General features: G+C 64.3%; 59 protein-coding genes and 1 tRNA gene (1 of these 60 running past the window's edge). 6 read left to right on the top strand and 54 right to left on the bottom strand.

Translation table 11 applies throughout. The features are described 5' to 3' along the window. The 45 genes from GYA94_RS06540 to GYA94_RS06760 all read right to left on the bottom strand — a co-directional run. Nucleotides 1–1,148: the 5' portion of a TIGR03752 family integrating conjugative element protein gene (locus GYA94_RS06540; protein ID WP_161891988.1), read on the bottom strand. Its footprint begins 262 nt before the window's first position; 1,148 of the gene's 1,410 nt are visible here — the first part of the coding sequence; the start codon lies at nucleotides 1,146–1,148; its stop codon lies beyond the left edge, outside the window. Beyond that, nucleotides 1,138–2,055 carry a TIGR03749 family integrating conjugative element protein gene (locus GYA94_RS06545; RefSeq protein WP_161892001.1) on the bottom strand — a complete coding sequence of 306 codons (918 nt, stop codon included), beginning with the start codon at nucleotides 2,053–2,055 and terminating at the stop codon, nucleotides 1,138–1,140. The genes GYA94_RS06540 and GYA94_RS06545 overlap by 11 nt, the downstream gene beginning before the upstream one ends. 5 nt (nucleotides 2,056–2,060) lie before the next feature. Continuing rightward, nucleotides 2,061–2,753, bottom strand: coding sequence for a PFL_4703 family integrating conjugative element protein (locus tag GYA94_RS06550; protein ID WP_008267835.1), 693 nt, complete (start codon nucleotides 2,751–2,753; stop codon nucleotides 2,061–2,063). Beyond that, the gene (locus GYA94_RS06555; protein ID WP_033940520.1) at nucleotides 2,750–3,160 is read right to left on the bottom strand and encodes a TIGR03750 family conjugal transfer protein; all 411 of its coding nucleotides are present in this window, start codon (nucleotides 3,158–3,160) and stop codon (nucleotides 2,750–2,752) included. The genes GYA94_RS06550 and GYA94_RS06555 overlap by 4 nt, the downstream gene beginning before the upstream one ends. Before the next feature lie 13 nt (nucleotides 3,161–3,173). Next, a complete protein-coding gene (locus GYA94_RS06560) occupies nucleotides 3,174–3,533 on the bottom strand; it encodes a TIGR03745 family integrating conjugative element membrane protein (protein WP_022579862.1) in 360 nt (119 codons plus the stop codon). 16 nt (nucleotides 3,534–3,549) lie between these two features. Next, the gene (locus tag GYA94_RS06565) at nucleotides 3,550–3,783 is read right to left on the bottom strand and encodes a TIGR03758 family integrating conjugative element protein (protein WP_008266807.1); all 234 of its coding nucleotides are present in this window, start codon (nucleotides 3,781–3,783) and stop codon (nucleotides 3,550–3,552) included. Then, nucleotides 3,780–4,163, bottom strand: a complete 384-nt coding sequence (locus GYA94_RS06570; RefSeq protein ID WP_161891989.1) for an integrative conjugative element protein, RAQPRD family — start codon at nucleotides 4,161–4,163, stop codon at nucleotides 3,780–3,782. The genes GYA94_RS06565 and GYA94_RS06570 overlap by 4 nt, the downstream gene beginning before the upstream one ends. A gap of 98 nt (nucleotides 4,164–4,261) precedes the next feature. After that, the gene (locus GYA94_RS06575) at nucleotides 4,262–5,011 is read right to left on the bottom strand and encodes a TIGR03747 family integrating conjugative element membrane protein (protein WP_008267465.1); all 750 of its coding nucleotides are present in this window, start codon (nucleotides 5,009–5,011) and stop codon (nucleotides 4,262–4,264) included. Continuing rightward, on the bottom strand, nucleotides 5,008–7,191 hold the full coding sequence (gene traD / locus GYA94_RS06580; protein WP_161891990.1) for a type IV conjugative transfer system coupling protein TraD: 2,184 nt from the start codon (nucleotides 7,189–7,191) through the stop codon (nucleotides 5,008–5,010). Before traD ends, GYA94_RS06575 begins: the two co-directional genes overlap by 4 nt. Before the next feature lie 4 nt (nucleotides 7,192–7,195). Next, nucleotides 7,196–7,744 (bottom strand): integrating conjugative element protein, encoded by a 549-nt coding sequence (locus tag GYA94_RS06585; protein WP_008266518.1) that lies wholly within the window; start codon nucleotides 7,742–7,744, stop codon nucleotides 7,196–7,198. Continuing rightward, complete coding sequence (locus GYA94_RS06590) at nucleotides 7,741–8,346, bottom strand: transglycosylase SLT domain-containing protein (RefSeq protein ID WP_014603601.1); 606 nt, start codon at nucleotides 8,344–8,346, stop codon at nucleotides 7,741–7,743. The genes GYA94_RS06585 and GYA94_RS06590 overlap by 4 nt, the downstream gene beginning before the upstream one ends. Continuing rightward, nucleotides 8,328–9,065, bottom strand: a complete 738-nt coding sequence (locus GYA94_RS06595; protein WP_014603602.1) for a TIGR03759 family integrating conjugative element protein — start codon at nucleotides 9,063–9,065, stop codon at nucleotides 8,328–8,330. Before GYA94_RS06595 ends, GYA94_RS06590 begins: the two co-directional genes overlap by 19 nt. Before the next feature lie 14 nt (nucleotides 9,066–9,079). Next, on the bottom strand, nucleotides 9,080–9,721 hold the full coding sequence (locus GYA94_RS06600) for a hypothetical protein (protein ID WP_033940516.1): 642 nt from the start codon (nucleotides 9,719–9,721) through the stop codon (nucleotides 9,080–9,082). After that, nucleotides 9,718–10,296: a PFGI-1 class ICE element type IV pilus protein PilL2 gene (pilL2, locus tag GYA94_RS06605; RefSeq protein WP_014603604.1), complete on the bottom strand. Its 579-nt coding sequence runs from the start codon at nucleotides 10,294–10,296 to the stop codon at nucleotides 9,718–9,720. The genes GYA94_RS06600 and pilL2 overlap by 4 nt, the downstream gene beginning before the upstream one ends. A gap of 359 nt (nucleotides 10,297–10,655) precedes the next feature. Next, a complete protein-coding gene (locus GYA94_RS06610; protein ID WP_161891991.1) occupies nucleotides 10,656–12,935 on the bottom strand; it encodes a helicase-related protein in 2,280 nt (759 codons plus the stop codon). Nucleotides 12,936–13,071: 136 nt separating this feature from the next. Then, complete coding sequence (locus tag GYA94_RS06615) at nucleotides 13,072–13,377, bottom strand: hypothetical protein (RefSeq protein WP_008266046.1); 306 nt, start codon at nucleotides 13,375–13,377, stop codon at nucleotides 13,072–13,074. Between the two features lie 69 nt (nucleotides 13,378–13,446). Further along, nucleotides 13,447–13,692, bottom strand: coding sequence for a plasmid related protein (locus tag GYA94_RS06620; RefSeq protein ID WP_428999018.1), 246 nt, complete (start codon nucleotides 13,690–13,692; stop codon nucleotides 13,447–13,449). 168 nt (nucleotides 13,693–13,860) lie between these two features. Then, nucleotides 13,861–15,006 (bottom strand): DUF6094 domain-containing protein, encoded by a 1,146-nt coding sequence (locus tag GYA94_RS06625; RefSeq protein ID WP_255326902.1) that lies wholly within the window; start codon nucleotides 15,004–15,006, stop codon nucleotides 13,861–13,863. 40 nt (nucleotides 15,007–15,046) lie between these two features. Then, a complete protein-coding gene (locus GYA94_RS06630; RefSeq protein ID WP_126123095.1) occupies nucleotides 15,047–15,697 on the bottom strand; it encodes a hypothetical protein in 651 nt (216 codons plus the stop codon). 83 nt (nucleotides 15,698–15,780) lie between these two features. Next, nucleotides 15,781–16,188 (bottom strand): hypothetical protein, encoded by a 408-nt coding sequence (locus tag GYA94_RS06635; RefSeq protein ID WP_008265771.1) that lies wholly within the window; start codon nucleotides 16,186–16,188, stop codon nucleotides 15,781–15,783. A gap of 91 nt (nucleotides 16,189–16,279) precedes the next feature. Beyond that, a complete protein-coding gene (locus tag GYA94_RS06640; protein ID WP_014603607.1) occupies nucleotides 16,280–16,978 on the bottom strand; it encodes a DUF3275 family protein in 699 nt (232 codons plus the stop codon). Between the two features lie 54 nt (nucleotides 16,979–17,032). After that, nucleotides 17,033–17,947 (bottom strand): DUF3577 domain-containing protein, encoded by a 915-nt coding sequence (locus GYA94_RS06645; RefSeq protein ID WP_126123096.1) that lies wholly within the window; start codon nucleotides 17,945–17,947, stop codon nucleotides 17,033–17,035. Nucleotides 17,948–18,326: 379 nt separating this feature from the next. After that, a complete protein-coding gene (locus GYA94_RS06650; protein ID WP_033940514.1) occupies nucleotides 18,327–19,139 on the bottom strand; it encodes a GTPase in 813 nt (270 codons plus the stop codon). Between the two features lie 280 nt (nucleotides 19,140–19,419). After that, nucleotides 19,420–19,698, bottom strand: a complete 279-nt coding sequence (locus GYA94_RS06655) for a hypothetical protein (RefSeq protein WP_008267470.1) — start codon at nucleotides 19,696–19,698, stop codon at nucleotides 19,420–19,422. A gap of 94 nt (nucleotides 19,699–19,792) precedes the next feature. Next, nucleotides 19,793–20,530 (bottom strand): DUF5983 family protein, encoded by a 738-nt coding sequence (locus tag GYA94_RS06660; protein WP_008264880.1) that lies wholly within the window; start codon nucleotides 20,528–20,530, stop codon nucleotides 19,793–19,795. A 212-nt stretch (nucleotides 20,531–20,742) separates the two neighbouring features. After that, on the bottom strand, nucleotides 20,743–21,135 hold the full coding sequence (locus GYA94_RS06665; RefSeq protein WP_008267955.1) for a hypothetical protein: 393 nt from the start codon (nucleotides 21,133–21,135) through the stop codon (nucleotides 20,743–20,745). Between the two features lie 21 nt (nucleotides 21,136–21,156). Further along, entirely contained in the window at nucleotides 21,157–21,369 is a 213-nt protein-coding gene (locus tag GYA94_RS06670) for a hypothetical protein (RefSeq protein WP_014603608.1), read from the bottom strand. 330 nt (nucleotides 21,370–21,699) lie between these two features. Further along, the gene (locus GYA94_RS06675) at nucleotides 21,700–21,945 is read right to left on the bottom strand and encodes a hypothetical protein (RefSeq protein WP_008265051.1); all 246 of its coding nucleotides are present in this window, start codon (nucleotides 21,943–21,945) and stop codon (nucleotides 21,700–21,702) included. A gap of 523 nt (nucleotides 21,946–22,468) precedes the next feature. Beyond that, nucleotides 22,469–24,481 (bottom strand): DNA topoisomerase III, encoded by a 2,013-nt coding sequence (locus GYA94_RS06680; RefSeq protein WP_126123097.1) that lies wholly within the window; start codon nucleotides 24,479–24,481, stop codon nucleotides 22,469–22,471. Nucleotides 24,482–24,750: 269 nt separating this feature from the next. Continuing rightward, a complete protein-coding gene (locus tag GYA94_RS06685; protein ID WP_008267200.1) occupies nucleotides 24,751–25,191 on the bottom strand; it encodes a single-stranded DNA-binding protein in 441 nt (146 codons plus the stop codon). A gap of 73 nt (nucleotides 25,192–25,264) precedes the next feature. Continuing rightward, on the bottom strand, nucleotides 25,265–25,792 hold the full coding sequence (locus GYA94_RS06690) for a DUF3158 family protein (RefSeq protein ID WP_008268255.1): 528 nt from the start codon (nucleotides 25,790–25,792) through the stop codon (nucleotides 25,265–25,267). Further along, complete coding sequence (locus GYA94_RS06695; protein WP_008267528.1) at nucleotides 25,789–26,589, bottom strand: PFL_4669 family integrating conjugative element protein; 801 nt, start codon at nucleotides 26,587–26,589, stop codon at nucleotides 25,789–25,791. The genes GYA94_RS06690 and GYA94_RS06695 overlap by 4 nt, the downstream gene beginning before the upstream one ends. A gap of 317 nt (nucleotides 26,590–26,906) precedes the next feature. After that, the gene (locus GYA94_RS06700; RefSeq protein WP_033940508.1) at nucleotides 26,907–28,151 is read right to left on the bottom strand and encodes an STY4528 family pathogenicity island replication protein; all 1,245 of its coding nucleotides are present in this window, start codon (nucleotides 28,149–28,151) and stop codon (nucleotides 26,907–26,909) included. Between the two features lie 3 nt (nucleotides 28,152–28,154). Then, on the bottom strand, nucleotides 28,155–28,715 hold the full coding sequence (locus GYA94_RS06705; RefSeq protein WP_008267477.1) for a DUF2857 domain-containing protein: 561 nt from the start codon (nucleotides 28,713–28,715) through the stop codon (nucleotides 28,155–28,157). Between the two features lie 15 nt (nucleotides 28,716–28,730). Beyond that, nucleotides 28,731–30,359: a ParB family protein gene (locus GYA94_RS06710; protein ID WP_014603610.1), complete on the bottom strand. Its 1,629-nt coding sequence runs from the start codon at nucleotides 30,357–30,359 to the stop codon at nucleotides 28,731–28,733. Then, on the bottom strand, nucleotides 30,352–30,600 hold the full coding sequence (locus GYA94_RS06715) for a hypothetical protein (RefSeq protein ID WP_008268494.1): 249 nt from the start codon (nucleotides 30,598–30,600) through the stop codon (nucleotides 30,352–30,354). Before GYA94_RS06715 ends, GYA94_RS06710 begins: the two co-directional genes overlap by 8 nt. After that, entirely contained in the window at nucleotides 30,584–31,459 is an 876-nt protein-coding gene (locus GYA94_RS06720; protein WP_008268124.1) for a ParA family protein, read from the bottom strand. Before GYA94_RS06720 ends, GYA94_RS06715 begins: the two co-directional genes overlap by 17 nt. 42 nt (nucleotides 31,460–31,501) lie before the next feature. Next, nucleotides 31,502–31,714: an AlpA family transcriptional regulator gene (locus tag GYA94_RS06725; RefSeq protein ID WP_003158604.1), complete on the bottom strand. Its 213-nt coding sequence runs from the start codon at nucleotides 31,712–31,714 to the stop codon at nucleotides 31,502–31,504. 118 nt (nucleotides 31,715–31,832) lie between these two features. Then, nucleotides 31,833–32,588: a hypothetical protein gene (locus GYA94_RS06730; RefSeq protein ID WP_008265643.1), complete on the bottom strand. Its 756-nt coding sequence runs from the start codon at nucleotides 32,586–32,588 to the stop codon at nucleotides 31,833–31,835. 564 nt (nucleotides 32,589–33,152) lie between these two features. Further along, nucleotides 33,153–35,081, bottom strand: a complete 1,929-nt coding sequence (locus GYA94_RS06735; protein WP_008264493.1) for a tyrosine-type recombinase/integrase — start codon at nucleotides 35,079–35,081, stop codon at nucleotides 33,153–33,155. 241 nt (nucleotides 35,082–35,322) lie between these two features. Further along, nucleotides 35,323–35,396, bottom strand: a tRNA-Gly gene (locus tag GYA94_RS06740). Between the two features lie 110 nt (nucleotides 35,397–35,506). Then, nucleotides 35,507–36,394: an alpha/beta fold hydrolase gene (locus tag GYA94_RS06745; RefSeq protein WP_161891993.1), complete on the bottom strand. Its 888-nt coding sequence runs from the start codon at nucleotides 36,392–36,394 to the stop codon at nucleotides 35,507–35,509. Between the two features lie 459 nt (nucleotides 36,395–36,853). Next, entirely contained in the window at nucleotides 36,854–37,546 is a 693-nt protein-coding gene (locus GYA94_RS06750) for a pseudouridine synthase (RefSeq protein WP_009683071.1), read from the bottom strand. 9 nt (nucleotides 37,547–37,555) lie between these two features. After that, a complete protein-coding gene (locus GYA94_RS06755) occupies nucleotides 37,556–37,768 on the bottom strand; it encodes a cysteine-rich CWC family protein (RefSeq protein WP_009683070.1) in 213 nt (70 codons plus the stop codon). Then, nucleotides 37,765–39,240, bottom strand: a complete 1,476-nt coding sequence (locus GYA94_RS06760; RefSeq protein ID WP_161891994.1) for a sensor domain-containing diguanylate cyclase — start codon at nucleotides 39,238–39,240, stop codon at nucleotides 37,765–37,767. Before GYA94_RS06760 ends, GYA94_RS06755 begins: the two co-directional genes overlap by 4 nt. Nucleotides 39,241–39,452: 212 nt before the next feature. Here GYA94_RS06760 and GYA94_RS06765 point away from each other — a divergent pair, with 212 nt between their 5' ends. Next, a complete protein-coding gene (locus GYA94_RS06765) occupies nucleotides 39,453–39,911 on the top strand; it encodes a hypothetical protein (RefSeq protein ID WP_029886127.1) in 459 nt (152 codons plus the stop codon). A gap of 12 nt (nucleotides 39,912–39,923) precedes the next feature. Here the strand turns inward: GYA94_RS06765 and dspII are convergent, their stop codons facing one another. Next, nucleotides 39,924–41,030 (bottom strand): enoyl-CoA hydratase/isomerase DspII, encoded by a 1,107-nt coding sequence (dspII, locus tag GYA94_RS06770; RefSeq protein ID WP_161891995.1) that lies wholly within the window; start codon nucleotides 41,028–41,030, stop codon nucleotides 39,924–39,926. A 126-nt stretch (nucleotides 41,031–41,156) separates the two neighbouring features. Here dspII and ung point away from each other — a divergent pair, with 126 nt between their 5' ends. Next, nucleotides 41,157–41,849, top strand: coding sequence for a uracil-DNA glycosylase (ung, locus tag GYA94_RS06775; protein ID WP_161891996.1), 693 nt, complete (start codon nucleotides 41,157–41,159; stop codon nucleotides 41,847–41,849). 57 nt (nucleotides 41,850–41,906) lie between these two features. On the opposite strand, the gene GYA94_RS06780 is transcribed toward ung, so the two are convergent. The 5 genes from GYA94_RS06780 to GYA94_RS06800 form a co-directional block, all read right to left on the bottom strand. Beyond that, complete coding sequence (locus tag GYA94_RS06780; RefSeq protein WP_110675759.1) at nucleotides 41,907–42,938, bottom strand: AbrB family transcriptional regulator; 1,032 nt, start codon at nucleotides 42,936–42,938, stop codon at nucleotides 41,907–41,909. Beyond that, on the bottom strand, nucleotides 42,931–44,445 hold the full coding sequence (locus tag GYA94_RS06785; protein WP_009683064.1) for a tripartite tricarboxylate transporter permease: 1,515 nt from the start codon (nucleotides 44,443–44,445) through the stop codon (nucleotides 42,931–42,933). Before GYA94_RS06785 ends, GYA94_RS06780 begins: the two co-directional genes overlap by 8 nt. Nucleotides 44,446–44,448: 3 nt before the next feature. After that, nucleotides 44,449–44,907, bottom strand: a complete 459-nt coding sequence (locus GYA94_RS06790) for a tripartite tricarboxylate transporter TctB family protein (protein WP_054912179.1) — start codon at nucleotides 44,905–44,907, stop codon at nucleotides 44,449–44,451. Between the two features lie 183 nt (nucleotides 44,908–45,090). Beyond that, nucleotides 45,091–46,071, bottom strand: coding sequence for a Bug family tripartite tricarboxylate transporter substrate binding protein (locus GYA94_RS06795; protein WP_054912178.1), 981 nt, complete (start codon nucleotides 46,069–46,071; stop codon nucleotides 45,091–45,093). A 45-nt stretch (nucleotides 46,072–46,116) separates the two neighbouring features. After that, a complete protein-coding gene (locus tag GYA94_RS06800) occupies nucleotides 46,117–47,406 on the bottom strand; it encodes an OprD family porin (RefSeq protein ID WP_009684775.1) in 1,290 nt (429 codons plus the stop codon). A gap of 198 nt (nucleotides 47,407–47,604) precedes the next feature. Here GYA94_RS06800 and GYA94_RS06805 point away from each other — a divergent pair, with 198 nt between their 5' ends. Both GYA94_RS06805 and GYA94_RS06810 read left to right on the top strand, forming a co-directional pair. Further along, nucleotides 47,605–48,276 carry a response regulator gene (locus GYA94_RS06805; RefSeq protein ID WP_009684774.1) on the top strand — a complete coding sequence of 224 codons (672 nt, stop codon included), beginning with the start codon at nucleotides 47,605–47,607 and terminating at the stop codon, nucleotides 48,274–48,276. Continuing rightward, on the top strand, nucleotides 48,269–49,648 hold the full coding sequence (locus GYA94_RS06810; RefSeq protein ID WP_009684773.1) for a sensor histidine kinase: 1,380 nt from the start codon (nucleotides 48,269–48,271) through the stop codon (nucleotides 49,646–49,648). Before GYA94_RS06805 ends, GYA94_RS06810 begins: the two co-directional genes overlap by 8 nt. Before the next feature lie 48 nt (nucleotides 49,649–49,696). On the opposite strand, the gene GYA94_RS06815 is transcribed toward GYA94_RS06810, so the two are convergent. Together GYA94_RS06815 and ygfZ are read right to left on the bottom strand one after the other, a co-directional pair. Continuing rightward, entirely contained in the window at nucleotides 49,697–50,503 is an 807-nt protein-coding gene (locus GYA94_RS06815) for an HDOD domain-containing protein (RefSeq protein WP_009684772.1), read from the bottom strand. A gap of 55 nt (nucleotides 50,504–50,558) precedes the next feature. Continuing rightward, the gene (gene ygfZ / locus GYA94_RS06820; protein ID WP_054911944.1) at nucleotides 50,559–51,500 is read right to left on the bottom strand and encodes a CAF17-like 4Fe-4S cluster assembly/insertion protein YgfZ; all 942 of its coding nucleotides are present in this window, start codon (nucleotides 51,498–51,500) and stop codon (nucleotides 50,559–50,561) included. A gap of 133 nt (nucleotides 51,501–51,633) precedes the next feature. On the opposite strand from ygfZ, the gene GYA94_RS06825 reads away from it, so the two are divergent. After that, on the top strand, nucleotides 51,634–51,888 hold the full coding sequence (locus GYA94_RS06825) for an FAD assembly factor SdhE (RefSeq protein ID WP_009684770.1): 255 nt from the start codon (nucleotides 51,634–51,636) through the stop codon (nucleotides 51,886–51,888). Continuing rightward, nucleotides 51,872–52,336, top strand: coding sequence for a protein YgfX (locus GYA94_RS06830; protein WP_161891997.1), 465 nt, complete (start codon nucleotides 51,872–51,874; stop codon nucleotides 52,334–52,336). The genes GYA94_RS06825 and GYA94_RS06830 overlap by 17 nt, the downstream gene beginning before the upstream one ends. Here the strand turns inward: GYA94_RS06830 and nadB are convergent. Further along, entirely contained in the window at nucleotides 52,323–53,927 is a 1,605-nt protein-coding gene (nadB, locus tag GYA94_RS06835) for an L-aspartate oxidase (protein ID WP_161891998.1), read from the bottom strand. The two genes, GYA94_RS06830 and nadB, sit on opposite strands and share 14 nt — an antisense overlap. Between the last annotated feature and the right edge of the window lie 102 nt (nucleotides 53,928–54,029).

The following is a 54,029-nucleotide window of genomic DNA, read 5'->3' on the forward strand; positions in this document are numbered from 1 at the left end:
GCCCTGCCGTTGTCGGATTCGATGAGTGAGGCCACGCCAGCGCCAGCCGCCGTGATCAGCGCCTGGGTGCCAAGGTACTGCTGCGCATTGCTGCGCCGCTCGCCGCTGACACAGGGAATGCCGTGCGGGTCGCTGATCCAGCCCAGGCCGTCACGTTGTTGGTTGTTCTGCTGGTTGCCCTCGCGATCCTCGGGAATGGTGCGGATGGTCCCGTCATGGAACACGAAGGTGATGCTGCGCACCTGGCCGCGCACGCACGAGAGCGTCCAGTCGCCCGATGCGGTGCCGGAGAACACGGCTCCGGCCACATCGGGAATGTCGATACCGTTCGCGGTCAAATTGTCAGGCCCGACCAAGACCTTGAAGGGGTATGGATCGTTCACCGTGCCGTCGATCGGCACGCGGCCAATCAGCGCCGTCATTGTCACCGACCCCATCAGCGTCGAGTTGGTCGGCACGGTATAGACGGGCGTCGCGCTCTTGACGCCAGCGGCGCGTGCGCCCGCGTTCGCCACGGTTTGCGCTGTGGTTTCCAGCGTGCTCTGTGCGGAACCGAAGCTGGTGGGGAAGCTTATGCCGCCATTCGACCTGCCGCGCCCGTCGCTTTGTTTCGCGTCGTCGGGCTCCACCCAGCGCATACCGCCTTCCATGCCGGCCTCGTCGCCGTCACGTAGGCCCAGCCCCACCGGCAAATCGGCATGGCCACCGCCACGTCCGCCGATGCTGTCCAGGCGCTGCTGCAGGTCGGCGAGCAGCCCCTCGGTCTGCTGGCGCGTGCTGGCCGCCTGCTGCTGGTCACGGCGCAGGTCGGAGCGTTCGGATTCGAGGGCCGAACTGATGCGCTGGTCGATGGCGCCCTCGCGCTGGCGCAGTCGCTGATTCTCCTCGCGCTGCGACCTGTTGTCGGACAGCGCGGTCTGAAGCTCGGTGCGCAACTGCTTCACCTGGGCAACCAGCGTCGCCACGGTGTCGCGCGGGGTATCGCCCTCGATGCCCAGCGCCTTCATTTCCTCCGGCGTGAGCCTGCTGCTGCCATCTGCGGTGGGCGGCGCCGACGCACCGCCACCGGAGAACAGCCGGATGGCGACGAACAGCACCAGCAGGGCCACGGGGATCAGCAGCCACTTCAGGAGACCGTTACTGCGCATGGCGGGCCTCCCTGTCGTCGCTGGCTGCTGCTTTGGGCTGCGGGAGATGCACAGCGGGGTCGAAGCGATGGATCGCCGGCAGCAGCGATTGCGCGAGGCCGTGCCCGCGCGTCACCAGGTACAGGACGGTGGTGTCCTCGGGGGTTCCGCGCGGGCCAAGCGCCTCGTGCTGGAAGGTGGCGGTGAGAAAGTCACCTTGCAGCACGCGCGGGTCGAGGCTGATCCAGTCGCTGCTGTTGTTGGTCAGGCGCACGGCAGTGACCCACTGGTCTTCCAGACGCCACGACGCGAGCGCCACAGCGCGCACCGGCAAGGTCGGCATCAGCGTGCCGAGGTCGAGGTCGCGGCGCAGGTTGACCCGCATGACGCCTGGCAAGGCTTCCACGGTGCGCAGCGGCGCGTAGAGGTTCTGTGCGGCAAAGCGTGTCAGCACGACGGGAATTGGCGTTTCGCGTCGCGCCATACGGGTGTCAGATTGATTCTGGGCGCGCGCCTGGGGCGCATCGACACTGTCAGGCTGATCGCCATAGCGCGCTGGTGTGCTGTTGCCCTCGACGATGCGCACCGGTTCCAGCTCGGCCTCGCCGTCCTTGGGCGGCTCCGCCGCAATGTCGAGCAGGATCAACGCGCCCGTGTCGGCGTCCTGCAATTGCAGCCGTGTGGGCTCGATCGGCTCGTTGGCACGCAGGTATATCGCGCCACCTGCGCTCTGCACGCGCAGTCGCTCACCGACGCCCGCAGGCACGCCCACGCGGACGTTTCGGTCGATGAACACGATGCGCTCCTGGCCGACCTTCAACGGCACCGCCAGCGGCATGCGCTCCCAACGCAGGATCTCCACAGCATGGGCTACAGGTGCTGCGACCACGGCCAGCAGCCCCAGCAGCGCGAACACAGGATGCTTCATGGGCTTCATGGGGAATTACCTCCTTGAGGCGCTTGCGGCGTCAGGCCACCAGGCACCGGGCGCGTCGGCTCCGGTGCGCTGATGCGCTGGGGCGTGCCCTCGTAGCAGTCGAGCACCAGGCCGAACGGGTTGCGTGCTGGATCGACGTCCACCCGTGCGACCTTCACGGGGTAGCGCACCAGGGCGCGCTTGACCTGCTCGGCGCCGTAGTACTCGTCGGCGCTGATGTCCAGCGTCACCACCCAGTCGCGGTCGGAGATCACACGCACGCGCGCCGTGGGGTTGTCGCCATAACTGCGGCCGGGGATTTCGTAGATGCCGCGCACCCGCTGGCGCAGTTCGCCCGTGCTGCGGCGATAGTCGTAGTCCGCCTTGAGGAATGCCTGGCAGGACGGGGTGAGGTACGGCGAGAGCGTATGGAGGTTGCGCTGGTAGTCCTCTTCGCCATTTGTGGGCCAGCGATTGAGTGTCTGGAACACGTAGAACGTGAACGCATAGACCGATTCAGGCGGTACTTCCCACCACTTGCGGGTACTGCCGGAGCGCAGGTCAGGCGGAACGTGGATAGTCAGATCACGCGGTGCGCTCCACCATCCTCCGCCCATGACCAGGGCGACGATGACCAGCGCGCCAGCACCCAGGCGAAGCGTCTTGATGTGCGCCTGCAGGTGGGTGATCTCGTTCTTGAAACGGCTCATCGTGCGTCCCCGTGCGTGCCCCTGCGGGTAGTCCAGAAGCCAGAGCGCGAGATCAACACATGGCCGCCCACCCAGCCGGCCATCAGCGGATGGCGCGTGGCGATGCGCCACTGCAACTGCCGGTACAGCCAGGTGTCGGGACGCCCACGCTTGAGGCGGCGCAGGATGCCGCCGCCGATGAACACGCCCAGGGCCACGCCCAGGACAACAAAGGTCGGCGCGATGGCAATCGTGCGGAACACCCAGGACAGCGGCACGCCGACCACCAGGCCGGCAGCGCCGGACAGGCCGCAGCAAATCCACAACTCGTCGGCGGTGAGGCCGCGCACGACCACCGGGTGCCTGTTGAGCCGGTGTGGAAGGAACGTGACCGTCCCATCGGCACGGACATGCTGTTGCTCGGACATGGCCCGTCCTCGCTTACAGGATGCCGGTGGCTTCGGTGAGCAGCCAGATGCCGATCACGAGCAGGACAGCGCCGATGGCGACCGTGAGGCCGAACTGGCCCCAGGTCTTGCGGCCGGTGTGGATTTCCGCGTAGGTGCCGTAGGCGTGGTAGCACACGCCAATAAACATCGACGCCACCACCAAGAGGGCCACGAGCATGATGATGTCGTAGCCGTAGTTCCTGATCGTGTCCATGATGCCGCTGCCGGCGCCGCGGGTCGGGTTTTCCAATTGCGGCAGACCTTGCGCGAACGACAGCGCGGGCAGCGCAACGGTACCCAGCGCCACAGCGGCGCGTTGGGCAAAACGAGTAGAGAGGATGCGGTTTTGCATGGTCAAACCCTTCAGGTCAGGAGAGGAGGAAGAAGGTCAGCACGAGGTACATCGCGATGAAGCGGATGCAGACGCCGAGGAACTGGCGTTGGTTGAGGCGGTTCTCGGCCCACCCCACGTAGGCCGTTCGGATGGCCCAGACGCCCCAGACGAGCAGAACCGCGAACACGACGCCGACCAGGACGGTCGCCATCGCGGCCGGCGCGATGCCGCTGTTGGCTTGAAATGCCGAGACTTGGGCACCGTTCATGGTCTGCCCTGCGCAGTCGTCGGCAGCGATGGCGGGGCGGCCCGCTCGGTGCGGTACTCGCCAGTCAGTTCGAAAAGGTCGCGCGGCTGGGCGCGCGACGGTGTGAGATAGGCCTGGATGCCGGCGCGCACGCGCGCCAGGTCAGCCAGCAGTTGCGGGTAATCGAAGTGATAGCGCTCGCCCGGCTGGATGGGAACCTGTGCAGCGCCGCCCGCGACGGTGCGCTCCAGCGCATCGAGCTGGCGCAGCGCAGCGACCAGCTCCTGGCGCTGTGCCGGGGATTCGGCCAACGCCATCGAAGACTGCCCCAGCAGCAGGGCAGTCACGAGAAAAGTGGGCACGCCGCGATACGCGGCGCGCAGCCAGATCGGAGCCAACATCGCGCCATTCCTGTGTGATCAGCAATGGCTTGATCGTGGCGATCAGAGGCGTATCAGGCCGCAAACAATAAGAACCTGCGGATGACCGGATTGATGGCCTAGAGATACTTCTTGAAGCTCCCTGCAGTCAGGCTCACGGCCAGCCCCAGCAAGCCGGCGCTGGGCAGCAGGATCAGCAGCGGATGCACCGAGATCGGTAGCGCCAGGTACGTCACCCAAGGCAGCACGGCCAGCGGCATCAGACTGGCTTTCGCTCGGTGGTAGATGAAGCCGGATTCGCGGCCCGCGCCGAACCGGCGAACGTCACGCCTCACCAAGCCGTCGATCAAACCAACAAACGCTGCTGTGAAGATCAGCGGCAGCGTGAGCGCCAGGACCAGCAGGCGCACGAGGAAAGTAAGCGTCGTGAAGGCTGCGGCGATCAAGTAACTCTCCGTCCAGACATAGACCTGACTGATGAAGTAGCGGAAGTTCCGCGCTTGCCCCTGGCTGGGCGCACGGGCGCGCTCGGCGGTCTGGCTCATGCGCTCCAGCAGCCCCGATCGCACGAACACCCATTCGTAGCCAGTGTCCACCAACTCATGCGCCGTGCGCCCCGGCTCCTGCACGACTACGCTGCGCGTGAAGTGGTTGGACAGGTGCCCCAGCTCGTACTGCAACATTTGCTGAGAGTGCTGCCAGCCTTGATCCTTCCAGAACAGGTGCATGCCGATGCACTCCATCAGGATAGAGAACAGCAGCGAGCCGACCAGCACCCCGAGCAGCCGGAACGGCAAGGTAATGGTGCCGACGATCAGGCCCTGGCGACGGTTCTGCTCACGCTGCGCAGTCGAGGCGGCGTCGCTCATGGCGCGGCCTCTTCGCTGGCCGTGCCGCCCGTGTCGGTGATGGGTGTGGCGATGGCCGCCTCATCGAGCAGGTCGTTCGGCAAGGCCGCGTCCTGCAAGACCGGGGAGCTGGTGAACTCCCACCACTGCGTGGCCTCGCTGTAGCTCTGGCGCATGTGTCCGGCCAGTTGCTGCAAGTCCGCCGGCATCACTTCATCCGGGTCTGGCGCGGGCAACGGCATGCGAACCTTCCAAAGCTGGCCACCCTGCAGCAGCGCGAAGCACTGGCCTTTGGGCAGGCCGACGACGTGCGATGGCTCGATCATCGGCACGCTGGACATGCTGATGCGATCCTGGGTGTTTGACGTAAAGTCTGTCGCTCCACGAATGTCGGAGTTGTCGGTCGCGCCGCTGACGATGGTGGTCGTATAGACCTCGACCTTCGGCAATTGCCGGGTCAGCAATTCAGCGGTAGCCGTCTCGCGCACGCGCAGCATGAACAGGTTGTTGAAGTTGCCGATCACCTGACCGGCCTTCGCGCGGTTGCCGATGCGGGCCTCGATGTCCGAGAGGGTCTGCGTGTACGCGGTGACTTGCAGTCCAGCGCCGCCGCCCTTGTTGATCAGCGGGACGAACTCGTCGCCCATCAACTCGTTGAACTCATCGGCATGGACGTTGATCGGCACGCGCGTACCAGCCGATGCGCCCGGCAGGCCGTCGTCGATCCCGTGCTTGTAGATGTGGCCGGCGACCGAAACCAAGTCGGAGAACATGGAATTGCCGACCGCCGCAGCGACCTCGGCATCGGACAGCGCATCGAGGCCGACATAGACCACGGCGCGCTTTCGGATCACCTGCATCCAATCGAAGATCGGGCGTGGGTCGGCCAGGTCGGAGTAGTTCGGAGCCAGAAGCTGGGCGATCTTGCCGCTGGTGAGCTTCTCCAGCAGCGGCAGCAGCGATGCGACGATCTTGTCGAAGTAGGTCTTGTCGTAGCGCACTGCCGAGCGCAGGCCGTCGAGCACCGGGTCGTAGTTGCGCGCCTGCGAGAGGTACTGCTCCAGCGCCACCACGCGCTTTTCGCGCCCGATCATGTTGCGCGGGATGTTCTTCTCGTTGAGCTTGGCCTCAATCTGGACGATCACCTCCCATGCCTTGGGCTCGGTCTTGGCGAAGTAGTGCTGGGCATATTCGATGAACAGCGCGTCAATGTTGATCACATGGCGCTGGATCAGCATGTAGTCCGGGCGCTGCCCCAGTTCCACCAGGGCGCGGGCGATGATGTTGACGAAGCGCCACGCAAACTCGCGAAATGCCGCGCTGTTGCCTTCGCCGGAGAGCTGCCCTGCAACACGGGTGGCCACCTCGCTGATGCGCCCAAAGCGGCCCACGGCGTTGTAGCGCGCGGAAATGTCCGGCCAGCCCAAATGGAAGACATAGAACTCGCCATCGCGGCCCGCACGCTTGGCCTCGACGTACACCCGTTTCAAAAGATCGGCGTCGCCCTTGGGGTCGATGACGATGACGACCTCGTGCTCGCCGTCGGCGTTCTTGCGCCGGATGTCCTGGGTCACGAACAACTCGGCCAACCGCGTCTTGCCCACGCGCGTGGTGCCCAGCACCAGCGAATGCCCGACGCGCTCACCCAGCGGCAGGCTGACGTCCACCTCATCGGGTTCGATGCCGTGCAGGCGCGGCAGGCCGCCCACAGGCGGCAGCGGGCGCACCGGGTTGAAAGGCACATCCCAGCCCGTGAGCGCAGGCAGCCGGGACAGCGGGAACGGCGCGAACTCCAGCCGTTCCTCCAGCCTGCGCGCCAGCCGGTAAGCCGGCGTTGGTTCGACGTAGCGGCGAAATTCCGGTCGGTACGTCTGCATCAGCCTATGGGTGTGTTTCTGCTCCCACAGAAACCCCCGCCCGACGAACAGACGCTGCTGGCTGACCGGCACGTCCTTGCTGGTCATCACGTAGCGCGGCAAGCGGCGAATGTTACGCCGGTAGCGCAGGATGACGCGGGCATCGCGGTAGCGAATGGCACCGTAGGCGCAGAACGCCAGCGCACTGCCGACGCCCATTGCGGGGCTCAGCGCGAGCGACCACGGGGCCACCAGGGACAGAAACGCGGCGCCTGCACACGCCGCGACGGTATAGAACTCCACCGCTGGGCGCAGCAAAACCTCGACCGGCTGTTTCCCCGACATGGCTTCATTGCTCGATGCCGGTGGCTGTGATCAGCACCGGGTAATGCCGCAGACCCAGGCGCTCGGCCAGGTCGTCGCCGGCCACAGGCGCAAGGGGCATGCCGGGCACCAGGGTGCGCAGCCGTGCCAGGCCCTGCACGGTCTCGACGTTAACCACCAGACCCACCGCGCCGCGCTCGCGCAGCGATGTTGCCTGGCTGCGCAGCCAGGCGTGGGACGCCGCGTCGTCGCCGACGACCACGAAAGGCCGCAGGCCCGGTGCCTCGATCACCCGCCGCGCGACGGTGCCAGGCGTGAGCTTGGCACTGCGCACCGGCAACATCGCGGCCTCGTCCATGGGCGTGGCGGGCACCGGGAGCATCGGGATGGGCGGTCGGGCCGGGGCATCGGCGCGCGGCTGAAGGTTCAGAGCCTCGTAGTACGGCAGCGCCGACGTGCCGCCACGGTCTTCGACCACAATCAGCGGCTCTCCGGCACGCGAGGCCAGCGGCAGAGCCGCCAGCAGCACGAGCAGGCACTTCAGTGTGAGGTTGGCCAGAGGGAACTTCGTCATGGGGATGTCTCCAGGTGCGCGGCGAGGGCCGCAGCGATTGGGCGCGTGCCCTGCACACGGGCAAGGTGGCGCGACACGCTGCGCCGGTAACGGGCGGCAGGTTCTCCGCCCGCAGGACGGTGGTAGCGACCGATTGCCAGTAACCAGTCCTCGCCAGTGGTGTGCTGCTCCTTCAGGATTTCAGCGGCGATGGCGAGGTTGCTGTATGGGTCGAGCAGGTCGCACGGGCTGGCGTAGCGCTGCTGGTGGTAGCCGAGGTTGATCTGACCCAGGCCCGCGTCGATGCGCGTGTGCGACGTGGAGCGCATCGCCTGCTGCAAACCGGCGCAGGCGTCGGCACGGGTGGCGAAGCGGTGAGACTGACCGGCGACGTTGAGCGACCACGGCCACGGGACGATGCGTCCATTGCGTCGGATGCCGCTCTCTTGCAAGGCCACGGCGTAGAGCACCGACGAGGGGATGCCCGCGCGCTGTGCGGCAAGCTGGTAAGCCGGTGGCGGAAGCTCCTGGGCATGGGCGGCGCAGGCGCACAGGCCCGCCGCGATCACCAGTGCGCGCAAGCACTGCGAAACGGAGGTGGCCGCTACGGCTGGCGCTGCCATTGACCGTTCACCTCGCGCACGACCGCAGGAAGGTCTCCGGGCAAGCTCAGCGACAGCCACCGCCCGCCATCATGGTTGAGCGTGATGCCACCGCTGCGCACGCGCGCCGGATCGACGTTCGCGCGCTTGGCCCAGTCGCGGATACGTGTGTCGTCCTGGCGGCTGCCGACCATGTACAGGTCGAACTCGGTACCAGAGGATTGCAGGCGCTGCACGATTTGCCCGCAGGCCGCGCAGCCGTCCTTGATGAACACTGCCGTGCGGCCTGAACCGCGCAAGGGATTGGCGCTTGTGCCGGTGTCGGACTTGTCGTCAGGCAGGTTCACCCGCTGCATGCCGGGATTCAGGCGCTGCCAGGCCTCGTCGTAGGCACGCTGGTAGGCGAGCAGCTTCTCGACACGGCGTGCCTCGATCTGCACCTGCAGCTCTGCGTAGCGGAGCCGTTCCTCGTCGGTGCGCGCCTCGATGCCCAGGGCGGACAGCGGGTCCAGGTTGGGCGAGTAGATGCCCAGCGGCCCGTCCATCAGTTCGCGATAGCGCGCCCACTCTTGCGGTTGCAGGCCCCAGTTGCTTGCCACACGGTCGTTCAAGGCGCGAGTGACCAGCGGACGCTCCTGGCTCTGGGTATTGCCGGCGGGAGCCGTGTCCGGCTGCTGCGCCCAGGTGGGCAACTGGGCAGACGCGAGCAGAAGCGCGGAAAGGATGATAGCGGGCTTCATGTCGTGTCCTCAGCTCAAGGGATCGCCACGCGACGGGTCTGGTCGCCGGCCTGAAACACGGCGGAGTTGCCCTCGACCGCCTGAAAGCGCCATGGGCCGAGCGAATCGCCGGGCAGCAGCACCTCAAGCTGGTTGGGCGTGTAGTACCCGGCGCTCGGCGCAACGGACAGGCTGCGTTGACCAGCGCGAAGCTCGGCACCGACGATGCGAAATGGCAGTGGCGGCGGTTCTGGTTTGGCGGTGGGCCTGCTCGGTGAGCGCGGCTGAGCGGGTGCTGCGGCGCGCGCAACGGTCTGGCGCGTCTTGATTTGCTCGACCTCGGTGCGCAGCGCCTGAAGGTCTTCGGCAGCGGCATAGCCACTCAGCGTTTTCTCGACCTGAGCAGCGCGCGCTTCCAGGAGTTCGCGGGTGTCTTTGAGGTCAGCCGCCGTTGCGACGGCTGGACGCTGCTGGATGGCCCCAATGGCCTCGGCCAGGCTCGCCGCCTGCGCTTCGAGACGTTGCAGGCGGGAATCAAGCCGCTTCTGGTCGGCCTGCTCGTTCACCGCCTGGTAGCCGAGAGCGACGAAAACGCTAAGACTGATCAGCCAGAGCCACATCAGGCTTTGCAACACCACGGCGGTGATCGGGCGGCGGGGAGACTGCGCGGCATTCATGGCTGGCCCCCCGAAACCGAAGGCATCAGCGGAAACGTCTGCACCGCCTCGGCAGCAGACGGCTCGTGTGCGTGCTCGGCGGTCGCACTGCCTCCAGGCTGCTCAAAGCAAATCTGTCGTGCCCGTTCATCCGCATGCAGTTCCCAGGCCGGACCAGCCAGGGTGAGCAGCGCATCGCGCAAGGTCATGGGGCCAAGATGCAGGTGCGCCGCCGGCAGCGGGAGCGCATACAACTCGGTCACGGCGCGAGGCGTCTCGCAAAGCTGGTAGCCGCTGCGTTTGAGCACATGCCGCAGGCCATCGCCCACCGTGGTGCGGGTGTCCTCGGGCATGGACACGTCGATGGTCTGCAACAGCAAGTCACGCTGCGCCGCCGTGGGTGCCAGCTCGACCAGCGTGTAGCGGCCATAGCGCACGACGGGAATGAACTCGGGTGCCTCGGGTTCGAGAGCGGAGGAGACGCCTTCTATGGCGTCTGGCACCAGCGGCGCGGTGGTGGTCGCGCAGCCGCTGGCCAGCGCTGCGGCCAGGAGACCAGCGCCGACCAGACGTCGGGATACATAGGTTGCGGGCATGGCATCGGCTCTTCTGTTGCGATGCCGATACCTTGGCGGCACGGTGCCGTGCGGTCAGCCAGGAATGCGAACTGGGTGGTGCCCGGTTTCAGGGGCGACCCGGATGCCTACTGCGTATCGTCCAGGCGGTACAGACGCACCCGTTGTTGCGCACAACCAGTAGCTCATGGATCAATAGGCGGATTTGCAGTTAAGCCGCAATATGGGACGAAAAACGGTGTACTTCGCGAATCAATTGCAGGGTGGCTGCCGTAGCACGCCAAAGAAAAAACGCAGCCCCGCCCACGAAGAACGCGAGTGGGGCTGCAAGTTGTGAACAATAGAAAGCCGGCGGCGCTAGGCCGGCGATGGCGTGGAAATCAGGCGGTGACCAATTGCCGGGCCAGTGCGACCTCGACGGAATCACCGTCCTGATTCAGAACATCCAGCCCCGATTCGGGCACGTCGCCCGAGGTGGACTGCGAGACCATGATCTTCTTGGCCATCAGTTCCAGGCAGGTCATCTGCGAGGAACCGGCATAGCCGAGGTAGATCACGCGCACGGGCTGTTTCTGCCCGATGCGCCAGGAGCGGCGTGCTGCCTGTTGGAGCGAGTACACGTTGTAGCCACTTTGCATGAACACAATCGTCGGGAACTCCAACAAATCCAGTCCCGTCTTGACCAGCTCGGGATTGGTGACGAGCACGTCGATGCCACGGTCCAGTTGCTCGGCGATCCAGTCTTCTCGGCGGCTGGCATCCACGCTTGCGCGCAGTACCGCCACCTTGAAGCCCTCCTGCTCCAGCAGCCCCTTCAGGCGCGACGTGGTGTCGCGCGTGCCGGTATAGACCGTGTAGGCCAGAACCTTGCGGCCCTGTTCCTTCTCCGCTTTGCAGATATCGATCAGCTCACGCTCCTTGGGGCTGATCTCGAACTCATTGAACTGAGCCGGGACAAACGCCAAGGTGTTGCGCGTGCGCGGATGCACCACGGTCTCCGACCGGAAGCAGCAATCCGGCCAGGCCAGCAGCACGTTGAGCACCACCCCCAGCAAGGTCGTATCGCGTCGCGCCAGAGCCTGTTTCAGCTCTGCGGTCAGCCGACCCGCCAAATCGCGGTAGGCCGCAGCTTGCGCCACGTCCATCTGGACTTCACGAAACTCCTCGTCATACGGCGGCAGGACGTTGCCACCGATGTCCTTGAGCTTGAGAAAGATCGTGAACGGCAGGATGCAGCGCAAGACGCCTTTCGGGCCGAAGCCGGGAGCCTTGACCGTGCGCACCGATACCTTGGTGCCCTTGGCCGTCTTGTGCGCCGTGCCGGCGCTCTCGGAGTAGATGTCCTTGAGGACGCCGTGATCGCGCATGAACGCCATCGCAGCCGAGGTCATGCTGCCGCTCGTGGTCGGGCGGTAGCCGTCTTCGATCATCCGTCCTGGCAGTGCCCGGAACAGCAGGTAGAACAGATCATCGCCGTAGCCGCCCATTAGCGTGCCGGTCAGCAGCAAGGTCTTGCGAGCCTTCGCCGCCAGCACGCCCATGGCCTGGCCCTGGGCACTGCCACCGTTCTTGTACTCGTGCGCCTCGTCGGCGATGAGCAGGTCGAACGTGCCTTGCGGCAGGTAGCGTTTGATGAACTCGGACGGTTGGTAGCCGCCCTCGCCAAAGCCAAACTCCATGTTGGCCATCGCACGTTCCATGCGCGTGGCCTGACGGTCGGAAAACACCAGCTCGCCGTTGCCATCCATGAGGTTGATGAACTCATGGATGTTGTCACCCAGCATCGAGGCCAGGAAGCCGTCACCGAACTTCTGCATCAACTTCTGCGCGGTGACTTCCCCGATGGTCGGGATGCGCTTCAAGGCTTTGAGGACGACCGAGGACTGGTCGCTGCCGGACAGGCTGCGCGGGCGGATCAGCGTCCACAGGGGCGCGGCGCAGTGGCTGCACTTCCTGCGGGACTCCTCGGCTTCGAGCCCGATCGGGTTGACCGGCTCGCCGTCGAGGTCGGTGATGAGTGTGCCGCAGTCCGGGCAGGCCGCCACGTCGCCGTGGCGGGTGCGCCGCTGGTTGAAGACCGGCTTCCAGTGGAACCCCATCCGCATCCTGACGCGCCCCAGGATGAAAAACTCCTGGCCCGTGGGCTGCACCCCCAACTGCTCGCGCAGCTTGATGAGCTTGACCAGCGTGTCCGGGCCATTGAGCACCCAGACCTTGGCGCCGGCCACCGTCTCCTGGATCTCGCGCCGCCACTTGTAGACCAAGTGGGGAGGCGAAAGCACCAGGGTGCGGCGGTAGCCTTCGGCGTTGAGCACGGCGGCCGTGGCGATGCCGACGGTCGTCTTGCCGCAGCCCATTTCACCGTTGACGATCGCAGCGCGTTCGCCTTGATCGACCAGCAGCTCGGCGGCGGCATGGACAACTTCGACCTGGGCTGGGAACAGCTTGCGCTTGAGGCTGGCAACGACGAGTTGTCGCTGTGCCTGTGGTTGGCCGGTATAGACCGGTGGGTTGGCACGGTTGAGAGAATCGAGCAGTTCGTCGCCGAACTCGCCGACGAAATCCTGAAGGCTCAGGGTGAGAGGGTTGGATTCCGCTTCGAGCAGTTCGCCCTGTACGGACGCTGCATCGTTGGCGGTGGTGTCGAGATCGAGGGACATGGTGATGCTCCAAAGAAAGAATGAGGCATGCACCACCCCAGCGGGGCGATGACATGCCCCGTGATGGGAAGAGAGACGGCGAACCGTCGGTGGTTGGACAGTGCAGGCGCTCGTGGCCTGCGGTGACAACTCAGGGTCAGTACTCGGACGGCAGCACGATGCGGGTCGCGCTGCGATCTGCTTCGGTGAAGATGCGGATGCTCAGGTCACGGGTGACGACGTAAAACGAGTCGAGGCGTTCGCCAGACTCCAACGCAGCGTTGTTCTGCTGCCATTGGTAGTCCGCGACGTCGCCCCAGTCGCCACGCATGTGGCGTTCGAAAAACGGCATGGGATCGAGCCGGCCTTCGTTCATCAGGCGTTCGACGCCTTCGCTGAACTCCAGTGCACCGATCTCGAACAGCCGTTTGCGGCGGTGCTTGTCATGTTGGTTGGAGGTCATGTGGCTTCCTTCGGAGTGAAGGGGCTACAGCACCCTTGCGGGGTGTCGGTGGCCCCGCGTTGGAGAAGATCAGTACTCGCTGGGCAACAGCAACGTGGTGACGCTGCGATCCCATTCGGTGATGATCCAGAGCTTCAGGCCGGGTGTGACCTGGTAGGAAGAGAACAGGCGATCCTCACCGGACTTCAGCGCGGCATCGTTCTGCCGCCTGTCGCTGTCGTCGAGGTCGCCCCAATCGCCGCCGAGGTGGCGGCGCAGATAGGGCGTCGGGTTGAGCCGGCCCTGTTGGACCAGGTCATCGACGCCGAGGGTCATGACCACCTGGCCTGGCGAGAAGCGCAGGCTCGGTGTCTGGCTGATGGAAAGTGCTTGGGCTGCCATGGAAGGCTCCTTGAGATGGAGGGGCCACGGCACCCCATCGGGGCGACTGGACCCCGGTGGGTGGAAAAAATTGACGGCGAAACGTCGGCGGTGGAGAAACGATCAGCGGATGGTCAACACCTCGCCCCGTGTTGGGGAGTCAGGCGTCATGTCCCAGGCGCGGATCACGGGGACGAACTTGTCGGTGAAGATGCGGGTTTCGGCGATCGAGCCGTCTTCGCGCTCGGTGAATTCCCGCTGGAGCGTCTTGTCCTTGTGGGTGTCACCTTTGACGACGAGCACGCGCCCCGTCTTGGATTGCACGACGCCTGAAATCGCGCCTGCGGCCAGAGCCAGGGCGAGATGCCAGTGGGACAAGGCCCGCGCCGGTGGACGCAGCGTCTGCTGCGCGGCCCCCAACTGCGTATCCCGCGACGGCCAGAGGCCTTGCAGTCTGCCAACCTCATCGGCGAACTGCTCCGGCTCCATCGTCACGCGGAAGAAATGCCCCGGCTCCGCCGGGCTGGCGGGGACGATGTACGGCAGGAACGGCCATTGGCTCGGCAGCTCCTCGGCTTCGACTTCGCCAAGCCCAATCTGCAGCAACAGACTGCGCACGGCCTTGACGGCATCGGGTGTCTGCTCACGCTGACGCACCCGTCGCCCGAAGATCACCACCTGCTTGAACTGCGTTTCCACCGCTCGATAGATCCGCAGGTCGGTGTAGTGGCGTGTCAGCCAGCCGACCAGCTCGGCATCGAGCACGTAGCCGGGGACGATGAACACCAGCACGCCGCCGTACTGCAACATGGACAGCGTGCGCTGGTAGAACAGCTTTTCGAGGCGGGCTCGGCCCTGACCTTGATAACCAATGTTGCCGTTGACGTCCTTGGACAGGTCGCCATACGGCGGATTGAGCCAGAGCAGACCAAAGGACTGTTTGGAGATCATCGTGTCCATCAGGTCCGCATGCAGGCAGTGATCGACCAGGCTGCGGGCATGGCGCGCCCGCTCTGCGTCGAACTCGACGGCGAACGCCTTGGCCTGCTCGCGCCCCAGGGCATGAGCAGCTTCGGCGATTGCCACGCCTTCGCCGGCGCAGGGATCGAGGATGCACATTGGCCCATTGGATTCAGGCGCACTGGGCATCAGTGCATTGAGAGCTCTTTCGAGCGTGGGTTCGTCGGTCGGGAAGTACCCGTTTTTCACGAAATTGCGGGCAAGCCGCGGGAACATGAGAGCCATGGAAGTCTCCTGGTTGGCGGGGATGATTGGCGCAGGCACGCCTTGGCGTGCCTGCGCAGGTGGGTCAAGCCGCTACCGTTTCCGGCGTCCAAATCTTGGCCGGATAGGGATAGGCGGTGAGCACGTCACTGCGGATCAGCGAGCCGAGCGCCTGGGTCAGCGCCGGCACGTCGATGGCGAGCCGATGGCCCACCAAAGGCCCGAGGGCGAACGGCAGGCGGGTCAGCATCTCGCGGCTTTGCAGCAGTTCCAGCACGGTTTCGCGCCAGTGGTCGAGCAATGGCAGTGGGCAGGTGTCCTGCACCAACGTCCACAGGCGGTCAAGCCGGTGGTCGCTATCGAGGGGCAGCAATGCCAGTGCGCTGGCGTTGGCCTTGTCGGGCTTGACGCAGCGCCGATCGAACAGCCACACGTTGGACAGCGAACCGAACAGCGTTCGCCGGTAGGCGCGGGTCATGCGCTTTTCCAGGCGATCGACGTTGCCGACGAACACCGGGACGCTGCCGCCCTGGTCGGTGATGACGTGGAACTGCTCCAGGCCTTGCTCGTCACGCCCGAGGGTCAGGCGAGCGAGGAACTGCTGGACGGCGGTGTCCCGCGCCCAGATCGACAGGAAGATCAGATTGCCCTGGTCATCGCCGACGCAAGCGTCGGCCATCACGTCCGGGCATTCGTCGATGCGATACAGCGTGGTGGAAGAAGGGTTTGCGGGCATGGTGGTGTCCTCGGATGAACGGGAACAGCACCGCCCGCAGGGGGCAAGTGCTGCCCTTGGGGTGGAAGGAAAAACGCCCTGGTTCAGACCGTCAGCGTCGCATCTGGAGCGGTGGTCGCCTTGGATGTGCGCCGCCGTGCGTGGTAGGCGCGAACGCCTGCACGCCATTCGGCGGACTGCTCCGGTGCGAGGTCCAGATAGGACAGCGGGCACGAGTAGTAGTACGGGTGCATGGATTCGTCCAGCGGCTTGTAGCCCCACTGGCCGCCGCTGCGTTCCAGAAGATCGCAGCGGATGGTGCACAGGGATTGGCCCGGTGTGAGATCACGGTGTACGCCTTCGGCCTTGGCTGTGACTTGCGCAACGGACCAGAGGACGTTGCCATGCAGCGCGTGGGCGATGACCTTGACGCTGGCGCGCTCGGTCTCTTGCGGTGCGATCAGCTCCGCGATCAGTTCAGACCGCGATTGGGGTGAGAAATACCAGCCCATGAGAGGCCTCCTGGAAAAATTGAGCCAGAAGCCTCCCCGGTGGGGAAGACCCCCGGCGGGTGGATGAACACGGCAGATGCGGTGCCCAGTACTACGCAGGTTGCAGTTCGGCCTGGCGGCTCCACTCCTGCGTCTTGAAGTCCAGCGCGTAGCCCAGTTCGCCAAGGCGGGCGATCTGCGTGCGCAGGGTGCGGCGGTCGATGGTCGAATCCAGTTTCACGGACTCGCCCAGCGGCCAAAGCAAGCTGAACAGCGCGACGTCGCCATCTTCGGTACTGCCGGGAGCAGTTGCCGCAGCGGGCGTCGGCGCATCCACGCCGAAGGGCGTGGTATCGACCAGCGGGTCCGTGGATGCCTGCACGGGTGCGGGCTTGGCGGGCTTGGAGGTTTTGGTGGGCTTGGCCGGTGTTGCCGGCGTTACTGCAGGCTGTGCGCCCAACTCTTCATCAAGTGGATCGAGGTCCTGGGTGGCGAAGCTGCGTGCCTCGTCACGGCTCAGTTTGTCGATGTCGTAGAGCGTCATTCCGTCCAGGCTGGCACGGATCTCGAAGCGCATGCCGCCACCGACCGGGTAGGACTTCGGGAAGATGTACCTGATGATGAACTCCCCGTCGTACTTGCCTTCGGGGTATTGCTCCAGCTCCGGGTCCTTGACCTCGAACGTACCGAGGTGCGTGGCGAGGCGTCCGACCGTGAAGGGGCCGTTCTTGCCGCGGATGGTACGCAGCGTGAGCTGGCCGGGGACGACGATGGGCGAAACCGATCTCTCGGATGCCGATGTGGCTGCCATGATGGTTCTCCTTAGCGATTGGGAAAACGACAAGGCCCGCGAGGGCCTTGCCGATCAGAACGAAGCAGCCAATGCCGGCTCCTGCTCCTCGACTTCACCTTCGGGCTCGCGCTCGGCGGGCTCGGCAGGCTGATCGGCAGCGGTGTCGGCGTCCTCGGCTTCGGGCGCGGGAGCGTCCTGGGCCGGCGGCGTATCGGCTTGCGCGGGGCTCGTCGGATAGACCTTGGTGCCGTCGATCTTGATCAGGCCAATGTGGATCAGTGTCGATTCCAGGCTTGCGGCCGGTTCTCCGGCACGCTCACCCTTGGTGCGGATGTACGGATCGATCTTCATGTCGTTGAGACGGAAGGCGATCAGCACCTTGCAGTCCCCTTCGATGGCCTGCACGCACCGGCGAACCAGATGCTCGGCTTCAGGGGTGGTGACGATGGTGTCGAAGTACCGATACTCCGGTTCATCGACAGGCCCGGCCAGAGCGGCGACGGTGCAAGAGAGGAACGGGTCGCCATCTTTGGGCGTGACGTCCTTCGGACGGCTGAGGTAGCCGATGCCGCGGGTGACCAGCTCGTGCTGCCTGATCGAAGCCAGTTCGGCCCGGTCAAGCGGCTCGGCCTTGAGCAGTCGCGCCTTGAGGGACGCGGCGGCTTGGCCTTTCTGCTCACCCTTGTCGCGGATGTACGCATCGCCCCACAGGTCGCCGAGGCGAAAGCGCACCAGCGGGCGCTGCTTGGGATCGTCAACGCCGATGCAGCGCTCGACCAGCTTCTTGGCCTCGGCACCCGAGACCTTGACGTCGAAATAGCGATAGCTGGGGTCCTTTGCGGAACCGACCAACGCGGCGATGGTGCATGCCAGGAAAGGCTGCGCACGGCGGCCGCCCCGAACAGGCACTTCACGGACACGCTGGATGTAACCGATGCCCGAGGTGTGGAGGTCGAAATACGATTTCTCGTTGGACGTGGTGCTCATGGTGAATCTCCATAGGGATGAAGCGGAGACACACCGGCCCCACGCTGCGGGGAAAGGTGCGTAACCCCGCGATGGGTTGATAAGGCGAAAGCATCCACCACCAGAGACTGGTGGCCGCTCGCGGATGGATGCGGTGCGAGCTGGCTCGGTCACGCAGTGGGAACTGCGCCGCAACCTCGAAGACCGATGGTTGCCTGGCATGTCGCTGACAACGTCAGCAGGCATGGGCTCAGCATGGCCGGGCCTCGCGCGCGAGACAGCCATCAATCGGCATTCGGGCGATTCCCTTTGATGAAATCTCACACGGCAGAAAAAAGGCCCTCCTTCCGAATGGAGGGAGAGCCTGTGGGGGGCATGTCGCCTGGTTCTTTTCGTGGTGTCACGCAGGTACAGCGCGGCGCCGTCGGGACGTCTCCGCGCCGATCACGCTCACATCGATCAGACGCCAGCGCCCGTCGTCGATGAGCCGCTCCAGCACTTCGCCGAGCATGTCGAAATACACCTCGTCGTGCCGAACGACCAACTCGCCGTCGCGGCACAGCTCCACCGCATAGGTATCGCTGCCGCGCTGGTAGAGGATCGTCACCCGACCGTCGAACTTCGCGGTCGAAACCGTGAAACTGATCGCCGGAGGCGTTTCGATGATCTTGGCCGGCTTCGGATCGACCCAGGTGAAGTCGTGGGCGCCCGCATCGACCAGCATGTGGGTGATGCGCCGGAACCCGTCGGGCGCCGACATTTCCTCCAACTGCTCGATGAGCTGACCCAGTTCCATACACTGCGGCTCGGGAATGGGCAGCTTGGCCGGCGCGGAGCCGAGGATGTGTGTCTTGACGGTGTAGGGAGTGCCGTCGGACATCATCTCGGTGCGCTCTTCTGGCGTGTCCGCACGCAGACCGTCGAAACGACGACGGGCATAGGGTTGGACATGCACCTTGGTGCCCTCGCTGGGAATGCTGGTCACCAGGTTGGGATCGAGTACCGCGAACTCGCTGGGCTTGAGCTTGACGACGATGGCGTCCTCGCTGGCTGCGACCACCTTGCCGTCGAAGGGCTGGGGATCGATGACAAAGCCCAGTGTCGAGGACTGTGGCTGATCATCGAACACGCGGTACTTGAACGACCGCACGTTGCGGGGCACATGGCCTGCGACCAGCGAAGGCATCAGGGTCTTGATAAGAGAGCGATCCATGTGAATCTCCTTGAGGAAGAACAAGGGATTCCCCGCCCGCAAGGGAGAGGTCCCTTGTGGGTGAATGGGCGCGATGCGTCCGTAGGAAGAAACAACCAGCACGGTTTCCCGCGCTTGCAGCCTTGAAGGTCTTGACTGCCTGGGCATGTGTCGGCAACGCCGACGAACATGGGGCAAGGATGGCCCTTGAGTGAGCCGCCTGCGCTCAGGAAACCGCACCGCGCCGCACCCGCTTTCCTGCGTCGCGACAAGAAAAGGCCCCTCGAAAGGGGCTGGGTGGTCAGGCTTGGTACACGAAGTAGTGTTCGCGCTGGCGTGGAAAGAACACGTGCTTCCACGTGTCACCGCCGGTGTTACCACCGTCGAAGACAACCATTTCGTAGGCATCAATGTCGGTGTCTGCCAGATCGGCGCTGGCTAGATGGCGCATGTGCAGCATGCCGCTCAAGCGCTCGAATACCAGGATCTGGCCGATGGCGTCGTCCTGGCTCATGGCGTTGACGCAGGCTCCAAGCTGATGCTCGAAGTCGCGTGCGGGCGAGATGAGGTCGGGGAACATAAAGTGCTCCTATGAAATAGGACCAGCCTGGCTCCCAGAAAGGAGACGGGCTGGCATGGAGGGCAAAGAGGAAGGTGGGCGCGTGGTGTGTTTGCTAGGACTCGGCCAGCGGCAGGCCCAGCAACACGGGCGCGTCGGCGTCGAGGATGAGGATGCGCACATCGGCCTGGCCAGCCAGTTCCAGGATGTTCGCCAGGTCGTCGGGCATGCCCTTGCTGCGGTGCTCCTGCCGAAGCTGCTCGGCGCTGATGCCATCGGCGTACTCCAGGTTCTTGTCCGTCCAGGGCGTGGAGATCAGCTTGACGCCGATCGCCGGGCTGTACGGAACCCGAAAGGCGATGAACAAAAAGGCCTCCGGCGTGGCAAGGTCCGCCAGATTGGCGAGGTACTGGCCGGTTTCCGGGCTGATGTGTGCGCTGCTGATCTCCCAGCATCGGCTGTAGTAGCCGGTCTCGAAACTCAGGCGCCGCACAACTTCCCGCGCGGCCTCAACCGAATAGCTGTCACCAACGTGGATCAGGCGACCGTCGAAGTCCTCGCCATGAATGGCATAGACCACGGCACCGATCACGCCTTCGCCGTTAACACCTTCATCGGCATCGCATTCGGCCAGTACCTCGGCACTCACAGGTTCAGAGCCGTTCGTGACCACCGCGAAATCGCTGATGACGATGCAGGACGATGAAATCAGTTCCTGGTCGGACAGGTGTTGCTGGCTCGGGTGGATATTTCGCCAGACAGGCGGGCTTCCGTCCTCGTAGCTGATGGACAGCGTGCGGACGATTTTCAAATTCCAGTAGCCGCGAACAAAGGGATTGGGATTCTGAGACATGGGGACGCTCCAGATTGAATAATGGAGCCAATTCCCGCCACCGGGAATTGGACCCGGTGGGTTGAAAGGGGAAAATGCGTCAGGCAGAGGTGATCGTTGGCTTTGATTCAGCCGCCTTACGCTGGGCAACGGAAAGGAAATCGAGGGACATGACCGTGTAGGTGCATGTCCCTCGTGGGGAACGAAAAGACGGGGGTGTGCCAGAAACGGGCTCACCAGCCGCTGTAGTTCAGCATCAAGTCGGCAATGACCTGGCGGCGTTCCAGGTCGAGACCGTCGAAATCCGACAGCCCGTGGAAATGGCAGCGTTTGAGCATGGCACCGCCCTCGTGCGCGTTGTAGAAGCTGACCATGGCGGACAGAAACATGCGTTGCCCGCTGCTCAGGACACCGAGGGCATCGTTGAGCCGCAGCATGTTGGGACGCAGATCCCACTTGCTTTTGGCCTGGTTCAGGCCGTCACGGGTGCCGTCGCCGAACCATTCGGGGCCAGCGATCTCGGCACCACGCTTCCAGGCCTCGAAGAAGGCTTGGGGCGCGGCAGCGAAATGCTGCTCTTCCCGCATGATCTGATCGACGACTTCCTGCGGCAGCAGTTGATTCATGGCGTGATTCCTCCAGTTGGATCAGGGAATGGCGAGCTGGGACCAGCCGCCTCTTTCGAGGGCACGTTGAGCCGCCGCATGGCTGCGGAAGTACTCGTGCGATTCCCGCGAAACGGGACCTTCGGTATCGCGCGTGCCGATGTAGTGGCCGGCGGCGCTTTGCAGGACTTCGAGCGGCAGGAACTTGCCGCAATAGGTCAAGGCCAACTGGCTGAAAGAGGCTTTGTGGGACATGGGTAGGTTCCTTGGAAAAGCGAGGCCTTGTCCCTCACGGGATGGCAGCTCCCGCACGCGGTGGATAAAAAGCATCGGCGTCACGGGGACGCGCGTCCGCAGACTTGATGCGATACGGACTGGCGGGTTACGCGGGAAGAACCCGCGGCAGCCTGGAACCCATGGCTGCTGGCATGTGCTGACGAATCAGCGAACATGCGGGCAGCTTCATGCGGGGGCCGCGCTGCGTCAGTTGCAAAACGGCATTCGGCCCAGCCCGGATTGATCGGCGCAGAGACAGAAAACCCGCATCGAGTGCGGGTTGTCAGGGTGGTGTGCGGGTGCGTTGGCTCACTCGGGCGCGTCGCCCAGGACATGCTGCTTCCACAGGGCGAATGCCTCGTCCTGTCCCAGTTCGGCCAGGACCACAATGGGCTGCTCCTGCCGCGCACGCAGCGAAGCGAAATACGCCTTACGGTCGGCGATGGCCTTGAGGTTGATGCCATCGATAAACAGCAGCTTGCCGCCCTTGATGAACAGCACCTTGTTGCCAAGGTCGCGCTCGAATGCGGCTCGTACTTTCTCCGGTTGTTGCATGCGTCGGTTTCCTGTTGCTGTGGCCGGCCATTGGCTCGGAACGTTGATCGACGAGATAAAGGAGCCGAAGGCTCGCTGACCTTCGGCTCGGGAGGAAATAACCACCCGTGGGCTGTTGCAGGCCCGGTCGTCGCTAGAACCGTCTGCTCATCAGCAATCACACCCGGCCCATGTCGTGGCTGGGGCCGGCATCGTCTGGCGCACATCCGCGCACAAAGGGAGCCCGTTTTTGCGCCGGTGGGCGCCGGCACCGAATACCGCTGACCACAAAGGGTCTCCGGGTGGCTCGCGCTGCCTGGCAAGCCATCGGGGGACCCTTCGCAGTGGGCGGGAGAAACACAGACCAGCAGAACACGGGGGAGACGGTTCGCGGAAAAGATACCTTCAGGTCCCGCAGCCGGGGACGGCTGGACGGGACGCGCACACGGACAAGAAGGCGTTGCGCGCTGGGCGACCCGCAGGGGCGTGCGGGACACGGGCCACGCCTTTGAAACAGGGTGCGGCCCACGGGAAACGGAGTCGGTCAGGCGCCTTTGCGGCCGCTGCTACGCGAGCGCGAAGCGCCACGCTTGGGCGTACCGGATTCGACCGGCAGCGTGCCTTTGCAGTCTGGGTAGCGACTGCACGACCAGAATGGGCCGCTCTTGCCGGTGCGCTGGCGCGTCGCTGCGCCGCACTGCGGGCATGCTGGCCCATGGGAAAGCTTGATGGACAGGGACACGCAGCCGTACTGCGCGATCAACTGAGAAATCCAGGCGGCCTGCTTGCTGAGGAATACGTCCAGGGTGAGCTGTCCGGCCTCGATCATGTCGAGCGCCTGCTCCCACACCGCTGTGGTGCCGGGGTCTGCAATCGCTGCGGGCACGGCGTCGATCAGCGTGAACGCCGCATCCGATGCGCGAATGGAGCGGCCCTTCTTCACGATGTAGCCACGGGCGATCAGCACGCTGATGATGTTGGCCCGCGTCGCCTCGGTGCCGATGCCCGTTGTGTCTTTGAGCTTCTGTTTCAGACGCGGGTCGGTTACGAAACGCGCAACGCCCTTCATCGATTTGACCAGTTCGCCCTGGGTATAGGGCTTGGGCGGCATCGTCTTGAGCGCCTTGATCTCGACCTCGGCCACCTGGCACGCCAGGCCCTCACGCAGCGGGGGCAGCACCTGGCTGCGCGCTGCGGCGTCGCCGTCCTCATCCGCTTGCGGCTCGACCAGCACCAAACGCCAACCCTTGATGACCACCTGTTTACCGGTGGCCGCCAGCATCTGCTGCCCGCAGGAAAACTCAGCCACGGTACGGTCGAACTCGTGGTGCGGTAGGAACTGCGCCAGGTAATGCGCCCGGATCAGCCGGTACACCGCCAGTTCCTTCTCGCTCAGAGCAGAGAGGTTCGCGGGTTCGAGCGTCGGAATGATGCCATGGTGCGCCGTGACCTTGCCGTCGTTCCAGGCGCGCGAACGCTGGGAGCGGTCGAGCTGACCCATGATCGGGCGCAGCGACGGGTCGGTCTTGAGCAGGCTGTCCAGGACGGCGGGCACCTCGGCAAACATGCTTTCGGGCAGGTAGCCGGAGTCCGAGCGTGGGTAGGTCGTGGCCTTGTAGGTTTCGTACAGCGCCTGGGCGATCTCCAGCGTTTCCTGTACGTCCAGCCCGAGCTGCCTGGAACAGACCTCCTGAAGCGTCCCCAGATCGAACAGCAGCGGCGGGCCTTCGCGCACGCGCTCGGTCTCGATCGACACCACCTGGACGCTGCCCGCAGCGCGAATCTGCTGCGCCGCCTGCTGGGCGACCGGCTGTTGCAGGCAACGACCGGCGTCGTCGGTGCAGCCATCGGGCGCAACCCACAGCGCGGCGAAAGCCTGACCCTCTGCGGACAGAGACACGTCGATGCCCCAGAACGGCACCGACTTGAAAGCCGCGATTTCGCGGTCGCGGTCCACGACCAGCTTCAGGGTCGGGGTCTGGACACGTCCGACCGACAGCACGCCGTCGTAGCCTGCTTGCCGCCCGAGCACAGTGAAAAGTCTGCTGAGGTTCATGCCGACGAGCCAGTCTGCCCGCGAACGCGCCAGCGCCGAGTAATACATCGGCAGCGTATCGGACGACGGTCGCAGCTTGCCGAGCGCGGTGCGGATCGACGCATCGTTGAGTGCCGATAGCCACAAACGCTCGATGGGACCACGGTAGCCGCACAGGTCGATGATCTCGCGGGCAATCAGCTCGCCCTCGCGGTCGGCATCGGTGGCGATGACGAGATGGGTCGCCTTCGCCAGAAGCGCCTTGACGACCTTGAATTGCGTGGCGGTCTTGGGTTTGACCTCGACCCGCCACTGCTGGGGAATGATGGGCAACTGCTCCAGCGACCAGCGCTTGAGCGCCGCGTCATAGACCTCGGGTGCTGCCGCTTCTACGAGATGGCCGATGCACCAGGTAATCGTGACGCCGGAGCCGTTGAGGCAGCCTTCACCGCGCTGCGTCGCGCCGAGAATCCGGCCAATATCCTTGCCCTGGGAGGGCTTCTCGCACAAGAACAGGCGCATGTCCGTCCATCCGATTTCCGTGGTTCATTGAGTTGCTGGAATCGAGGATGCCGGGCACAGCCAGGGGCGGCAGCAAACAAGTCGCAAGCGGTGGCGACCACTTTCACAGGATGGAATGGCTGGGGCGGAGATAGCGTGCAGCCGGGGTGTGCGAGCCGGGAGCCGCGATTTTCGGGAGCGCGTGGAAGCCGGTGGACGTAGATGGAGCTATCCCCTGGGGATAGCTCACGGGTGCATGGAGCTGCGAACAGTGGCCGGCCCATGCCGGGTCACTTCCTACGCCGCGGCTCTTTTGGCACAGCCGGTTCCTGGGCGGCCTGGGGCTTTGCCTCCGCATCCTGCGGCTTCGGACTGAGGGTCACGGACTCGATGCGAAACGGCAGGATGCCGACGCTGCGCGCGTTGATCTGCCAGGTCTCGCGCGGCTGATCTTCGTTGTCCGTCCAGGGCTCGCGCTCCATGCGGCCAACAACCAGGACGCGCATGCCTTTCTGGTAGAGGTTTTTCCAGTGCGCGGTGTCGCGGTGCCAGATTTCCACGGGCGCCCAGAAGCCACCGCGATCCTCGAAGTCGCCGCCTTTGGTGGGGACGGGGTTGTCGAAATACACGTTCAGCCGCAGCAAGCGCCGCGGCTCGTCGTTGCCGTTGGGGAACTCCCGGTACTCGGGCGGGGAGCCAATGTTGCCTTCGCCCCAAAAATGCGTGCTCATGTTGCAATCTCCATGGTGGTTGAAATACCCGTGCTGCGTCGGTGCCGGGCGCTTGCTGGAATGATTGACGCAATCACCGATCGCGCATCGCAGCGGGAATGGATGCGATCCGGCGCAGGTAGGCGTCTTCCGCCTTGGCGGCCTTGCTGGCGCACTCCTGGGCCTGCCTGCCCAGGGTGTGCAACAGGCTGATCTGCATGTTCAGCGTGATGCGCTGAAGCTCGATCGCGTGCAGCTCGGCCAGCAGGTTGACCGGCGTGCCGGTGCTCGCCATCAATTCCTGCCACAGGGCTACGCCCATGGCTGAGCGGTCGTGCTTGCGCCAGCGCAAAAACGCTGTGCCTGCGCCAGTGGTCTGCTGGGCCAGGTCGACGGGCAGCAGGTGGAAGGGATGCCCGACTACCTGTTGCAGCACCTGCCGCTGCGCCAAGCCAATCAGCTCGTCGCGCATGGCGAAGCACTGGCTGGCCCAGGCCTCAAGATCCCCCTTACCCTTAAAAGGCTTTAAAAGGCCTTTTAGAGAGGCAGCGTGTTCCAGCTTCATGAAGGCTGCCTGTTGCAGGCCCTGGAAGTAGCGGGGTTCGCGGTTCGGATCGCTCATGCCTGCTCGCCCTCGACCTCGCCGGCGCTGATTTCGGGTGCTGCGTCAGTGGCGGGCTCGTCGGTGGCGGCCTCGTCGTTGGGGGCAGGCGCTGCAGCAGGACTCTCGACACGCTGTTGCAGGCCACGGCGCACGATGGGCGGCGCGAACTTCGAGCGGAGCGTGCCTTCCAGCACGTCCTGCGGCAGTTCGCCGAATTTCTCCAACGCCGCCCGTGCTGCGGCGTTCTTTGACACGAAGTCGTCGCGCGTACAGCCCGAATAGCGGTATTGCTGGGCCAACGAGAACAGGCTGCGCAGTGCATGGGCGCCCTCGTTGAGCCAGCGCTCCAAGGTGCTGCGGTCGATGAGCGCCGTGTGGTGGGCGAGGATCAGTTTGCGGGCGATGTCGTCGTAGTCGGCCAGCAGATAGACGGCGGCAAAGCCGAGCTGCGCATTGACGAACAGCGGCAACTTGACGGGCTGCACGTTGAGGTTCTCGCCCAGGCTGAGTGCCGGCGGCACGCTCGCCAGCGCCTGATCCACCTGCTCACGCAGCGATTGCAGCGTAGTCTTGGTCTGGTCGAGCTTGACTTCGATGCGCAGCATCCACCAGTCCGAGTACGGGTCGTCCTGCTCCGAACCGCGCCGCATCTTGTTCATTTGGGCGATGTAGCCGTTCAGGCCGACGATGCCCGGTCGCCCCTCGGCGGCGGCACGGCCATGCCAGATGCGCGAAGCGTGGTGCGTGTGAAGTGTCAGCGACATCGCGCTGCGCAGGGAGCCGAGATTCAGTTGCAGAGGTTCATTGGTTGCCATGGTGTCCGCTCGTTGTGGGAAAAGGAGCGGTCAGCTTCGGCAGGAAGCGGAAGGCAGTCAGTCAACAAACCGAAACCAGCCAGACCCCGGTTCAGCGCGTGGTGGCCGCCTGCGGCGCGAGCTATCCCCAGGGGATAACTCCATGCAGGGCCAGCGAACGCTGCGCGTCGGGATCAGGGCGGACAACACCGATGCTGCGGCAGATGTTCGAGGGGAGGCCTGCGACTGCACGGCATCCGCCCCAACGGTGGAACTATCCCCAGGGGATAGCTCTACTGGCATCCATGGGCGTCCACTTCACCGCCTTGTCGGTCGGCTCACTTGCTGGCGAGCAGATCTCGCAGCCGCTCGATGTGCTGCCTGGCGACTTCTGGTGGCACCGGCTTACCCTGCGTTTGGGGTGGCGGTGCGGGTGGTGGCCGTTCGTTTGGCTGAGTGGGTGCCGGTGGCGGGTCTTTCTTGGTCCAGGCATTGAACTCGCCGTGGATGGCCCGCTGGATGATGCCGAACAGATACCCAGCGGGATTGCGGATGCCGTGGTTGCTACAACGCGCGGCCCATTCGTCCAGCACGTCCTGCCTCAGCGAGGGATCAACCTGCTGCAATGCCACCTTGGCACCCGCCTGCTGCTCCGCCTTCAGTTGCGCAAAGCGCTTGGGCCATTGCAGATCGCCCAGTGCGCGCGCCTGCGCAGTAGTACGTATTTCATTAATACAACTACTACGTACTGTACGGGCCTGCTTCGGATTCCGAAGAGAGACGTCTGGCGCGGGTTTCAGCCCTGCTTCGGAATCCGTAGTGGGTCGTTCGCCATTCCGAAGAAGGCTCGGAGCCCCTTCTTCGGAATCGTGAATGGCGTCCTCCTGTGGATAACTATCGCTGGCCGTGAGGTCCTGGTTGGCGAGACGTTCGGCCATCACCTGCAACCGTGACGGGAGGGTGCGTCCGGCCAGTAATGGGTCTTCACCGATTTCCTTGAGCGTGTTCAGGCCCACGATCTGCACGGCCTTGGCAGAATGGCCGAGCGCCTGGCTGACGAGTTGCAGGTAGTCCGGGTCGAGCTGCATGGCCTCGAACGGTGTCAGGGGTTCGTCGTGCAGCACGTACAGATTGCCAAGGATGCGACCGGTCTTGGGGTCACGCCGTCGCCGAACCAGGCTCAGCCAGCGGGTCAGGCGCATCAGTGTCAGCGCTCGTGCCACGGTTTCATGCGAGGCCTGGCCTGCGCAGGGCATGGACGCCAGCCAGGGCCGCAACTGCTCGTAGGTGGGAAATGCGGTCACGCCGTCGTCGTTGAGCATCAGCCGGAACACTTGCCAGGCGTTTCGTTCCAGCGGCGTCAGGCGGCGGTCGAGGAACAACTTGCGTGGCACCGTCTCGTGCCGGTTGCCACTGAAGAGGAAAGCATCGCCGGAGGTGGGCGTGGGCGACTGTGCAGGTGTAGACGCAGGTGCGCTGGGGGCGGGCTTGGGCACAAGGTCTTTCAGCGCAGCATCGAACAGCTCTGCGAGTGCGATGGGGCCTTGGCGTCGGACTCGTGGTACGGTGTCGTCCACAGCCATGACTCAAGCCAATCCCTGATCGACCCAGCTCTTGATCGAGGCCCAGACCACCGACAGAGGCAGCGACATGCCTTCGGCCAAGTCCATGGCGGCATCAAGGATGGAGGTTTCGTCTTCGAGATCGACCGTTCTGCTGTTGGTCACGGCCTTCCATTGCCGCCACAGCTCCGTGTCCTGCTCCTCGTCCAGCACGGGGTGTCGGCCCTTGCGCTTGGGCAGACCGAGGATTTCACGGCGAAGCGCTACTTCCTGATGCGTCAAGCCATAGAACTTGCTGACCATCTCCGTGCTCGCGCCCAGCCTGAGCATGCGATCGACTGTGGCGATTTCCTTCTCCACGTCCTGCGCCTGCTGGAGCAGCCGCCGCAGCACTTCGCGGTTGACCGTCACTGAGCACCAGGAGACGTTGGCGTTGGCCAGCACGCTGATCAGCGCGGGATGCTTGAGGGCGTCCAACTCTGCCTCGCCAAACCCCATCAGTTTGCAGCGGCGCAGTTGCCCATTGCGCAGGTCATAGAGGGCCTGGGCGATGACAGCCTGGTTGAGTGGGTGTGCTGTGGACATGCTGGCCTCCCTCGCTTAGGTTCCAGAGTCCGCAGTGCCGGCTTCGAGATCGAGCAGGCGGCGGGCCAGTCGCAGCAGGCGGAACAGCTTGACCAGCGCGGTGTCGCTCAATCGCCCGGTTGCGTCGCCCTGGCCGTGCAGCAGCGCCGGCAGGTCGATGATGACTTGCCCGTTGTCCAGACCGACGTCGGCGGGCTGCTGACCGGCCAGGCAAGCCAACAGCGTATGGACGGCACGGCCCAGCGGCGCTGGGTTTGTGGTGCGAGCACGGCAGGCGAAGCCGATGCCGTCTGGGCGGTCATCGATGCACTCGCCCAGGTCTGCCTCGACCGCAATCTCGCGGGCAAACTGCGCGACGTGGATGCGCAGGTGCTCGGGTGTGTCCAGGCCGGGGGCGATGTACCAGACATCCGAGATCGGATAGAGCCCGCCAGCCTGCACCGGGATGGACTGCAAGACGTTCGCCGAGAAATCGTGCGGCAGTGCATCGCCCAACTGGTCGGCGACCATGCGCTGGATGGACTCAAGCCGCTCGGTTGTCGGCGCCGGCGAGACAATGTGCTCCTGAAGCAGGTCGTCATATACCGCCGAACTGACTGCGCCCGAATGACTGGCATCCGCGTCGCTCTCGCCCGTCGAGGGAGTTGCCGTCGGCATCGTGGTGGGTGGCGCGGTATTGACAGGCGGGCGCGCGATGGCCTCTGGCTCTGGCAAGGCAGGCGGCGTCGGGGGCGACGTCGGCTCGCTGACCAAGGCACGCTGGCGGCTCTCGGATTCGGTCATGTCCAGAGCGAGCACGTCGTAATCAACACCCAGCAATTCGGTCATCTGGCCGATCAGCTCGTCCTGTATGCGCTGCGCAGAGAACTCGTCGGCCTGGACATCGAATTGCGACAGCACTTCCTGAAAGAATTCGTCGAAGCCCTGAACCAGTGAGCGGCCTTTGGCGTAATGCTCCCAGGTGCGCTCGCAGGCCTTGCGCATGACCGACAACCGCTCGACCTGGTGACGCCCCAGGCCGGCGTAGAGCACGGTCGGGATTGCGGGCAGCAGGTAGCGTACCGCGTCGGCCATGCGGCTGATGTGCGACTGCTGCACGGGGTATCCGTCGGCGGCCAGGCGGCGGGCCAGCTCGGATTGGCTCAGGGTGGGGCCGCTTTCCAGTTCGTAGAACTCGCGCGCTTTCTCGACGCCCAAAGCGCGCTCGATGAAGGTGAGGCCACCGCGCAGTTCGTTTTCCGCAAGATGCCCGGTGAGCGCGACGATCTCGCCACGCTCGGGCCATGGGCGGAACAGGCATGAGACCCGAAAAAAACGTTCGTCCCTGGTCTCCGACCAGAGTTCGCGCAGGATTGCCAGTCGCGTGTTGCCGCCATTGCGGATGATGTAGTGATCGTCGCCGGGCCGCCGGGTGATGGCCGGAGCCGCGTCCAGGCCACGCTCGCGGATGGATGCCTTGATTTCCTCGTACACCGGATTGCGCTTCTTGCGCGGGTCGTGGTCGTAGGGGCGCAACTGGTCGAGCGTCACGATCATGGGCGTGTCGGCGATCGGGTCGCTCAAGGTCGTTGCTGACGGGCCGCTGCGCTCGAACCCGGACGCGAGCAGTTTGCCGGCCATCTGCTGGGAGGTGATCTCAGTCATGGCCGCCCCCCTGCGCTAGGGATCGGGTCTCGCGCTCGGCGCGACGGATCTGCGCACGGGCGTTGAGGGCTGCCCGGTGATCGCTGGCCGTCGAGCTGGTGTAGATCGCGGCGCAGCCTGCCTTGGTGAACTTGAGGTGACCGCCCGCCGTGCGCTTGACGTGCCAGCCTTCGCCGACGGCGAACTCGATCAGGGCGCGCAGCCGGCTGTGGCCTCGGGCCAGTTCATGTGCGTTGGCCATGGGGCCTCCTGGTATCAAGAGGCTGTGGCGGACGGCCGGACACTGCGGCAAATCGATCCTGCCACTGCGGGAGCAATTCGCCAGCAAGATCGCGCATGGTGGCGAGCGCGGCGGGAGCGACTCTGCCCACTGGCTGGCGGTACTCGACCCGATGCACCGGTAGGCCGCGCGTCGCGGCACGCGGATAAGCCTCAATGGCCGGCACGTCGGTGGCCAACACGCCGATGTCGGTATGGTCTTGAAACAGATCGCGCAGCGCCTGCTGGATCAGCCGGGCGTTGGCGGACACCGGATGGACGCGGTTGATGAGCAGGTGCAGCGGCGGCGGCTCGATGCCCAGCTGCCGGTACGGCGCAATGTCCGCGAGCAACTGCATGGTGCCGCGCCGCAGCTCGCGGGCGGCGAGGATTTCTGGGGTCACTGGCGACAGCGCGAGGTCGGAGGCCAGCACCGCCATCTCCAGCAGTACCGAGCGCGCGCCCTGGGTGTCGATCAGCACCAGGTCGTAGAGGGGTTTGAGCGCCGGAAGCAGATGCCGCAGCCGCAGGCGCCCGTCTGGCGCGTGCAGCAGCAAGGTGTTCAGTTCGCCTCGGTGGTCGTTGGAGAGCACCAAGTCCAGGCCCGTGATGATCGTGCGGGACACAAGCTGGTCGAGGTCGCGCTCGTTGAAGGCCAGCAATTCATAGATACCGCCCGGCGCGCGGTGAGCCAGCTCGTAGTAGGAGGACAAGGTGGGCTGCACATCGAGATCGAGCAGCAGCACGCGCAGCCCGGCGTCCGCAGCGAGACCACCCAGGTTCGCAGCCGTGGTGGTCTTGCCGACCCCACCTTTGGTTGAAATGATGGATACGACCTGCATGGCGTTCTCCGTGTCAAGATGAAAAGACTTCGGGAGAACGGGTCAGGCCCGGTTGTTGACGCGCTCGTCGATCCACTGATCGATTTCGATGGAGTCCCAGCCTACGGCGCGCACACCCAGACGCAGCGCCTGCGGGAACTGGCGTTTCTTCATCAGGTTGTAGATGTGGGCGCGCTTGAAACCGGATTTCGCTTCGACTTCTTCCAGGCGCAGGATGCGGCGCTCGTTTGGCTGCAGTACAGATGTTTGCGACATGGCAGTCACTCCTGAACGCTCAGTGGCGTTTGTTGGCGTGACCTCTATTCAATAGACACGGCTGCGAAAAGACATTGCAAATGCAATCTCCGCGACTGCACATACAAGCTGGCAAATCTCAGAGGGAAGTGCTACGCAGCCGGCGCCTGGCGGTGGCGAACTTGCCGTTCAATGTCCGCTCCGCGATGCCCATGGCACCGCTGTGATGGGCGACCAGCGCGCTGACCACGGCCTCCTGCGTCTTGAAGCTGGAGTACGGCGTGCCCGATGGCGACTGGCCGAGCATCAGCTCCAACAGGCCGCCAACGATGTTCAGGTAGGTGGCCTCGGCTCGATCACTGATCGGACACTGCGCGCATGCCGGAATCACCGTGGGCTGCTTGAGCAGCGCGTCATGCTTGTCCTGCAACTCGCGAAGCTGACGTTTGGTCTGTTCCAGGACGGATTTCAAAGCCTGGCGTTCGACCAGCATGGCTTGCCCTGTTTCCAGAGAGATGAAGGGATGGGTGATGCGCTCGCCGCGGGAGAAGAGAAAGCCGGGCCGCTGCTCGGGGTAGTGCTGGCGCATCCAGCACTTCAGATCGACATGGCGTACCGTCAGATCAGGCGATTCGATCAACGCGGTGTCGCGCGTCGTGATGCCGTGCTGCCCGAAGGGCAGTTCCCCGTTGAGGATGCCGTCATAGATGCGGTCGGTGTACAGCCGCAGTTCGCCCAAACGTGGGCAGTCCAGCGACTGCGGCAGATTCATAGGCGACGAGACCGAAGCCAGGATCACCTGCTCGTATCGCAGCAGTCCGGCCCAGCGGATGGATGCTTCGAGCGGGCGGTAGAACACCTTTGATGTTGGTGCATCATTTTTGTTCTCGTGCATGCTCCGTCTCCTTCCAGGAGAAGAACTACAGGGCCGACTGCTTTTGCAGCCGTCCTCATGGTCGGCCTGTTGTCCGCGCAAGACGCGAGTGATGACACCCGCTTTTGATTACTTCTGATCAGTTCGCGCAACGAGTAGGCGTTGTGTGCTCGATGTGCAAAAATCCATCGAGCACAAGAAAATCGAGCGTCCGTCGCGGCTCGACAGTGACGCTTGCGCTATCAGGATCGTGAGAAGTTGCGGCTCCCGCAAAACCGTATCGGTATGGTCTGATACGCCAGCGGTTTCAAAAAGCGGCGAGCGGTCGGAATCTATTGCTCGGGGCTTGGGATTGGCAACGGAAATCTGCTGGCGTCATATCCGATCTGGATACTGATATAGCGAGATAGCATCACAGAGAAGTCGCCCATGGTGACTGCCAGGCGCAGATTCGACGCGAAACGCTACCTGCTACTGAACATTGCGAGTTGGCCGCGCAGAAGACGGAGGGTTGGTCATGCGAAGCGATCAACCTTTGTTCCCTGCTTTGACCTTGACCGGACGGTGCTGCCGTCCGGCCTCAGCTCAACGGGCGACTAGATCTTCGGGCGTATCAACCAACATTGCCGTTTTTACCAGGCGCTCTACAGTCTGCCTGGCCAGCACCGGAGACGCCTCCGATTGCTCTGCAAGCTCATCGGTTTCTATGGCATGTGCGGCGACCAGTCGAGCTGCAAGATGCAGGTTGGTCGGATCGACTGCCTCGATGACTGGACACTTGCCCAGGGCATCGTATGGCCGCAGCAGTGCGTGATAGATGTGCCAAGTGTCGATGCCGCGCGGCACCAGCTTCAGGACAGCCTGAATCAGCTTGCGTTTGATGGGGTCGAGTTGCCAGTCCGGGACGCGCTGCCCACGGTGACCCAGATGGATCGACAGGAGATTGCCGGCCTGAATCTCGTAAGTGATCCAGCGGCGGGACTTGCCAACCAGCTTGGCGTAATCGGCGACTGATAGGTTGTGAGGCGCCTCGAACATCTCCAGCAATTGCAAGCGCTCGCGCTGCACCTCTGACAGCGTGGGTCGCGCGTACTCGGGCAGATGCACCGCCGAAAGTCGATAGACGGAAGCTGGAACCGCTGGCGCATCCGGTGCAGGCGCAACGATCAACTGAGGGGCGTTTGGATTCAGGGCGGGCGGCTGCGCTGCCGCCTGTCCGGCAATCGTGGGCAGGCCCTGCAGCGTGATGGTCAGGTGTGTGCTGGCAACTTCGACCTGATTCTGCTCGAACAAGTCCAGACGGTCGGCCCAGTCCTGCATCATGACGCGGCGCTGCTCGACGTACTCGGCGTGGTTGTAGGTCGCGCTGATCCGATCCGGATCGGCATGCGAAAGTTGGGCGTCTACCCACTTGGGCGGATAGCCCAATTCATTGAGCGCGGTCGAGATTGTGGCGCGAACGCCGTGCCCAGTGAGCTGGTCTTCATATCCCATACGCTTGAGCGCGCCATTGAGCGTGTTCTCGCTGAGAGGGTTTTTCAGGCACCAATCACCGGGGATGAGATAGACCTGCGCTGGCTTCAGATTTCCCAGCAGATGACGAACGACTTCTTGTGCCTGCAACGACAGTGGCACGATGTATGGCGGGATGTCGGCGAAGCGCTGGCGCTTCTTCTTGGTGAGTTGCTTGCGTTGCTTGAGCCTGACAACCGGGATAATCCACAGACCGCGTTCTAGATCGAACTGATCGGGCGTGGCGTAGCGCAATTCACCGGTGCGCACGCCCGTGAGCAGCAGCAGACGTAGACCCAGTTGCGTATTCAGGCGACCGCTGTACTTGCGCAACGTCTGCAGCATGGCCGGCAGCTCGGGCATGCGCAAAAAGGGGTTGTTCTCGACCGGCGGCAGCGGCATCGCCACCACATCCAAATCCTTGGCCGGGTTGTCGCCCATGTTGGGCACCACCACCGAGGCGTAGGTGAATAGCTGGCTGAACCAGGTGCGCAGTTTCTCGGCGACCGACAGCGAGCCACGCTTTTCCACTCTGCCGATGATGTCCAGCAGATGGGCGCGGGTGACGTCATAGATGGTCAGGTGGCGCAATACGGGAAACACATCCTTGGCGAAGACGCGCCCGATCTGTTTGGGCGTGCTCTGGCGGCCCTCATTTTCCAGAGAGAGGCTGCGGTGGGCCAGCCATTTGTCGTAGATGGCCTGGAAGGTGTGCTCGCCCGCCAGGACGATGGCGTGGCGCTTGCGCTTGCGCTCCGAATGCGGGTTGATGCCCTTGGCCAGCATTGCCCGGGCCTCGTCGCGCAGATTACGAGCGTCTTTCAGGGAAAGCGCGGGATAGCCGCCGAAGGACATGCGCTCGCGCTTGCCGCCCCAAGTGAAGCGGAAGTGCCAGGCCTTGAAGCCGGTGGCGGAGATGTGGAAGTAGAGACCGTCGAAATCGACAAGCGAGTACGCCTTGCCGGTCACCTTGGCCTGTCGAACCTGGAGGTCTGAAAGCATGAGCCCAACTCCTGCGAAGCGAGTTGGATGCCATGTTCCCGACGGAACCCCGGCTCCTCCAGCAACAATACGGTTTTGGGAACCTCCGCATTGCCAATGTACCGCTCAACGTACCAGTTAGAACCGGCTGGGAGTGGATTTCGCTGGATGTCAGTGGATCGAGGTTGGGTGGAAATCCTCAATCCTGACAATGACTTACGGCGTTCTATGGACTCCGGTGGAAGTCCCTGGAAAGTCGAAGTGGAGCGGGTAGAGGGAATCGAACCCTCAACTAAAGCTTGGGAAGCTTTCGTTTTACCACTAAACTATACCCGCCTTACGCCGCACTTTTTACCAGAACCCTGCGGGAAATAGAAGCCCACGTTATAAAAAAAGCGTGTCGGCGCCCCATGCCGGCGGGTATCCGCACCAAGGCGCCGAGTTGCTCAGATAGCCAGTGCATGCTGCCCCTGTTGCAGCGGCTGGTAACGTTGCCGGGCTTCACGCAGGGTTGGCTTGAGGAAGCCCAGCATGGCATTGCGGGTGTCCTCGCAGGCGGCCTTGGTCTCCATGTCCAGAAAGTGTCCTGCACCGCGGATAACCCCAAACTGGCTGCGCCCCACGTGTTTGCCGAACTGCCGTGCATCTGCGGCCGTGGTGTACTCGTCGCGTTCACCATTGATGAACAACACCGGAATATCGATAGCGCGCGCGCCCTCCAGTGCCTGTGCCAGGTCATGTTGCAGCACCTGGTTGATGTGGAAGTGCATCTGCGCGTATTCGTGGCTGTCCAGGCTGCTGACGTGCCGGTAGTTGAACCGCTTGAACAGCGACGGCAGGTACTTGCCGATGGTGTCGTTGATCAGGTTGCCGACTTGATAGCGGTCGCAGGCGGCCAGGTACTGGCAACCGCGCGCCAGGTAGTCGCGCATTGGTTCATTGATCACCGGCGAGAACGAACTCACCACGGCCTTCTTCACACACCGCGGCTGGTGCGCCAGTGCCAGTAGCGTGCTGGCACCGCCCCACGAGAACGACATCACGTGGTCGGCCTGGAAGTGATCGATCAGTTCAAGGAGGATATGCGCCTCGGTCTCCTTGCTGATCAGCCGTTCGTGGCGGTTGTGCGGTTTGGATTTGCCCGCGTAGGGCTGGTCGAACAGGACGACATTGAACTGCGGGTGCAGGTTGCGCACCGTCTGGGCGAACGAGGCTGTGGTGGCCAGCGAGCCGTTGATCAGGATGATCGTATTCTCAGCCGCATCCGCGCGATAGAACTCCGTGTAAACCCGATACTGACCTTGAATATCAAGTACAGCGATTTCTGGCCTCATGTCATCGACTCCTGGCGCAAAAAGGGTATTCGCGTCACCTGGTGGCTTGTCGCGGCAACGGGTCGTTCACTTTTGGCGGCGGCTTGGCCGAACACTCAAGCCACTGGCTCAAAGAGAGCGCATTCCCGAAACAGGACATCAGGGTGCACGTTCTTTATGACAGGTAGGCATTCGCCTGAAGAGTAACCGGGGCCCTGTGTCGATCCTTGGCACTTGCGTCGACGGTGTTGTTGTATGGCGGGCAATCTGCCGTGCCCCAAGGCATCTAGGCCCTGGGTGGCCGACAAAAAGTGTCTGGGTCTACGATCGTGACTTAGCGGTCACATGCAGACTGACGATTGGGATTCAAGCAGGGGGGCGGGGATCCTGCAAGTGCCGTTCGGGCTTAATTGTGACGTTTGGCGCTGAGCGGTCGTATGGCGCGCGCTCAGCGGTAGGTTGCGCGAGTTCGCGGGCGGGCTAGACGGTGCCTATTTCTTCCGGCGTGAGTTGCCGAAAGGCGCCGGGCGCCAACCCCGGGTCGAGCCGGATCGCCCCCATGCTCTCCCGGTGCAGCCCCACGACCTTGTTGTCGAAAAACCCGAACATGCGTTTGACCTGGTGATAGCGCCCTTCGACAATCGCCAGCCGCGCCTGGCGCGGCCCTAGAATGTCCAGCTGGGCGGGCTGGGTGGTGAGGTTCTCAAAGGCGAAGTAGAAGCCTTCACGGAACTTGGCCACATAGTGCTCGGCAATCTCGTCCTCGGTTTCCACCAGGTACTGCTTGGGCAGCTTGGTCGCTGGCTGGGTCAGGCGGCGCGACCACTGGCCATCGTTGGTCAGGATCATCAGGCCGGTGGTGTTGAAGTCCAGGCGCCCGGCGATGTGCAGGTCTGCACGCAGCGCCGCCGGCAACAGCTCGAGCACAGTGGGGTGCTGTGGGTCGTGGGTTGCGCTCACGCAGCCGGCCGGCTTGTGCAGCATCAGGTAGCGCGCCGGGCGGCCAGCCTGCAGCAACTGCTCGTCCAGTTGCACCCGGCTGAACTCCCGCACCTCGGCCAGCGGGTCGCTGATGACCTGGCCATCCAGGCGCACACGGCGCTGGGCCAGCATCAGCCGGGCCTGCTGGCGGTTACAGTGGGGCAGGTTGGCAAGGAAACGATCGAGGCGCATGGCTTGGCGTCAGCTGGAAGGGCGTGATTGGAGTTGGTCTTCAACGGCGGCGCAGCGCGGGCACAGGCAGGCTTTGTCCCGCAGCGCGGCGGGCAGTGCCTGGAGCACGCTCGGGTCGATGGTGACACCGTAGCACCAGCAGGCCTGGGTGGCGCGGCGTGGGTCGGCCAGGCTGCAGTGGTTGAGCGCGCCGCAAGCGGGGCAGTGTTGCTGATCAGTCATGGGGTTTCGCTACAGACACGGTTGCGGCCAGCCTGTTTGGCACGATAAAGGGCACGGTCGGCGCGGGTCAGCAGGGTGTGCAGGGTATCCCCCGGTCGCAGGCTGCTCAGGCCGATGCTGGTGGTCAGGCGCAGTGGCTGGTCGTCGTAGCTGAAGGTCAGCTGTTCGGTGCGCTGGCGGATCTTTTCCGCCACCTCGATGACGTGCCGACCCTCGGCTTCACGCAGCAGCACGATGAATTCCTCGCCACCCCAGCGGCACAGTATATCCGACTGGCGCAGGCTGCTTTGCAGCACATTGGCGAACTGGCGCAGCACTTCGTCGCCTGCCAGGTGGCCATGGGTATCGTTCAACGCCTTGAAGTGGTCCAGGTCGAACAGCAATGCCACCAGCGGGCCATTGTCGCGCTGGGCTTCGCGCAGGGCCTGGGCAGCCAGCAGGTCGAAGCTGCGCCGGTTGAGCAGGCCGGTGAGGCTGTCGAGCGTCGCCAAGGCCTCTGTGCTGGCCTGATGGCGGCGGACCATGGCGTGTACCAGTGCCAGTACCACCAGGGTGATCATGGTGCAGATCGCCAGGTTCAGGTACAGCGAGTGACGAATGCGATCGAGCGCGCCGGTTTCCCGTTTGTCCACCAGCAGGTACCAGTCCAGCTCAGGCAACTGGCGCACGTTGAGGAAGTGGCTGTGCTGGTCGCTGTCACGGTACTCGTGGCTGCCTTCGCTGGGTACCCGCCGTTCGGCCAGCAGGTTTTGCAGCTCGGGGTTGGCACTGAGCTGCTGGCCCACCTGTAGGCCATGCGGGCCGCCTGCCGAGCCGGTCAGCAGCACCTTGCCCTTGGCGTCGGTGAATAGCACCGCGCGCTGGTAGCGTTGTTGGTAGCGGTCGATCAGCTTGACCACCGACGATACGCTCAGGCCGACACCGGCGGCGCCGATGAAGCGTTGCTGATAGTCATGCACCTGATAGTTGATGAATACGGTCAGGCTGTCATGGTTGGCCATGTCGAAGTCGACGTTGATCTCATAAGGTGCCTTGAGGTCACGCAGGCGGAAGTACCAGGCGTCGCGCCAGGCACCAGGGTCGACATGCTTGAGCACCCCCTTGGCCTGGTAGTAGGTCAGGGTGCGGTCGGACACGAAAAATGAGGTGAAGGTGTCCTGCTTGCCCATGACCTCGCCCAGGTAGCGGGTCATGCGGGCGGTGTCCTGCTCGCCGGACAGCACCCAGTCGCGCAGGAAGGTGTCCTGGGCCATCATCGAGGCGATCAGTACCGGGCGAATCAGGTCTTTCTGGATTTCCGAGTAGACCGTGTCGGAGGTCAGCGGCAATTCGGTGTTGATGATGCCGTCACGGATAGCGCTGCGCGAAGCGAAGTAACTGAGCAGCGAGGTGGCGAGAAAGCCGCAGGCCAGCAGCAACAGGAGGGTGAAGATCAGCGAACGCTGCGAAAACAGGGTGGAACGTAAAGGCATGATCTTCCCATGATGTGTGCCGAGCCGCCCATTCTAGTGAGGTGGCCCTGAAATGACTGCAAGTTTTTCGGTGCCCGAGCAGCTGTATCAAATTATTGCAGGAATGGCACTGCACCTTGTTACCGGTGTCTTATTCAATGTCGATGAACACATTTCGCATCGACGCCCGACAGCGCCGCTGTGCGGGCACTCCAGCGGTCCAGGAGGCCGCCATGTCCTATCGAATCCTGTTGATCGCCCTGCTGGGGTCGATGACTTCCGCCTGCGCGCCTTACTACGAGAGTGGCAGCTACTACCGCTCCGACTATTACACCAGCGACCGCTATGCAGCGCCCGGGTACTATCGTTATGACCGTTACTACGTGGCGCCACAGCCACGCTACTACTACCAGCCGGCACCACGCTACTACTACCAGCCCGCCCCGCGTTACCGCTATCAGCCCGCACCCAACTACCGGCCGCAGCCACGCCCGCCGGTGACCCAGTGGCACGGTAACCCGCGCCATGACTATGGCAACCGCCAGCGTGATGACTACCGGGGTGACCGGGACCGGCACGACTACCGCGATGGCAGCCAGCGCTACCCGCGGGGCGGCTGGCAATCCAATGGGCCAGGCAATGGCGGTGGGCCAGGTGATGGGCCGCGCGGGCAGGGGCAATGGCAGCGCTAGGCAGCCACTGCACTAACCCAGGTCCGCCAGCGGGTGACTGCCCTCCCACACCTTGGCGAAGTGCGCCTCAACCACCGCTGCGGGCACCTGCGCCACATCCGGCCAGTGCCAGCGCGGCTGGTTGTCCTTGTCCAGCAGGCGGGCGCGTACGCCTTCACTGAACTCCGGGTGGCGGCAGCAGTTCAGGCTCATGCAGTACTCCATCTGCAACACTTGCGCCAGTGACAGGTGTCGCGCCCGGCGAATCTGCTCCCAAACCAGATGGGCGGTCAGCGGGCAGCCTTGCTGCAGCCGTTGGCCGGCGTCGGCCAGCAATGGGTCGTCATGGTGCTTCAGGTTTTCCAGCGCGCGCCATGCGGCAGCCGCATCGGCAACATCGAGCAACGCGTCGATCACTGCCCGGCGCGGCAACCATTGAGCGGCCGGTAATTCGGCACACACGCGGTGCTGTTCGGCCTTGAGCAGGCTGTTGAGCTGCAAAGCGGTGTGTTCCTGCCAGTTCAGTTGCAGCAGCTCATCGACCAGGGTTTCTTGCTGGTGCTCACCCAGGAAGCGGTCGGCCAAACCCAGGTCCAGGGCATCGCGGGCGTTGAGCGGGGCGCCGGTCAGGCCAAGGAACAGCCCCAGTTTGCCTGGCAGCCGGGCCAGGAACCAGCTGGCACCCACGTCCGGGTACAAGCCGATGCTGACCTCTGGCATGGCCAAACGGCTGCTGGGTGTGACAATGCGCACGTTGGCGCCTTGCAGCAACCCCATGCCGCCGCCCAGAACATGGCCATGCCCCCAGCACAGCAACGGTTTGGGGTAGGTGTGCAGGCTGTAGTCCAGGCGGTATTCGGCGGCGAAGAAGGTGGCGGCCAGCGGTGGCACGCTGCCAGGTTGATCGCGGCAAGCCTGGGCCAGCGCGCGCACATCACCCCCCGCGCAGAATGCCTTGGCGCCGCTGCCACGCAACAGCACGCAGACCACCCCGGGGTCGCGCGCCCACGCCTGCAGCTGGTCGCCCAGTGCCTCGATCATCGGCAGGGTCAGGGCATTGAGCGCCATGGGCGCATCGAGGGTGGCGACGCCCATGCGGGCGCCATCGGCGCCGGTAAGCACCTCGCAATGAATGGTCATGGACTACCTCGCGCAAGTCATGGCCCAAGTATGGCTTGCCTGGCCAATCATGCCGGTCGTCGGTCGGATCGTTTGACAAGCGGGTAGGGCTTACCTAGTGTCGCGCCATTGTTTATGGAAGGCCCCATGACTGACGACGACCGTATCAAACTCGAACCCAGCTGGAAGGCCGCGTTGCGCGGTGAGTTCGACCAGCCCTACATGCATCAGCTGCGCGAGTTCCTGCGTAGCGAGTACGCTGCCGGCAAGCAGGTCTACCCGCCAGGGCCGCTGATCTTCAACGCGCTCAACTCGACACCGCTGCAACAGGTGAAAGTGGTGATCCTCGGTCAGGACCCTTACCACGGGCCGGGCCAGGCGCACGGCTTGTGCTTCTCGGTGCAGCCCGGGGTGGCCACGCCGCCGTCGCTGGTCAATATCTACAAAGAGTTGCAGCGGGACCTGAACATCCCGATCGCCAGCCACGGCTACCTGCAAAGCTGGGCCGAGCAAGGCGTGCTGCTGCTCAACACCACCATGACGGTCGAGCGTGCGAATGCGGCCTCGCATGCCAAGAAAGGCTGGGAGCACTTCACCGACCGGATCATCCAGGTCGTCAGCGAGCAGTGCCCGCACGTGGTGTTCCTGCTGTGGGGCGCCCATGCGCAGAGCAAGCAGAAGCTGATCGATGGCACCAAGCACCTGGTGCTGAAGTCGGTGCACCCGTCACCGTTGTCGGCTTACCGCGGCTTTCTCGGCTGCGGGCACTTCAGCCGCACCAACAGCTTCCTCGAGCAGCGCGGGTTGGCGCCGATCAACTGGGCCTTGCCGCCGTTGTAGTCATGTGGACTGGCGCAGCGCCTGGCCAGCGGGTTCGCCGCTCGCCGGGCGCCGCGTTCATCGAGGCCTGGCGTTCCACGCGCGGAACAACGGCTCGGCCAGAAACAGCACCAGCAGCAGCCGCATCACCTGCAGTGCCGTCACCAGCGGCACCGACAGCTGCAGTGTCTCTGCGGTCAAGCTCATTTCGGCAATCCCGCCTGGCATCATGCCCAGTGTCAGCGAGCGCAAGTCCAGTGCCGTCAGGACGCTCAGTGCCCAGGCGGCCAGGGCGGCAATGGCCATGCACAATGCCGTGGCCAGCAGGGTGCGGGCGAGAAACGATGGGGCGCGGCGGAAGAATTCGCGGTTGAAGTGGCAGGCCAGGGCGCTGCCAATCAACCATTGGCCGATCTGGCTGGCGCCGTTGGGCAGGGCGATCTGCAGGTTGGTGGCCAGGCTCACCGAGGCCGCCACCAGCAGTGGCCCGAACAGCCATGGGTTGGGCTGGCGCAAGCGCTGCCACAGCAGGGCCACGGCGATGCCCAGCGGGGCAATCAGGGCCAACCAGCTCCAACTTACGCTGCCTGCGTGGTTGAGCGCGACGCCGTCGCCCAGCAGGTACTTGAATACTGCCGGTACGCACAACACCACAGCCAGCACCCGCAGGCTCTGCGCGGCCGCCACCTGGCTGAGCACCGCGCCGTTGCGCGCGCCAAGGTTGACCATCTCTCCCGAACCGCCGGGCATGCTGGCGAAGAACGCAGTGGCGCGGTCCTCGCCGCTGCGCCTGAGCAGCCACACGCTGATCACGCTGGTCACGGTAGTGAACACCGCGCTGAAGAAAATCAGGACGAAGTGGCTGGCGACTTGCTCGATCACCGCCGGGGTGAAGTGCAGGCCAATGCCGATGCCGATGACCCACTGCCCGCATCTGCGGCCATTGGGTATTTCCGGCAATTGCCAGGGCGTCAGGCAGCGCACCAGGATGATGGCCAGCAGCGAGCCGATCATCCACGGCAAAGGCCAGCCGACCTTGCTGGCGGCAAAACCCCCAGCAAGGCCGACCAGCCCGGTTGCAACGTACAGCGGCAGTGACCGGTCAGGCATCGGCCATGGCCCGACGCTGCTGCGCACGTTTGCGCCAGATGCGCAGCAGCGGCAGGGTCAGCATGCACAGGGTCAGCACCCATACCGACAGGCTGATGGGGCTTGACCAGAGGATGCCCAGTTCACCGTTGGAAATCGACAGCGCGCGGCGCAGGTTCTGTTCCATCAGGCCGCCGAGGATGAAGCCCAGCAGGATCGGCGACAGCGGGAAGTCCAGCTTGCGCAGGATGTAGCCCATGATACCGATGCCGACCATCAGGAACAGGTCGAAGGTGGTGGCGTGCACGGCGTACACGCCGATTGCGGTGATGATGGCGATCACCGGCACCAGCGCCCAGTTTGGTACGGCCAGGATGCGGGTGAAGATGCGGATCATCGGAATGTTGAGGATCACCAGCATGATGTTGGCGATGAACAGCGAGGCGATCAGGCCCCAGACGATGTCTGGCTGCTGCTCGAACAGCAGGGGGCCTGGGGTGATGTTGTACAGGGTCAGTGCACCGATCATCACCGCGGTGGTACCGGAGCCCGGTACGCCCAGCGTCAGCATGGGCACCAGGGCGCCACAGCAGGAAGCACCAATGGCGGTTTCGGGTGCCGCCAGGCCACGGGCGTCGCCCTTGCCGAACTTGCCGCTGGTGCCGGCGAGGCGTTTTTCGGTCATGTAGGCCACGGCGCTGGCCAGCGTAGCGCCAGCGCCCGGCAGCACGCCCATGATGAAACCGAGCAGGCCGCAGCGGATATTCACCACGAACACCGAAGCCGCTTCCTTGAAGTTGAACAGCATGCGCCCGGTGGCCTTGACCGCCTGGTGGCCATGGTGGGTCTTTTCCAGCAGCAGGAGGATTTCGCTGATCGAGAACAGGCCCAGTACCAACACCACGAACTGGATGCCATCGGCCAGGTGCACGCTGTCGCCGGTGAAGCGGTAGACGCCGCTGTTGGCGTCGATACCGACCGCCGACAGGAACAGCCCGATCAATGCGGCAATGAAGGTTTTCAGCGGTTTGTCACCGGCCATGCCGCCCAGGCAGACGATGGCGAACACCATCAGCACGAAGTACTCGGCCGGGCCGAAGGCAATCGCCCATTTGGCCAGCAGGGGGGCGAACAGCACCATGCCGCAGGTGGCGATGAGCGCACCGATGAACGAACTCCAGGCCGACAGCGACAGGGCAACGCCAGCCAGGCCCTGGCGGGCCATCGGGTAACCGTCGAGGGTGGTCATCACGGTCGAAGCCTCGCCCGGGATGTTCAGCAGAATCGAGCTGATACGCCCGCCGTATTCGCAGCCCAGGTACACCGCTGCCAGCAGGATCAGCGCCGATTCTGGCGGCAGGCCGAGGGCGAAGGCAATCGGGATCAGCAGCGCCACGCCGTTGATCGGGCCCAGGCCCGGCAGCAGGCCGACCACGGTGCCGATCAAGGTGCCGGACAGGGCGGTGACCAGGTTATAGGGGGACAGGGCAACGCCGAAGCCCTGGCCCAGATAGCTCAAGGTATCCATGTGTCAGTTCTCCAGTACGCTCAGCAGGCCAAGGGGCAGTGGCACGTCCATCACGCGGTCGAACAGCCAGTAGAGGAACAGGCTCATGCCCACCACCACGATGGCGCTGTGCAGCCAGCGGCCGCCGTACAGGCGCGCCATGGGCAGGCCTACCAGGATGGCACTGAGAATGAAGCCCAGGGGTTCGAAGGTGGCGGCGAAAACCAGCAGCAGGCCGACACACGCGGCGATCTTGATCAAGGTTGCGCGGTCCAGTTCTGGTTCGTCGTCCTTGCGCACGATCGGGGTCGGGCGGATAGCCAGGTACAGCAGGCCCAGGCCCATCAGGCCGAGCATCAGCAGTGGGTAGGCACGCGGGCCCACCGGCTCGTAGGAAAACGCCGCCTGGTAGGGCCAGGCCATTACGGCAAGCACGGCGCACACCGCCAGCAAGACCAGGGCGAAGATGCGTTGCAGGATCATGAAAAAATCCTCGTTGGGATCGCTTGTAGGAGCGGCCTTGCGTCGCGATCGGGCCGCGAAGCGCCCGCAAAGCCTGCCACTGCGATCTGTCTGCAGCATCGCAAGGCATTTCCAGGGGCCGCTTAGCGGCCGATCGCGACGCAAGGCCGCTCCTACACAGGGAGGGTGGTGGATCCGGCAGGCTTACTGGATCAGGCCAAATTCCTTGGCCAGCGTCTTGTAGTCAGCCACTTGCTTCTTCACATAGCCGTCCAGTTCTTCGCCGGTCATGGCGAACGGGAACAGCTCGCGCTGGTCACGCAGTTTGGCGAAGTCTTCCGAAGCCAGCATCTTGTCGAACGACTGCTTCCACCAGGCGTAATCCTCGTCGCTGACCTTTGGCCCCAGGTAGAAACCGCGCACCACCGGCCAGACGATGTCATAACCCTGCTCCTTGGCAGTCGGGATGTCTTTCATCTCCGGCTCGTCCAGGCGGTTTTCCGAGAACACCGCGAGGATGCGCATGTTGCCGCTCTGAATGTGCGGCATGGAGTCTGAAATGTCGGTCGAGCCCACCTGGATGTGGCCGCCCAGCAGGGCCGTGGCAATTTCGCCGCCGCCTTCCAGGGCCACGTAGCGCAGGTCGCGCGGGTTGATCCCGGCGGCCTTGGCGATCAGGGCGGTCTGCATCCAGTCCTGGCTGCCGACGGTGCCGCCAGAGCCGATCACCACTTTGCTCGGGTCTTTTTTCAGTGCTGCGACCAGGTCGTCGAGGGTCTTGTAGGGCGAGTCGCTCTTCACCGCGATGGCGCCGTAGCTGGTGCCGACTGCGGCCAGCCATTTCACGGCGTTTTCGTCGAAGCGGCCGAACTTGCCCTGGGCCAGGTTCAGCAACGAACCGCTGGACCAGGCCACCAGTGTGCCGGCGTCAGCCGGGCGTTGGGCGACCACGGCGTTGTACGCCACCGCGCCGACACCGCCGGGCATGTAGGTGACGCGCATGGGCTTGCTGAGGATCTTTTCCTGCACCAGGGCGCTTTGCACCAGCTTGCAGGTCAGGTCGAAACCGCCGCCCGGCGAGGCGGGGGCGATACATTCGGGGCGTTTCGGTTCGGCAGCGAGGGCGTTGCCGGCCAACAGCAGGCAGCCGGTAGCGAGGACGAGGCGGCGCAGTGAAAAGGTCATCGTCGATCTCCGTGAATGTTGTTGTTATCGGGTTAGGCTAGCGGCTTACCACAGCGCCACGCTGTAGCTCACCAGCAGCCGCACTTCGTCGGCATCGCGGGCGAGGTTGGAGCGGAATGTGGCGTTGCGCAAACGCACGGCCACGTTCTTCAACGGGCCGCTTTGTACGACGTACTTCATTTCGGTGTCGCGTTCCCACTCTTTGCCTTCGCCACCGGCGGCGCGACTGACATTATCGCCGCTGATGTAGCGGGTCATGAAGGTCAGGCCGGGCACGCCCAGGGCGGCGAAGTTGTAGTCGTAGCGCGCCTGCCAGGAGCGCTCGTCCTTGCCTGCGAAGTCGTTGATCTGCACGAAGTTGACCAGGTAGGGGTCGGCGCCATCCACATAAGGGAACGCGCTGTCGCCCGACAATTGCTGCCACGCGCCACTGACCTTGTGCCCACCCAGGGCGTAGCTGAGCATGCCGTTGAACGTGGTGTTGTCGATGTTGCCGGCCTTGGCGGCACCGGCGTCGTCGCTGATGGCCAGGCGCAGGTCGGCACCGAGGGTGCCTGGGCCCCACGGCTGGGTGGCGACCATGCCGATGAAGTGCTGGCGGTAGATATCGTCGAGCTGGGCGAAGTGATAGCTGCCGGTGATACGGTCGGTGAACTGGTAGTCGAGCCCACCCAGGGCCAGGTGATCGGCGCTGAACGAACCACCGAAGCGGCCATTTTTGTTGTTCAGGGCCAGATCTTCCCAATTGGTGTCGTTACGGTCCTTGGCTTTGTCCAGGCGCCCGCCAGTGAACGTCAGGCCCTTTATTTCCTTCGAGGTGAGCAGGCCGCCTTCGAAGGTTTGCGGCAGGATGCGGCCGTCGTTCGGTTGCAGGGTCGGCAGCTCGGGGATCAGCGTGCCGATCTTCAGTTCGGTCTGGGAGACCTTGACCTTGCCGGTCAGGCCCAGCTTGGAATACTCGTCGGCAGCCTTGCCGTCATCGTGGGTCGGCAGCAGGCCGGTATCGGTGCGGTCCGGGCTGGAGTCGAGCTTGATACCGAGCATGCCCAGCGCGTCCACGCCGAAGCCTACGGTGCCATCGGTGTAGCCGGACTCGAAGTTGAGCATGAAGCCCTGGGCCCATTCATCGCGCTTGGATTGTTGCGCGCTGGTGCCGTCGCGGAAATCGCGGTTGAAGTACATGTTGCGGGTTTCGAAGGTGGCCGTGCTGTCTTCGAAGAAGGCGGCCTGGCTCAGCGGGGCGACACCGGCGAGCGCCAGGGCGCTGGCGAGGGTGCTGGGGCGTGAGGCAAAGGAACGGGTAGGCGCAAACGCCTGCGGCTGTGCTGACAGCATCGTCGGTGACTCCGTTTATTGTTCTTATTCGTTGCACCTTGCTGGTGCTTTTTTCGGTGCGAGGCGCGACCGTAGGGCGATGCTAGGCAACGAACCTTTCGCTAACCTTTCAACCTGAAAGGTTGCCACAAGGGGCTTCACAGGCCCGGCGACAGCGGTACACTCCGCGCCATTGCCCCAGCCGAGAGGGAGAAACCGATGCGTGTGCTGCTGGTCGAAGACCACCTGCAACTGGCCGAAAGCGTGGCCTTGGCCTTGAAAAGCCTGGGCCTGACCGTGGATGTGCTGCATGACGGCGTGGCCGCCGACCTGGCTCTGGCCAGCGAAGAATACGCAGTGGCCGTGCTGGATGTCGGCTTGCCGCGCATGGATGGCTTTGAAGTGCTGGCGCGTTTGCGTGGGCGCGGCAAGACCCTGCCGGTGTTGATGCTGACCGCCCGCAGCGACGTCAAGGACCGGGTCCACGGCCTGAACCTGGGGGCCGATGACTACCTGGCCAAGCCGTTCGAGCTGACCGAGCTGGAAGCCCGGGTCAAAGCCCTGCTGCGGCGCAGCGTGCTCGGTGGGGAGCGCCAGCAGCGCTGCGGGCCGTTGGTGTACGACCTCGATACCCGGCGTTTTGCCCTTGGCGACGACAACCTGACCCTGACCTCCCGTGAGCAGAGTGTGCTGGAGGCGCTGATCGCCCGCCCGGGCCGGGTGATGAGCAAGGAGCAGCTGGCCGCCCAGGTCTTCGGCCTGGACGAGGAGGCCAGCCCCGATGCCATCGAAATCTACATCCACCGCTTGCGCAAGAAGCTCGACGGCCAGCCGGTAGCCATCGTCACCTTCCGCGGCCTGGGCTACCTGCTAGAGCATCGCGATGCGTGACAATGGCAGCCTGCGCGGGCGCTTGATGGGCAACCTGGCGTTGCTGCTGGTGGTGCTGATGCTGGCCAGCGGCCTGAGCGCCTACTGGAATGGTCGCGAGGCTGCCGATACCGCCTACGACCGTACCCTGCTGGCCTCGGCACGGACCATCGCCGCGGGGCTGTCGCAGCGCGATGGCTCGCTGAGCGCCGACGTGCCTTACGTGGCGCTGGACACCTTCGCCTACGACAGCGCCGGGCGCATTTACTACACCGTGCTCGATATCCAGCAGCGGCTGATTTCCGGTTACGAGAACCTGCCGCCACCGCCGCCAGGCACACCCCGCACCGACGATTACCCGGCGCTGGCGCGGTTCTACAACGCCACCTACCTGGGCCAGGACGTGCGCGTGGTCAGTTTGCTCAAGGCGGTGAGCGAGCCGAACATGAATGGCATGGCGGAAATCCGGGTGGCCGAGACCGAGGAGGCGCGGGTGAGCATGGCCCGCGGCTTGATGGCCGATACCTTGCTGCGCCTGGGCATGCTGGCGCTGGCGGCGCTGGTGATGGTGTGGTTCGCCGTCAGTGCGGCGCTGCGGCCGCTGGAGCGCCTGCGCACAGCGGTGGAGGAGCGCCAGCCCGACGACCTGCGGGCGCTGCCGGTGGTGCAGGTGCAGCGTGAGTTGGGCCCATTGGTGCGTGCCTTGAACCATTTCACTGAACGCCTGCGTGGGCAGTTCGAGCGCCAGGCGCAGTTCATTGCCGATGCCGCGCACGAACTGCGCACGCCGCTGGCGGCCTTGAAGGCGCGCGTCGAGTTGGGCCTGCGCTCGCCAGAGCCGCAGGCGTGGCGGGAAACGTTGGAGTCTGCCGCCCAGGGCACCGACAGGTTGACCCACCTGGCCAACCAGTTGCTGTCATTGGCACGGGTGGAGAACGGCGCGCGGGCGATTGCCGAGGGCGGTGCGCAGCGCCTGGACTTGAGCCAACTGGCCCGGGAGCTGGGCATGGCCATGGCGCCCCTGGCGCACAAGCGCGGCGTTGCGCTGGCGCTGGAGGCCGAGGCGCCGGTCTGGCTGAAGGGCGAGCCGACGTTGCTCAACGAGCTGTTGAGCAACCTGGTGGACAATGCCCTGGCGCATACACCGCAGGGCGGCAATGTGATCATTCGCGTGCTGGCCCCGGCCGTGCTGGAAGTGGAAGACGACGGGCCGGGCATTCCCGAGGCTGAGCGCGAGCGGGTCTTCGAGCGGTTCTACCGGCGCAGTGCGCAGGGCAGCGGGTTGGGGCTGGCCATCGTGGGCGAGATCTGCCGGGCGCACCTGGCGCAGGTGAGCCTGCATGATGGCGCGAAGGGCGGGTTGCGGGTACGGGTGAGTTTTATCGCGGACTGACGCGGTGCCTGTGCTGGCCCACCGCCGGCCAGCGCAGGTTTGAGCGGGTCAGCGCAACATGCTCCGCGCCTCAAGCAGCTCTTCCACCTCAAGCTCGGTACCGAACGGCAAGCCCAGGTGGCGGTACGCCGGCAGCGCCGCCAACGGCCGCTGGCGCCCACGTTGGCTGATGCAACGCGCGATCTGCACGATGTCGATGTAGTCGACCTTGTCAGTCTGGCGGTCCAGGTCCTGAACCTGCGAGGGCAGGTTGACCAATTGCTCCGGAAACTCCCACGCCTTGAGAATCTTGTCACCCAGCGCCGGCTGGATCTGCTCGATCACATAATGCAGGCACACCGGGTCGGACAGCAGTTCGTTGTGCTCTTCGGCATAGATCAGCACGGGCAGCGCGCCAATCTGGTTGACCAGCCCACCCAGTGTTGCCTGCTCAGGTTTGAGCTGGGTGTAGCGGCGCGTGATTTCGTAACTGATGCCCGCCACTTCCAGGCTGTTGGCCCAGATTTCCCGCAATTTTTGTTCCACGGCCGACGAGCGGGCGTGGAAAATCTGCTCGATGACCAGGCCGATGGCGAGGTTGCAGCTGTAGTTGATGCCCAGCCGCGTGATGGCGGTGTGCAGGTCGGTCACTTCTACCGCCGCGCGCAGCAGTGGGCTGTTGACGACCTTGATCAGGCGCGCCGAAAGCGCCGCATCACGGCCGATCACCTTGCTCAGGGCCGCTACGCTGATCTCGCTGTCTTCTGCCGCCTCACGGATGCTCAAGGCAACTTCGGGCAGGGTCGGCAGGACCAGGTCATCCTTTTCGATGGCATCGAGCAACTGTGCTTGAACCATCTCGGCCAGCTTGTTCATGGGCGTGTCTACCGCAGTGGTGGTGCGGCCCCGCCACGCGGGCGGGGCAGGCTGGTCAGCGCTGGATTTCCCGGTCGCGGTCCAGTTCGTAAGGCAGGGTCAGCACCTGCAGGCGCGGGCCTTCCAGGCTGCCCAGGTGCAGGTTGTCGTCCTCTACCGCCTCGGCACTCAGCACGGCGAGCAATTCGCAGCCGGCACCGTTGCTGGCGGCCAGCACCACTTCACCGACCGACGAGCCGTGGGTGGGCGAGAAGATTTCCGCCCCCGGCGCCGGAACGGCGGCCTGGTCCAGCGCCAGGCGGTACTGACGGCGCTTGAGCTTGCCCAGGTACTGCATGCGCGCGACGATTTCCTGGCCGGTGTAGCAGCCCTTCTTGAAGCTGACGCCATCGACGGCTTGCAGGTTGATCATCTGGGGAATGAACAGCTCGCGGGTCGGCCCCATGACCTGACCGATGCCGGCGCGGACCTGGCCGAGCAGCCAGTCGTTGAGGCTGCCTTCGGGCAGGGCGGCGGCGAGGGCCTGGCGCACGGGCTCGGCGTTGTCCGCCGCTACCCACAGCTCTACGCGGCCGGCGGACACGGTGATCGCGATCAGCCCGGCCTGGCGCACGGTGCTGCCCGCGGCGCTGGGCAGGTCGATCCCCAGTGCTTGCAGTGCCGCTTCGCCCCCTTGCAGGCCGAAGCGTGCCCAGGCGCTGCTCTCATCGGTGAGCGTGGCCTTTGAAAACACGGCGTACTTTTTCAGGTCGGCCAATTGCGCCTCGAGCAGCTCGCTGGCCATGGCCAGCAGGTAGCCGTTGCCTTCGGGCAGGATACGGAAGCTCGACTGCATGCGCCCCTTGACCATGCAGCGGGCGCCGAGGCCGGCATGTTCCTGGCTGAGATAGTTGATGTTGCAGGTCAGCTGGCCTTGCAGGAACTTGCCTGCATCGGAGCCGCGGACGGCGAGGATGCCCTCGTGGGACAGGGGGCAGAAGAAAGCGGAATCGGCCATGGGTCATCGCGGTGGCTAAAGACTGGCGGCCATCATAGAACGCCGGTAACAAAATAGGTAGGTGAGTAGACCAACGCCCGGTGCCGCTGCGCTCGCCTGGCTGTATACTGGCGGGCCATTCGAGGAGGGCCCCATGGTCGAACAAACTGAACTCAACCGGCTGTTCTGGCACAGCCGCCGCGGCATGCTGGAACTGGACGTGCTGCTGGTGCCTTTCACCCAGGAAGTCTACCCCACCCTCAACGAGGCCGACCGCGAACTGTACGTGCGCCTGTTGAGCTGCGAGGATCAGGACATGTTCGGCTGGTTCATGGAGCGCACCGAGTCTGAAGACCCGGAGCTGCAGCGCATGGTTCGCATCATTCTGGACCGTGTCCAGCCCAAGTGAGTGTTATGAGTGCCGCTGGCAGGGCTCGCGCCGGCTGCTGGCGGCCTACCTGGCATGCCAGGGGGTAGCCTGGCTCGCCGCGTGGGCAAGCGCGCTGCCAGCCTGGCTGGCGTTTACCCTCATCATTGCCTGCCTTGCCCACGCTGCCTGGGCGCTTCCCCGCCGTATTCTGTTGACCCATGAACAGGCCGTTACCGGCTTGCGCCATGATGTGCGCGGCTGGCAGGTGTACACCCGTGGTGGTGGCTGGCAGCCGGTGCGGCTGTGCCGGGACAGCATGGCCCTGCCTGGGTTGGTGGTGGTGCGCTTTGAGCGCGCCGGGCGCTGGTTGGGGCAAAGCCAGTGTGTACCGCCGGATGCCCTGGGCGCGGATGAGCATCGGCGGTTGCGGGTGCGGTTGAAATTCAGCCGGCGGCGCTGGGGCGCTGCAGCGCTCAGGTCGGGCTGAGTACCGTGTCCTTTGCTTCGTCCAGCATGCCCGGGTAGTCCAGGGTGTAATGCAAGCCGCGGCTCTCCTTGCGCTGCATCGCCGACAGGATCATCAGCTCGGCCACCTGTGCCAGGTTGCGCAGTTCGATCAGGTCGCGGCTGACCTTGTAGTTACTGTAGAACTCGTCGATTTCATCCAGCAGCAACCGAATGCGGTGCTGCGCCCGCTGCAGGCGCTTGCTGGTGCGCACGATACCCACGTAGTCCCACATGAACCGCCGCAACTCGTCCCAGTTGTGCGCGATGATCACGTCCTCGTCCGAATCGGTCACCTGGCTGGCGTCCCAACCCGGCAGAGCCCTTGGCATGCTCACCTGCTGCAGGTTGGCCTCGATGTCGGCAGCCGCGGCGCGGCCATACACAAAGCACTCCAGCAGTGAGTTGCTGGCCATGCGGTTGGCGCCATGCAGGCCCGTGAAACTGGTTTCGCCAATCGCGTACAAACCCGGCACATCGGTGTGGCCGCGGTCGTCGACCATTACCCCGCCGCAGGTGTAGTGCGCGGCAGGCACCACCGGAATCGGCTGGCGGGTGATGTCGATGCCAAACGCCAGGCACCGCTCGTACACGGTGGGGAAGTGGCCCTTGATGAATTCGGCTGGCTTGTGGGTGATGTCCAGGTACACGCAGTCCACACCCAGGCGCTTCATTTCGTGGTCGATGGCGCGGGCGACGATATCGCGGGGCGCCAGTTCCTCGCGCGGGTCGAAACGTGGCATGAAACGCTCGCCATTGGGCAGGCGCAGCAGGGCGCCCTCGCCACGCAGGGCCTCGGTGATCAGAAAGCTCTTGGCCTGCGGGTGATACAGGCAGGTCGGGTGGAACTGGTTGAACTCCAGGTTCGCCACCCGGCAACCGGCCCGCCAGGCCATGGCAATGCCGTCGCCACACGCGCCGTCGGGGTTGCTGGTGTAGAGGTAGACCTTGGCCGCGCCGCCAGTGGCCAGCACGGTGAAGCGTGCCCCGAAGGTGTCGACCTCGCCACTGTTGCGGTTGAGCACATAGGCGCCCAGGCAGCGCTCGCCGGGCAGGCCCAGGCGCCGCTCGGTGATCAGGTCGACTGCCACGCGCTGTTCCAGCAGCTCGATATTCGGGCGCGAGCGGGCCTGCTTGAGCAGCGTGGTGAAAATGGCGGCACCGGTCGCATCGGCGGCGTGGATGATTCGCCGGTGGCTATGGCCGCCCTCACGGGTAAGGTGGAACTCGAAGCCGCCATCGTCGACGCTGTACTGCTCGTCGCGGGTAAACGGTACGCCTTGCTCGATCAGCCACTGTATGGCTTCGCGGCTGTGTTCGACCGTGAAGCGTACGGCGTCTTCATGGCACAGGCCGCCGCCGGCATTGAGGGTATCCTCCACATGCGACTGCACTGTGTCGGTATTGTCCAGCACCGCAGCGACACCGCCCTGGGCCCAGAAGGTAGAGCCATTGGCCAGGTCGCCCTTGCTCAGCACGGCGATGCGCAGGTGGCTGGGGAGGTTGAGTGCCAGGCTGAGACCGGCGGCACCGCTGCCGATCACCAGGACATCATGTTGGAATTGTTGGCTCATGTCGGGACACTAGTAATCTTTGGAGGGGGCGCGGCACAATAGCCACGCGCAGGTGGCATAGTGAAACTATTGTTCGCTCGACCGGGCTGCCTTTATAGCAGC

Source organism: Pseudomonas juntendi, from assembly GCF_009932375.1.
Classification (GTDB): Bacteria; Pseudomonadota; Gammaproteobacteria; order Pseudomonadales; family Pseudomonadaceae; genus Aquipseudomonas; species Aquipseudomonas juntendi.

What these genes read in the sequence shown, in the direction of transcription:
- GYA94_RS06545 (WP_161892001.1), bottom strand. Translation starts at nt 2,055, where the DNA reads ATGAAGCATCCTGTGTTCGCGCTGCTGGGGCTGCTGGCCGTGGTCGCA.
- GYA94_RS06550 (WP_008267835.1), bottom strand. Translation starts at nt 2,753, where the DNA reads ATGAGCCGTTTCAAGAACGAGATCACCCACCTGCAGGCGCACATCAAG.
- GYA94_RS06555 (WP_033940520.1), bottom strand. Translation starts at nt 3,160, where the DNA reads ATGTCCGAGCAACAGCATGTCCGTGCCGATGGGACGGTCACGTTCCTT.
- GYA94_RS06560 (WP_022579862.1), bottom strand. Translation starts at nt 3,533, where the DNA reads ATGCAAAACCGCATCCTCTCTACTCGTTTTGCCCAACGCGCCGCTGTG.
- GYA94_RS06565 (WP_008266807.1), bottom strand. Translation starts at nt 3,783, where the DNA reads ATGAACGGTGCCCAAGTCTCGGCATTTCAAGCCAACAGCGGCATCGCG.
- GYA94_RS06570 (WP_161891989.1), bottom strand. Translation starts at nt 4,163, where the DNA reads ATGTTGGCTCCGATCTGGCTGCGCGCCGCGTATCGCGGCGTGCCCACT.
- GYA94_RS06575 (WP_008267465.1), bottom strand. Translation starts at nt 5,011, where the DNA reads ATGAGCGACGCCGCCTCGACTGCGCAGCGTGAGCAGAACCGTCGCCAG.
- traD (WP_161891990.1), bottom strand. Translation starts at nt 7,191, where the DNA reads ATGTCGGGGAAACAGCCGGTCGAGGTTTTGCTGCGCCCAGCGGTGGAG.
- GYA94_RS06585 (WP_008266518.1), bottom strand. Translation starts at nt 7,744, where the DNA reads ATGACGAAGTTCCCTCTGGCCAACCTCACACTGAAGTGCCTGCTCGTG.
- GYA94_RS06590 (WP_014603601.1), bottom strand. Translation starts at nt 8,346, where the DNA reads ATGGCAGCGCCAGCCGTAGCGGCCACCTCCGTTTCGCAGTGCTTGCGC.
- GYA94_RS06595 (WP_014603602.1), bottom strand. Translation starts at nt 9,065, where the DNA reads ATGAAGCCCGCTATCATCCTTTCCGCGCTTCTGCTCGCGTCTGCCCAG.
- GYA94_RS06600 (WP_033940516.1), bottom strand. Translation starts at nt 9,721, where the DNA reads ATGAATGCCGCGCAGTCTCCCCGCCGCCCGATCACCGCCGTGGTGTTG.
- pilL2 (WP_014603604.1), bottom strand. Translation starts at nt 10,296, where the DNA reads ATGCCCGCAACCTATGTATCCCGACGTCTGGTCGGCGCTGGTCTCCTG.
- GYA94_RS06610 (WP_161891991.1), bottom strand. Translation starts at nt 12,935, where the DNA reads ATGTCCCTCGATCTCGACACCACCGCCAACGATGCAGCGTCCGTACAG.
- GYA94_RS06615 (WP_008266046.1), bottom strand. Translation starts at nt 13,377, where the DNA reads ATGACCTCCAACCAACATGACAAGCACCGCCGCAAACGGCTGTTCGAG.
- GYA94_RS06620 (WP_428999018.1), bottom strand. Translation starts at nt 13,692, where the DNA reads ATGACCCTCGGCGTCGATGACCTGGTCCAACAGGGCCGGCTCAACCCG.
- GYA94_RS06630 (WP_126123095.1), bottom strand. Translation starts at nt 15,697, where the DNA reads ATGCCCGCAAACCCTTCTTCCACCACGCTGTATCGCATCGACGAATGC.
- GYA94_RS06635 (WP_008265771.1), bottom strand. Translation starts at nt 16,188, where the DNA reads ATGGGCTGGTATTTCTCACCCCAATCGCGGTCTGAACTGATCGCGGAG.
- GYA94_RS06640 (WP_014603607.1), bottom strand. Translation starts at nt 16,978, where the DNA reads ATGGCAGCCACATCGGCATCCGAGAGATCGGTTTCGCCCATCGTCGTC.
- GYA94_RS06645 (WP_126123096.1), bottom strand. Translation starts at nt 17,947, where the DNA reads ATGAGCACCACGTCCAACGAGAAATCGTATTTCGACCTCCACACCTCG.
- GYA94_RS06650 (WP_033940514.1), bottom strand. Translation starts at nt 19,139, where the DNA reads ATGGATCGCTCTCTTATCAAGACCCTGATGCCTTCGCTGGTCGCAGGC.
- GYA94_RS06655 (WP_008267470.1), bottom strand. Translation starts at nt 19,698, where the DNA reads ATGTTCCCCGACCTCATCTCGCCCGCACGCGACTTCGAGCATCAGCTT.
- GYA94_RS06660 (WP_008264880.1), bottom strand. Translation starts at nt 20,530, where the DNA reads ATGTCTCAGAATCCCAATCCCTTTGTTCGCGGCTACTGGAATTTGAAA.
- GYA94_RS06665 (WP_008267955.1), bottom strand. Translation starts at nt 21,135, where the DNA reads ATGAATCAACTGCTGCCGCAGGAAGTCGTCGATCAGATCATGCGGGAA.
- GYA94_RS06670 (WP_014603608.1), bottom strand. Translation starts at nt 21,369, where the DNA reads ATGTCCCACAAAGCCTCTTTCAGCCAGTTGGCCTTGACCTATTGCGGC.
- GYA94_RS06675 (WP_008265051.1), bottom strand. Translation starts at nt 21,945, where the DNA reads ATGCAACAACCGGAGAAAGTACGAGCCGCATTCGAGCGCGACCTTGGC.
- GYA94_RS06680 (WP_126123097.1), bottom strand. Translation starts at nt 24,481, where the DNA reads ATGCGCCTGTTCTTGTGCGAGAAGCCCTCCCAGGGCAAGGATATTGGC.
- GYA94_RS06685 (WP_008267200.1), bottom strand. Translation starts at nt 25,191, where the DNA reads ATGAGCACGCATTTTTGGGGCGAAGGCAACATTGGCTCCCCGCCCGAG.
- GYA94_RS06690 (WP_008268255.1), bottom strand. Translation starts at nt 25,792, where the DNA reads ATGAGCGATCCGAACCGCGAACCCCGCTACTTCCAGGGCCTGCAACAG.
- GYA94_RS06695 (WP_008267528.1), bottom strand. Translation starts at nt 26,589, where the DNA reads ATGGCAACCAATGAACCTCTGCAACTGAATCTCGGCTCCCTGCGCAGC.
- GYA94_RS06700 (WP_033940508.1), bottom strand. Translation starts at nt 28,151, where the DNA reads ATGGCTGTGGACGACACCGTACCACGAGTCCGACGCCAAGGCCCCATC.
- GYA94_RS06705 (WP_008267477.1), bottom strand. Translation starts at nt 28,715, where the DNA reads ATGTCCACAGCACACCCACTCAACCAGGCTGTCATCGCCCAGGCCCTC.
- GYA94_RS06710 (WP_014603610.1), bottom strand. Translation starts at nt 30,359, where the DNA reads ATGACTGAGATCACCTCCCAGCAGATGGCCGGCAAACTGCTCGCGTCC.
- GYA94_RS06715 (WP_008268494.1), bottom strand. Translation starts at nt 30,600, where the DNA reads ATGGCCAACGCACATGAACTGGCCCGAGGCCACAGCCGGCTGCGCGCC.
- GYA94_RS06720 (WP_008268124.1), bottom strand. Translation starts at nt 31,459, where the DNA reads ATGCAGGTCGTATCCATCATTTCAACCAAAGGTGGGGTCGGCAAGACC.
- GYA94_RS06725 (WP_003158604.1), bottom strand. Translation starts at nt 31,714, where the DNA reads ATGTCGCAAACATCTGTACTGCAGCCAAACGAGCGCCGCATCCTGCGC.
- GYA94_RS06730 (WP_008265643.1), bottom strand. Translation starts at nt 32,588, where the DNA reads ATGCACGAGAACAAAAATGATGCACCAACATCAAAGGTGTTCTACCGC.
- GYA94_RS06735 (WP_008264493.1), bottom strand. Translation starts at nt 35,081, where the DNA reads ATGCTTTCAGACCTCCAGGTTCGACAGGCCAAGGTGACCGGCAAGGCG.
- GYA94_RS06745 (WP_161891993.1), bottom strand. Translation starts at nt 36,394, where the DNA reads ATGAGGCCAGAAATCGCTGTACTTGATATTCAAGGTCAGTATCGGGTT.
- GYA94_RS06750 (WP_009683071.1), bottom strand. Translation starts at nt 37,546, where the DNA reads ATGCGCCTCGATCGTTTCCTTGCCAACCTGCCCCACTGTAACCGCCAG.
- GYA94_RS06755 (WP_009683070.1), bottom strand. Translation starts at nt 37,768, where the DNA reads ATGACTGATCAGCAACACTGCCCCGCTTGCGGCGCGCTCAACCACTGC.
- GYA94_RS06760 (WP_161891994.1), bottom strand. Translation starts at nt 39,240, where the DNA reads ATGCCTTTACGTTCCACCCTGTTTTCGCAGCGTTCGCTGATCTTCACC.
- GYA94_RS06765 (WP_029886127.1), top strand. Translation starts at nt 39,453, where the DNA reads ATGTCCTATCGAATCCTGTTGATCGCCCTGCTGGGGTCGATGACTTCC.
- dspII (WP_161891995.1), bottom strand. Translation starts at nt 41,030, where the DNA reads ATGACCATTCATTGCGAGGTGCTTACCGGCGCCGATGGCGCCCGCATG.
- ung (WP_161891996.1), top strand. Translation starts at nt 41,157, where the DNA reads ATGACTGACGACGACCGTATCAAACTCGAACCCAGCTGGAAGGCCGCG.
- GYA94_RS06780 (WP_110675759.1), bottom strand. Translation starts at nt 42,938, where the DNA reads ATGCCTGACCGGTCACTGCCGCTGTACGTTGCAACCGGGCTGGTCGGC.
- GYA94_RS06785 (WP_009683064.1), bottom strand. Translation starts at nt 44,445, where the DNA reads ATGGATACCTTGAGCTATCTGGGCCAGGGCTTCGGCGTTGCCCTGTCC.
- GYA94_RS06790 (WP_054912179.1), bottom strand. Translation starts at nt 44,907, where the DNA reads ATGATCCTGCAACGCATCTTCGCCCTGGTCTTGCTGGCGGTGTGCGCC.
- GYA94_RS06795 (WP_054912178.1), bottom strand. Translation starts at nt 46,071, where the DNA reads ATGACCTTTTCACTGCGCCGCCTCGTCCTCGCTACCGGCTGCCTGCTG.
- GYA94_RS06800 (WP_009684775.1), bottom strand. Translation starts at nt 47,406, where the DNA reads ATGCTGTCAGCACAGCCGCAGGCGTTTGCGCCTACCCGTTCCTTTGCC.
- GYA94_RS06805 (WP_009684774.1), top strand. Translation starts at nt 47,605, where the DNA reads ATGCGTGTGCTGCTGGTCGAAGACCACCTGCAACTGGCCGAAAGCGTG.
- GYA94_RS06810 (WP_009684773.1), top strand. Translation starts at nt 48,269, where the DNA reads ATGCGTGACAATGGCAGCCTGCGCGGGCGCTTGATGGGCAACCTGGCG.
- GYA94_RS06815 (WP_009684772.1), bottom strand. Translation starts at nt 50,503, where the DNA reads ATGAACAAGCTGGCCGAGATGGTTCAAGCACAGTTGCTCGATGCCATC.
- ygfZ (WP_054911944.1), bottom strand. Translation starts at nt 51,500, where the DNA reads ATGGCCGATTCCGCTTTCTTCTGCCCCCTGTCCCACGAGGGCATCCTC.
- GYA94_RS06825 (WP_009684770.1), top strand. Translation starts at nt 51,634, where the DNA reads ATGGTCGAACAAACTGAACTCAACCGGCTGTTCTGGCACAGCCGCCGC.
- nadB (WP_161891998.1), bottom strand. Translation starts at nt 53,927, where the DNA reads ATGAGCCAACAATTCCAACATGATGTCCTGGTGATCGGCAGCGGTGCC.